46 protein-coding genes and 7 pseudogenes (2 of these 53 running past the window's edge) are annotated in these 57671 nt (G+C 68.8%); 19 read left to right on the top strand and 34 right to left on the bottom strand.

Annotated elements, in window-relative coordinates; translation table 11 throughout:
* On the top strand, window positions 1-1521 hold the 3' portion of the coding sequence (locus E4U91_RS28320; RefSeq protein ID WP_137309445.1) for a DEAD/DEAH box helicase. The gene continues 3411 nt to the left of window position 1, outside the view; only the last 1521 of its 4932 coding nucleotides appear in the window; its start codon lies off the left edge, out of view; its stop codon occupies window positions 1519-1521.
* Between the two features lie 57 nt (window positions 1522-1578).
* On the opposite strand, the gene E4U91_RS28315 is transcribed toward E4U91_RS28320, so the two are convergent.
* On the bottom strand, window positions 1579-1929 hold the full coding sequence (locus E4U91_RS28315; RefSeq protein WP_206666910.1) for a hypothetical protein: 351 nt from the start codon (window positions 1927-1929) through the stop codon (window positions 1579-1581).
* Window positions 1930-2254: 325 nt separating this feature from the next.
* On the opposite strand from E4U91_RS28315, the gene E4U91_RS28310 reads away from it, so the two are divergent.
* Together E4U91_RS28310 and E4U91_RS28300 are read left to right on the top strand one after the other, a co-directional pair.
* Complete coding sequence (locus tag E4U91_RS28310) at window positions 2255-2560, top strand: RNaseH domain-containing protein (RefSeq protein WP_402087463.1); 306 nt, start codon at window positions 2255-2257, stop codon at window positions 2558-2560.
* A 732-nt stretch (window positions 2561-3292) separates the two neighbouring features.
* Complete coding sequence (locus E4U91_RS28300; RefSeq protein WP_137309441.1) at window positions 3293-5335, top strand: ATP-binding protein; 2043 nt, start codon at window positions 3293-3295, stop codon at window positions 5333-5335.
* On the opposite strand, the pseudogene E4U91_RS39125 reads toward E4U91_RS28300, so the two are convergent.
* Together E4U91_RS39125 and E4U91_RS39120 are read right to left on the bottom strand one after the other, a co-directional pair.
* Window positions 5274-5837, bottom strand: a pseudogene (locus tag E4U91_RS39125) (peptide deformylase); the annotation flags it as partial. The gene E4U91_RS28300 and the pseudogene E4U91_RS39125 overlap by 62 nt on opposite strands.
* Window positions 5838-5855: 18 nt before the next feature.
* A pseudogene (locus E4U91_RS39120) lies at window positions 5856-6092 on the bottom strand (transcriptional regulator); the annotation flags it as partial.
* 294 nt (window positions 6093-6386) lie between these two features.
* Between E4U91_RS39120 and E4U91_RS28290 the strand changes: the two are divergent.
* Window positions 6387-7204 (top strand): annotated as a pseudogene (locus E4U91_RS28290) (IS5 family transposase).
* Between the two features lie 92 nt (window positions 7205-7296).
* Here E4U91_RS28290 and E4U91_RS28285 read toward each other — a convergent pair.
* The 5 genes from E4U91_RS28285 to E4U91_RS28265 form a co-directional block, all read right to left on the bottom strand.
* Complete coding sequence (locus tag E4U91_RS28285; protein WP_137309440.1) at window positions 7297-7959, bottom strand: hypothetical protein; 663 nt, start codon at window positions 7957-7959, stop codon at window positions 7297-7299.
* Window positions 7956-8369 carry a hypothetical protein gene (locus E4U91_RS28280; RefSeq protein WP_137309439.1) on the bottom strand — a complete coding sequence of 138 codons (414 nt, stop codon included), beginning with the start codon at window positions 8367-8369 and terminating at the stop codon, window positions 7956-7958. Before E4U91_RS28280 ends, E4U91_RS28285 begins: the two co-directional genes overlap by 4 nt.
* Before the next feature lie 111 nt (window positions 8370-8480).
* A complete protein-coding gene (locus E4U91_RS28275; protein WP_241678708.1) occupies window positions 8481-12209 on the bottom strand; it encodes an SGNH/GDSL hydrolase family protein in 3729 nt (1242 codons plus the stop codon).
* Window positions 12210-12520: 311 nt separating this feature from the next.
* Window positions 12521-13447 carry a hypothetical protein gene (locus E4U91_RS28270; protein ID WP_137309438.1) on the bottom strand — a complete coding sequence of 309 codons (927 nt, stop codon included), beginning with the start codon at window positions 13445-13447 and terminating at the stop codon, window positions 12521-12523.
* Window positions 13435-13950 carry a hypothetical protein gene (locus E4U91_RS28265; RefSeq protein WP_137309437.1) on the bottom strand — a complete coding sequence of 172 codons (516 nt, stop codon included), beginning with the start codon at window positions 13948-13950 and terminating at the stop codon, window positions 13435-13437. Before E4U91_RS28265 ends, E4U91_RS28270 begins: the two co-directional genes overlap by 13 nt.
* 706 nt (window positions 13951-14656) lie before the next feature.
* On the opposite strand from E4U91_RS28265, the pseudogene E4U91_RS28260 reads away from it, so the two are divergent.
* A pseudogene (locus E4U91_RS28260) lies at window positions 14657-15387 on the top strand (IS5 family transposase); the annotation flags it as partial.
* Between the two features lie 99 nt (window positions 15388-15486).
* Here E4U91_RS28260 and E4U91_RS39115 read toward each other — a convergent pair.
* From E4U91_RS39115 to E4U91_RS28235, 6 genes and pseudogenes are all read right to left on the bottom strand, one after another.
* Window positions 15487-15618 (bottom strand): annotated as a pseudogene (locus tag E4U91_RS39115) (DUF6308 family protein); the annotation flags it as partial.
* A gap of 397 nt (window positions 15619-16015) precedes the next feature.
* Window positions 16016-16357 (bottom strand): hypothetical protein, encoded by a 342-nt coding sequence (locus E4U91_RS28250; protein ID WP_137309435.1) that lies wholly within the window; start codon window positions 16355-16357, stop codon window positions 16016-16018.
* Window positions 16354-16545: a hypothetical protein gene (locus E4U91_RS28245; RefSeq protein ID WP_137309434.1), complete on the bottom strand. Its 192-nt coding sequence runs from the start codon at window positions 16543-16545 to the stop codon at window positions 16354-16356. Before E4U91_RS28245 ends, E4U91_RS28250 begins: the two co-directional genes overlap by 4 nt.
* A 61-nt stretch (window positions 16546-16606) precedes the next feature.
* Entirely contained in the window at window positions 16607-18592 is a 1986-nt protein-coding gene (locus tag E4U91_RS28240; protein ID WP_137309433.1) for a protein NO VEIN domain-containing protein, read from the bottom strand.
* Window positions 18589-18738 (bottom strand): hypothetical protein, encoded by a 150-nt coding sequence (locus tag E4U91_RS38635; protein ID WP_206666909.1) that lies wholly within the window; start codon window positions 18736-18738, stop codon window positions 18589-18591. The genes E4U91_RS28240 and E4U91_RS38635 overlap by 4 nt, the downstream gene beginning before the upstream one ends.
* Window positions 18739-18996: 258 nt before the next feature.
* On the bottom strand, window positions 18997-21891 hold the full coding sequence (locus E4U91_RS28235) for an ATP-binding protein (protein WP_137309432.1): 2895 nt from the start codon (window positions 21889-21891) through the stop codon (window positions 18997-18999).
* Between the two features lie 511 nt (window positions 21892-22402).
* On the opposite strand from E4U91_RS28235, the gene E4U91_RS28230 reads away from it, so the two are divergent.
* Complete coding sequence (locus tag E4U91_RS28230; RefSeq protein ID WP_137309431.1) at window positions 22403-22675, top strand: helix-turn-helix domain-containing protein; 273 nt, start codon at window positions 22403-22405, stop codon at window positions 22673-22675.
* Window positions 22676-23107: 432 nt separating this feature from the next.
* Here E4U91_RS28230 and E4U91_RS28225 read toward each other — a convergent pair whose 3' ends face one another.
* The 4 genes from E4U91_RS28225 to E4U91_RS28195 all read right to left on the bottom strand — a co-directional run bounded on the left by E4U91_RS28225 (window position 23108) and on the right by E4U91_RS28195 (window position 26722).
* Window positions 23108-23521 (bottom strand): hypothetical protein, encoded by a 414-nt coding sequence (locus tag E4U91_RS28225; protein WP_137309430.1) that lies wholly within the window; start codon window positions 23519-23521, stop codon window positions 23108-23110.
* Between the two features lie 249 nt (window positions 23522-23770).
* Window positions 23771-24955: an IS701 family transposase gene (locus E4U91_RS28215; protein ID WP_137309429.1), complete on the bottom strand. Its 1185-nt coding sequence runs from the start codon at window positions 24953-24955 to the stop codon at window positions 23771-23773.
* Between the two features lie 717 nt (window positions 24956-25672).
* Complete coding sequence (locus E4U91_RS28205; protein ID WP_137309428.1) at window positions 25673-25894, bottom strand: hypothetical protein; 222 nt, start codon at window positions 25892-25894, stop codon at window positions 25673-25675.
* Window positions 25895-26251: 357 nt separating this feature from the next.
* Window positions 26252-26722 carry an ATP-binding protein gene (locus E4U91_RS28195; RefSeq protein WP_241678705.1) on the bottom strand — a complete coding sequence of 157 codons (471 nt, stop codon included), beginning with the start codon at window positions 26720-26722 and terminating at the stop codon, window positions 26252-26254.
* 175 nt (window positions 26723-26897) lie between these two features.
* Between E4U91_RS28195 and E4U91_RS28190 the strand changes: the two genes are divergently transcribed.
* A complete protein-coding gene (locus E4U91_RS28190; protein WP_241678704.1) occupies window positions 26898-27257 on the top strand; it encodes an STAS domain-containing protein in 360 nt (119 codons plus the stop codon).
* Window positions 27258-27477: 220 nt separating this feature from the next.
* Here E4U91_RS28190 and E4U91_RS28185 read toward each other — a convergent pair whose 3' ends face one another.
* Window positions 27478-27942 (bottom strand): ATP-binding protein, encoded by a 465-nt coding sequence (locus E4U91_RS28185; RefSeq protein WP_137309426.1) that lies wholly within the window; start codon window positions 27940-27942, stop codon window positions 27478-27480.
* A gap of 175 nt (window positions 27943-28117) precedes the next feature.
* On the opposite strand from E4U91_RS28185, the gene E4U91_RS28180 reads away from it, so the two are divergent.
* Window positions 28118-28495: an STAS domain-containing protein gene (locus tag E4U91_RS28180; RefSeq protein ID WP_137309425.1), complete on the top strand. Its 378-nt coding sequence runs from the start codon at window positions 28118-28120 to the stop codon at window positions 28493-28495.
* Window positions 28496-28555: 60 nt separating this feature from the next.
* Complete coding sequence (locus tag E4U91_RS28175) at window positions 28556-28720, top strand: hypothetical protein (RefSeq protein WP_174867870.1); 165 nt, start codon at window positions 28556-28558, stop codon at window positions 28718-28720.
* Here the strand turns inward: E4U91_RS28175 and E4U91_RS28170 are convergent.
* Window positions 28669-29228, bottom strand: a pseudogene (locus tag E4U91_RS28170) (transposase); the annotation flags it as partial. The gene E4U91_RS28175 and the pseudogene E4U91_RS28170 overlap by 52 nt on opposite strands.
* A gap of 55 nt (window positions 29229-29283) precedes the next feature.
* Entirely contained in the window at window positions 29284-29922 is a 639-nt protein-coding gene (locus tag E4U91_RS28165; RefSeq protein ID WP_137309424.1) for a TetR family transcriptional regulator, read from the bottom strand.
* Window positions 29923-29989: 67 nt separating this feature from the next.
* On the opposite strand from E4U91_RS28165, the gene E4U91_RS28160 reads away from it, so the two are divergent.
* The gene (locus E4U91_RS28160; RefSeq protein WP_137311033.1) at window positions 29990-30925 is read left to right on the top strand and encodes a zinc-binding dehydrogenase; all 936 of its coding nucleotides are present in this window, start codon (window positions 29990-29992) and stop codon (window positions 30923-30925) included.
* A gap of 59 nt (window positions 30926-30984) precedes the next feature.
* Here the strand turns inward: E4U91_RS28160 and E4U91_RS28155 are convergent, their stop codons facing one another.
* From E4U91_RS28155 to E4U91_RS28120, 7 genes and pseudogenes are all read right to left on the bottom strand, one after another.
* Window positions 30985-31725, bottom strand: coding sequence for a dienelactone hydrolase family protein (locus tag E4U91_RS28155; protein ID WP_137309423.1), 741 nt, complete (start codon window positions 31723-31725; stop codon window positions 30985-30987).
* Between the two features lie 469 nt (window positions 31726-32194).
* A pseudogene (locus E4U91_RS28150) lies at window positions 32195-33432 on the bottom strand (PP2C family protein-serine/threonine phosphatase).
* 160 nt (window positions 33433-33592) lie between these two features.
* A complete protein-coding gene (gene trhA / locus E4U91_RS28145; RefSeq protein ID WP_241678703.1) occupies window positions 33593-34387 on the bottom strand; it encodes a PAQR family membrane homeostasis protein TrhA in 795 nt (264 codons plus the stop codon).
* A gap of 58 nt (window positions 34388-34445) precedes the next feature.
* Window positions 34446-34781: a MerR family transcriptional regulator gene (locus tag E4U91_RS28140; protein ID WP_137309422.1), complete on the bottom strand. Its 336-nt coding sequence runs from the start codon at window positions 34779-34781 to the stop codon at window positions 34446-34448.
* 1574 nt (window positions 34782-36355) lie between these two features.
* Complete coding sequence (locus tag E4U91_RS28130) at window positions 36356-36928, bottom strand: TetR/AcrR family transcriptional regulator (protein ID WP_137309421.1); 573 nt, start codon at window positions 36926-36928, stop codon at window positions 36356-36358.
* 144 nt (window positions 36929-37072) lie between these two features.
* Window positions 37073-38464 (bottom strand): amidase, encoded by a 1392-nt coding sequence (locus E4U91_RS28125; RefSeq protein ID WP_137309420.1) that lies wholly within the window; start codon window positions 38462-38464, stop codon window positions 37073-37075.
* Window positions 38451-38660, bottom strand: coding sequence for a hypothetical protein (locus tag E4U91_RS28120; RefSeq protein WP_137309419.1), 210 nt, complete (start codon window positions 38658-38660; stop codon window positions 38451-38453). Before E4U91_RS28120 ends, E4U91_RS28125 begins: the two co-directional genes overlap by 14 nt.
* A gap of 95 nt (window positions 38661-38755) precedes the next feature.
* Here E4U91_RS28120 and E4U91_RS28115 point away from each other — a divergent pair, with 95 nt between their 5' ends.
* Both E4U91_RS28115 and E4U91_RS28110 read left to right on the top strand, forming a co-directional pair.
* Entirely contained in the window at window positions 38756-40018 is a 1263-nt protein-coding gene (locus tag E4U91_RS28115) for an MFS transporter (protein ID WP_241678702.1), read from the top strand.
* Between the two features lie 37 nt (window positions 40019-40055).
* Window positions 40056-40970, top strand: coding sequence for an MBL fold metallo-hydrolase (locus tag E4U91_RS28110; protein WP_137309417.1), 915 nt, complete (start codon window positions 40056-40058; stop codon window positions 40968-40970).
* Between the two features lie 241 nt (window positions 40971-41211).
* Here the strand turns inward: E4U91_RS28110 and E4U91_RS28105 are convergent, their stop codons facing one another.
* The 5 genes from E4U91_RS28105 to E4U91_RS28085 all read right to left on the bottom strand — a co-directional run bounded on the left by E4U91_RS28105 (window position 41212) and on the right by E4U91_RS28085 (window position 46774).
* Window positions 41212-42309, bottom strand: coding sequence for an IS110 family RNA-guided transposase (locus E4U91_RS28105; RefSeq protein ID WP_067229911.1), 1098 nt, complete (start codon window positions 42307-42309; stop codon window positions 41212-41214).
* A gap of 645 nt (window positions 42310-42954) precedes the next feature.
* Window positions 42955-44226 carry a COG4705 family protein gene (locus E4U91_RS28100; protein WP_137309416.1) on the bottom strand — a complete coding sequence of 424 codons (1272 nt, stop codon included), beginning with the start codon at window positions 44224-44226 and terminating at the stop codon, window positions 42955-42957.
* A 38-nt stretch (window positions 44227-44264) separates the two neighbouring features.
* Window positions 44265-45533 (bottom strand): sensor histidine kinase, encoded by a 1269-nt coding sequence (locus E4U91_RS28095; protein ID WP_137309415.1) that lies wholly within the window; start codon window positions 45531-45533, stop codon window positions 44265-44267.
* Window positions 45524-46177: a response regulator transcription factor gene (locus E4U91_RS28090; protein WP_137309414.1), complete on the bottom strand. Its 654-nt coding sequence runs from the start codon at window positions 46175-46177 to the stop codon at window positions 45524-45526. Before E4U91_RS28090 ends, E4U91_RS28095 begins: the two co-directional genes overlap by 10 nt.
* A 192-nt stretch (window positions 46178-46369) precedes the next feature.
* The gene (locus tag E4U91_RS28085; RefSeq protein WP_137309413.1) at window positions 46370-46774 is read right to left on the bottom strand and encodes an STAS domain-containing protein; all 405 of its coding nucleotides are present in this window, start codon (window positions 46772-46774) and stop codon (window positions 46370-46372) included.
* Between the two features lie 508 nt (window positions 46775-47282).
* On the opposite strand from E4U91_RS28085, the gene efeU reads away from it, so the two are divergent.
* The 3 genes from efeU to E4U91_RS28070 all read left to right on the top strand — a co-directional run bounded on the left by efeU (window position 47283) and on the right by E4U91_RS28070 (window position 51797).
* The gene (gene efeU / locus E4U91_RS28080; protein WP_137309412.1) at window positions 47283-49313 is read left to right on the top strand and encodes an iron uptake transporter permease EfeU; all 2031 of its coding nucleotides are present in this window, start codon (window positions 47283-47285) and stop codon (window positions 49311-49313) included.
* 56 nt (window positions 49314-49369) lie between these two features.
* A complete protein-coding gene (efeB, locus tag E4U91_RS28075; RefSeq protein WP_137309411.1) occupies window positions 49370-50653 on the top strand; it encodes an iron uptake transporter deferrochelatase/peroxidase subunit in 1284 nt (427 codons plus the stop codon).
* A 112-nt stretch (window positions 50654-50765) separates the two neighbouring features.
* Window positions 50766-51797 (top strand): bile acid:sodium symporter family protein, encoded by a 1032-nt coding sequence (locus E4U91_RS28070; protein ID WP_137309410.1) that lies wholly within the window; start codon window positions 50766-50768, stop codon window positions 51795-51797.
* A 7-nt stretch (window positions 51798-51804) separates the two neighbouring features.
* Here the strand turns inward: E4U91_RS28070 and E4U91_RS28065 are convergent, their stop codons facing one another.
* Window positions 51805-53124, bottom strand: coding sequence for a sensor histidine kinase (locus E4U91_RS28065; RefSeq protein WP_137309409.1), 1320 nt, complete (start codon window positions 53122-53124; stop codon window positions 51805-51807).
* A gap of 158 nt (window positions 53125-53282) precedes the next feature.
* On the opposite strand from E4U91_RS28065, the gene E4U91_RS28060 reads away from it, so the two are divergent.
* The 4 genes in view from E4U91_RS28060 to E4U91_RS28045 are tightly spaced (at most 5 nt apart) and all read left to right on the top strand, a layout consistent with a single transcriptional unit that may run on beyond the window.
* Entirely contained in the window at window positions 53283-53903 is a 621-nt protein-coding gene (locus tag E4U91_RS28060; protein WP_137309408.1) for a hypothetical protein, read from the top strand.
* Between the two features lie 5 nt (window positions 53904-53908).
* Window positions 53909-54640 carry an ABC transporter ATP-binding protein gene (locus E4U91_RS28055; protein ID WP_168218172.1) on the top strand — a complete coding sequence of 244 codons (732 nt, stop codon included), beginning with the start codon at window positions 53909-53911 and terminating at the stop codon, window positions 54638-54640.
* Complete coding sequence (locus E4U91_RS28050) at window positions 54627-55316, top strand: ABC transporter ATP-binding protein (RefSeq protein ID WP_137309407.1); 690 nt, start codon at window positions 54627-54629, stop codon at window positions 55314-55316. Before E4U91_RS28055 ends, E4U91_RS28050 begins: the two co-directional genes overlap by 14 nt.
* On the top strand, window positions 55313-57671 hold the 5' portion of the coding sequence (locus tag E4U91_RS28045) for an ABC transporter permease (protein WP_137309406.1). 284 nt of this gene lie beyond the right edge of the window; 2359 of the gene's 2643 nt are visible here — the first part of the coding sequence; the start codon lies at window positions 55313-55315; its stop codon lies off the right edge, out of view. The genes E4U91_RS28050 and E4U91_RS28045 overlap by 4 nt, the downstream gene beginning before the upstream one ends.

The raw sequence follows: 57671 nt of genomic DNA, 5'->3' as shown, positions 1-57671 counted from the left end.
CGCATCCGCGCGTACGTGCTGTCCTACCTCAGCTCCGTCGGCTTTCTTCCCTCCTACGCCTTCCCCACCGACACCACGAGCCTGGCGCTGGAACGCGAGACGGCCGAGCTGTCCCAGGACTCCGTCCAGGCGCTCAAGGACTACGCCCCCGGCCAACTCGTCTACGCCCGCGGTGACAAGTGGCTCGTGGATCAGGTCGACTTCCGCCGAGCCAACCTGATCAACTCCGACGGCGTCGGCGCTCTCGACCACATCAACTTGTGCAACCGCTGCGACACCGTGAACGCGCCGACCAGCGCGCACTGCCTGTCCTGCGACAGTGACGACCTGAGCCCCCAACTCAGCGTGCCAATGCGCGCCATGCGTGCCTCACGCCGGCAGCGGATCTCGGCCGACGAAGAACACCGCTCCCGCTCGCCCTTCGAAGTCACCCATCACCTCGGCGCCCCCAACACCGCTGAGACCTACCTCTTCGAACGCAATGGCCTGGTCCTCCAGTGGGAGCGTGGCGCGGACCTGACCGTCCTCAACCGCGGGCGTGTCACCAGGAATCAGAGCACCAGCGAGCGCTTCGTCATCTGCACCGGGTGCGGCTTGTGGTTCGACGCGATCCCCGGCCCCACCCCGACCCGCGCTCAGCGAGACCGCCAGCAGTTCCACGACAAGATCTGCAGCAACCAGCGGCTCGAATACAGCATTCTGCAAGTCGACCGCCGCGTCGACTGCCTGCAGGTCCTCCCCGACCTGGAGGCACTCGACATCCGTCCGGATCGGCTTGAGGAGTTCCTCGCAAGCATCCGCGCTGCCCTGGACCTCGGCTGCCGCGTCATGCTCCAGGCCGGCGACGACGAAGTCGCTGGCTTCGACTGGCCCCGACCCGACCCGGAAAGCGACGAGGCCACCTTCCGACTCGCTGTGCTGTACGAAGAGGTGCCTGGCGGCGCCGGCTACCTGCGCCAGCTCGCCGCACGCTTCGGTGAAGTGGCCGCCGCCCTCGTCCCTGTGCTTGAGGGCTGTTCCTGCGAGCGCTCCTGCTACGCCTGCCTACGCTCGTACGGCAACCAGCTGGAAGAAGACCTGCTCGACCGTCACGTCGCCGCAGACTTCCTGCGTCGCTTCGCCGATGCGCCGACGGTGGACGGACGCCGGGTGCCCAGCTACACGGACGCCTTCCACGGCCGCCCGCGCTCCGCGATCGAGCGGCGCCTGGCCATCGCCCTGATGGCCCTCGGAGCACCTCGTGGCCACGCCCAGTACAACTGGGGAGACCGTGGCTCCACCGACGGAACGCCCCGCCCCGTCACCGTGGCCGACTTCGCCTGGCCCGACCAGAAGGTCGCCGTCTTCTGCGACGGCTGGAAGCACCACCACACCCAGGAACGACAAGCATCGGACAAGACCAAGCGGGACGCCATGCGGGCCGATGGCTGGACCGTCCTGTCCTACTGGGGCGGCCAGATCGTCCGCAACGCCGAGCAGTGCGCAGAAGAAATCTTGGCGCACCTCACCACCGAGCGCTGATCAAGCCAACGGCCCCGGTGGTACCACCCTTGAGGCGGTACCACCGGGGCCGTCAAGTTAGGCGGGACCGGTCACCGACCGGCGTGGGCCGAGAACCAGCGGGATCTCCTCGCCAATCTCCTCGGCCAAGCCACGGGCGAGAGCGAGGGCATCGAGAATCGCAGACACTGGCTTGATGACCATCCGGGCACTGGAGAGCCGCTCCCCGAATCCGTGAACATAGTGCGGATATCCGTCGGGGCCGAACTTGGCGTCAATCACCCACCTGAGCTCTCCCTTCAAGCGTGAGAGGAAATACGTGGTGGGTCTACCGCTATCGCCCCTGTCAATCTCTAGCTTGACGTATAGACCTACCACGTTACCCAACACCGTGGTTTCTTCTCTCTGTGCCATCACGAACACAGTCATCGTCAGTGTCTCTGGATGGGCAGCCTCATCAACGGCCATGGTGTAGCGGGGAGGAAGAGGCGAGTGGTCCGGCAAAAATCGACCTCCAGTGTTGAAATGAAAACACCCGAGGGGCCTCGCATAATTTCGGGGTTGTCGTACCTTGACATGATCGGCGCCGGACATCCAAGCCTTTCAGGCATTATCGGCGTCTGCCGTAAGCGAATCCCAAGACATGTGGCGTTTTGACGAGGCCGCCCACCACTCCGTGTCGATGTCCCGCACTTTCCACTTACTGGCGTGCCGGAAGCGGCGTCGAAGGCCGACTGATCAGACGCACCCAGGGATGCGCCGTCCGCCGGGACCCCTGCCTTCGCGCCACAAATCGGAGAGGAGCTGTACCGACCAGTTCGCGAGACCACACGTCACGCTCACCAAGCTCGACCCGGCCCAGACCGCCAACCGGACCTGGACCTGCTCCAACCCCACCTCCCTGGAGATCGTGCCCGCCTTCCTCCAGGACGGCGACAACCCAGCCGACTGGGCCATGTACGTCCACGCCCAACGACGCCTCCACGCCCACACCACCATCGCCACCACCTGGCCAGCCATCGTCCACCTCGCCGAACTGATGGAGGAATACATCGTCTGATCGGCCAACCCATGCCACCGCTGACTGGTCAGGTCACACGCGCTAGCCGGATGAGTTGGAGGCCATCCGGCTTCGCGCTCACCGCGCCCAGGTAGGTTCCGACGTACCCCGCCCAGGTTGATGGCGATATCTGAATCTGGCTCTGTCTGCAGTTCCGTGAATGCCCGGGTCAGCGACGGAACGCGGGATCGTTTCGGCAGCGTACTTCCCGCCGCGGCGAGCAAGACGGTTGAAGATGTGCTGTTTCCCGGGGTCGATGTGCGGGTGGAGGGGGTGAACGACTCCTCCGGCATTCTGGTGGTGGAGGCGGCGCCCGAACTGCCGCGAGCAGGGCCGCCGTGTGCACAGCATGTATCAACGCACCTTGGACGAACGACCGTTGGGCTCGCGCCGGGTCATCATCCGGCTGCGGGTGCGCCGGTACTTCTGCGACCGCAGGAGCTGTTCCTCCACGACCTTCGTCGAGCAGGTACAGGGACTGTCCGCGCGCTACCGCCGTTCCAGCACCGGGCTGGCGGGCTGGCCGCGGTCGATCGCGATCGAGCTCGGCGGCCGTCCTGCCGCACCATCATCGAGGAAGGCGCCGCCCAGCCCGAGCAGCGCACCGTGCCCCTCGCCGTGCCACCGCCCAGGCACTGGCCGATTCACGAGGCGTGAGCATCTCCGTCGCCGAGCACGCTCCCCACCGCGCCCACCGATAGGGTTGGCGGCGTCGGAGCGAGGAGGAAATTCATGGCGCTGACCACGTCACTGGCCGGCCGGGTCCGGAACACGAGCCTGCCGAAGAGCCATGCCCTCCTGCCGCTCCTTGAGGCCGTCGTCAACGGCATTCAGGCGATCGACGCCCGATTCGGCGACGACGTCGATCGTGGCCGTCTGAGCGTCAGGATCCAGCGCAGCCCGCAGGAGGAACTCGACCTCGGTCCCGCCGGCCCTGGGCGCGTGGCGCTGAAGCCCATCGTCGGCTTTAGTGTCGAGGACAACGGGGTGGGCTTCACCCCGGAGAACATGACCTCGTTCGAGACGCTGGACAGCGACCACAAGGCCGCCATCGGCTGCCGTGGCGTGGGACGCCTGCTCTGGCTCAAGGCATTCGACAGAGTCTCGGTCCGCAGCGCCTATGAGGACGAAGCCGGATGCCTCCACGGACGCCAGTTCCGATTCTCGGTCGAGGGGGAGGTCGAGCCGGACGGGGAAGCGGACGGCCTAGGCAATGTCGGCACGATCGTGAGCCTCGACGGGTTCAAGAAGCCCTTCCAGCAGAGCGCGGCGAAGTCCGTCGACGCCATCGCTCGCGAGATGTTTGAGCACTGCATCTGGTACTTCCTCCGCCCAGGCGGCGCGCCTGACATTACGGTGACCGACGACGACGAGACCATCTCGCTCAACAATCTCATGGACGACTTTGTGTTCTCCGCGATGCCGACGACCTCGATCGACGTCAAGGGTGAGAAGTTCGACATGGTCAACCTCTGCCTCAAGTCCTCGACGCGCAGTCCCGCGCCACGGCTGTACTGGTGCGCCGCGAGCCGCGTGGTCATGGAGGAAAACCTCACGAGCAAGGTGCCAGGGCTCTACGGACGGCTCAAGGACGAAGCGTCCTCCCCGTTCACGTATGTCTGCTACCTGTCTTCCAGCTTCCTGGACAACCACGTCCGCGCCGACCGTACGGCCTTCGACATCGCCGAGCGCGTGCCGGGCGCGACGCTGATCGAAGACGTGTCGCTGGACGACATCCGTGAGGGCGTACTTAAGGAAGTCGAGAGGATCCTCGCCGGCCCGCTCAGCGCAGCGCGCGAGGAGGGCAAGGCTCGGGTCCACGCATTCGTGAGCAATCGTGCGCCGAGGTACCGGCCCGTTCTGTCGCGGCTCGAGCCGCTCGGCGTGACTGTGGATCCGTCCATCAAGGACCACGACCTTGAGTTGTTGCTGCACAGCAACCTGCAGAAGCTCGAAGCCGCCGCGATCGCCGAGGGCCAGGCCGTCTTCGCCGAAGACGGCTCCGCTCAGCCGGAGGACTATGCCGAACGGCTCACCCGGTATCTGGACACGGTGACCGATATCAACCAGTCCGACCTGGCCGCGTACGTCTCGCGCCGGCGAGCGATCCTCGATGTGCTCACCAGACTGATCAGGTCCGACGACCAGGGCAGGTACAGCAAGGAGGACGCGATCCACTCGCTGCTCATCCCGATGCGGACTGACTCGAACGAGATCGGCACCGACGCCTCGAACCTGTGGATCATCGACGAGCGGCTTGCGTTCCACGACTACCTCGCCTCCGACAAGACGCTCAAGAGCATGCCGATAACAGGATCCGATTCGACGAGGGAGCCCGATGTGCTCGCGACTCGGCTCGTCGGCTCCCCGGTGCTGGCCGCGGAGGGCGAGACGCTCCCGCTGCCGTCCATCGTCGTGATCGAGATCAAACGGCCGATGCGTAACGACGCGTCGGAGGACAAGGATCCGATCCAGCAGTGCCTGGAGTATGTGAAGCGTGTGCGCGCCGGTGGCGTGAAGACCGCATCGGGGCGGCAGATCCCCGAGACGCATGAGGCGCCCGCTTTCTGTTACATCGTCGCCGATCTCACGCCGACGATGGTGGATAGGTGCAAATATGCGAGCCTGCGTCCCACCCACGACGGAATGGGTTACTTCGGTTTCAACGAGCCGTACAAGGCATACATCGAAGTGGTGAGCTTCGACCGTCTCGTCAACGCGGCCACCGAGCGGAACCGAGCGTTCTTCGACAAATTGGGGCTTCCGTCAAGTTGACGACGATCGGGCTATTTGAAATTTTCCAAAAATCCCCATCACGGTGGGGCTGGCGGATTTTTCGGCGGGCCGTTGTTGTCGCCGTACGGACCGCAGCGGCCATGCATCCAAGTCGCGGACAAACAGTTCGTCCCAGGTGGCTGGGTCCTCGGCGTTCACGTCTTCCATAGTCACTGGTCGCTCTCTGGGTCAGGAGTCGTACGCCCATGACCGGTCGGTCGTGGATAGGCAGGACCCCTGACCGCATGCGGTCCGTGTAGAGCAGGCCGTCGAGGTGGTCAATCTCGTGCTGGACGAGGCGGGCCAGGCCGCGCTGGTAGACGGTGGTTACCGTGGCACCGTTGAGGGATGTGGTCTCCACGGTGATTCTCAGAGGGCGAGGCACCTGCCCTCGCACGTCGAAGAAGGACAGGCACCCTTCGTACTGCTCATCGCTCTCCCCCGACACATCGGTGACACGCGGGGTGAGGAGGACGATGGGGCCGGCGCCGGACTCGGCAGGCTGGACGACAGCAGCAGCACGGGTAACGGGTCGGGTGAGCTGGGGGGCGGCCAGGTCGTAGAGGCGGGCGCGTTCGGCGCCGGCGAGGTGGCCGCGCTCCAGGCGCACGTCGTAATCGACGCTGACACCGGCCAGCAGCGCAACTTCCTCGCGGCGCAGCCCCGGCACCCGCCGGTTGCTTCCGAAGGCGGGCAGCCTGGCCTGCAGGGCGGTGATCTTCGCGCGCCCAGTGGCGAGGAGCTCGCGGATCTCGATGCACCAACATCAGCCCACACCGCGCCGGCTCGCCCTGAATAGAGCCGAAAGAAGTGGGAGCTCCCTGGGACTTTTCTGGGACTTCCGACTGCATCAACGGGTACGAGCGTGAAACATCCGAAAGGCCATACGTGCAGGTCAGCGAGCTACGACCCCGTAACACCGCAGGTCATCGCGTCCGCTGGTCTCTTCCGGGACATCTGCCCGGTAGGGCTCAATGTGTCTGCGCTTAACTAGCTCTAATAAAAGCGCGTGATCATGTGACTGTCGGCTTGATCGTTCGTTGATGCGGGCATGGGGAAGCGTCAGTCGCGGCCGTGGATCGTGTCGGACGAACTGTGGTCGCTGATCGAGCCGTTGCTGCCCGAGCCGCCGCCAAAGCAGGTTGAGGGACGGCCGCGGGTGCCTGACCGGCAGGCCCTGTGCGGCATCCTGTTCGTCCTGCACAGCGGCATTCAGTGGGAGTACTTGCCCCAGGAGCTGGGCTTCGGCTCGGGCATGACGTGCTGGCGGCGTCTGGCGGCCTGGAACGAGGCCGGCGTCTGGGACCAGCTGCACCAGCTGCTGCTGAACAAGCTGCGGTCGAAGAACCAGCTGGACTGGTCGCGGGCGGTGATCGACTCCTCGCATGTCAGAGCGGCTCGGCGAGGCCCAAAAGCGGACCCAGCCCGGTCGACCGCGCACGGCCGGGCAGCAAGCACCACATCCTCACCGACGGCCAGGGCATCCCGCTCGCGGTGTCGCTGACCGGCGGCAACCGCAACGACGTCACCCAGCTCCTTCCCCTGCTTGACAAGATCCCAGCGGTCGCGGGAGTCGTCGGCCGGCCCCGACGCCGCCCGGACATGCTCTTCGCCGGCCGCGGCTACGACCACGACAAGTACCGCCGGCTCCTTCGCAAGCGGGGCATCCGGCCAGTGATCGCCGAACGAGGCCAGCCTCACGGCACCGGCCTTGGGACCTTCCGGTGGGTCGTCGAGCGGACCATCTCCTGGCTGCACGGCTTCCGCCGCCTGCGCATCCGCTGGGAACGACGCGACGACATCCACGAGGCCTTCCTCGGCCTTGCCGTCTGCCTGATCACCCACCGACACGTCCAAAGGCTTTGTTAGGGCCACTAAGTGGTGCGCCTACGGGTCGCCCTCGCGCACCGGTGGCAGCGACTCAGCATCGTCGCGGCGCGCGTAGCAGTTCATCGTGTGTGTCAACGCGGTATCCGGTAGTAGTCGAATACAGGCAGGGTCAGGCGGTAGATCACGCCGTGTTGGACACGGATGGCGGTGACTGTGGTGACGGGCGGGTCGCAGATCCGCCGGTATGCAGCTGGATAATCTTCTGGAGCCTTCAGAGTGAAGCCTGGCCTGTCCCAGTCGAGGACATGCCCAGCGTGGCTCATGTTCCCCGGCGGGCCGGGGGTCAGGTCGGTCTCCTTGCGATTCCGCGCATGGCTGAAGGGTATAGGCGACAGTGGCTGGTCACCTGCGGTGAGTATTGCTTCGATGGTGTCCGGGACCGGTAGGGGACTCGTGTAGTAGCCGGTCAGTCGCATGAAACAGCGCACTTTGTAAGCGGGCCAGCGCGGGCCGAACAGCTCCCAGTCGAGCGTCCCTGGGGTGCAGTAGTCATCGATGATCAGCAGGCGAAGTTCAAGCGGTGTCCACTCTGCGTACGTAGCGGCCATCGTTCGAAGCCGGGCTTCGGATGTCTTGCGCGCCTGCCGTGCTGCTTCTGCGGAGGCTAGACGATGCGCCCGCTTCTGGCTGGTCGAGACAAGGCGTGAAAGCACCTTTTCGATGAGTAAGTAGGCGAGCAGGGCTGGTGTGGACAATGCGCGGAGGAAGCCGATCGTCGGCGTCTTGCGTGTCATGGCGTTGGACCGTTCGCCCGTGTGCTGGTGGGCATCATCATCGCCTGCACCTGGGAGGCGGCAGCTGTCAGCAGGACGTGGATTGCAAATCGGACGGCATTCCCTGTTGTGTTGATGTCCAAGTGCTGCAGCATGAGCATGAGCCAGGTAAGGGAGCCGACCACGACCGCGAGATGGTTACCGCGGAGTGTGAGCAGCCTGAGGGCCGCCCACAGGGCGAACGGGTAGAGGACGATGACTGCGGCGTCGACGGCCCAGTAGTAAGGAACGCCGGCGAGAGGGTTGCGCTCCTCGTCTGCTGCAGTCAGGTGATCGAGCCACGCTTCCAGGGCTTCGAGGAGCTTCCATGATGCGAGCGTGACGACCGACACGGCTGTGACGGTTTTCGCGGCGCGTGTCAGGTAGGTCATGCGTCGATCTTCCTCGGTCGCCGAGTGGTTCGGTATCCGTACGGATACTTACGGCCACGGTGGGGTGAACCGTTCCGGTCCTCCCCACCGTGGCTCGAGCTTGCGCGTTGGTCAGCGGAGAGCGTCCTCGAACGCCTTCGCATAGTTCATGGTTCCGGAGACTTTCGGGTGGAATGACTTCATTGAAGGCGTGCTGTCCGCATTCGCCTGTCCAGTCAGGACGATGCCGTGGATAGTCTCGGGATCACCGCAGATGGCCTGTCCTGCGAACGCAGGCCGTGGGTCTGCGAAGACCGCGTTGGCCTGATACTGCAAATTTGCGTCGCCGACTGCTCCCTTCATCTCAGCAGCCACCAGATCGCCCATGTCATTCAGCCAGGGCGCTTCCTCAGTGCCGATACCCGAGACGCACTGGCCGTTGCGTTCGAGGAGTCTGGGGTATCCCATGAGAACGATCTTCGCGTTCGGGGCCTTCTTGTGGAGTTCGTTGAGGGTTTTGCTCAGCCGGGGGCGGATCGTGTCATGTGCCCAGGACGGCAGCCAGTCCTTTAGTGCCGGCGTGTCACCTGCTGTTGGCTCGCCTGTGTCTGGGTCCCGATTGCTGATCGATTTGTTCTGGCAGACGTCGGTGATGGCCGTGATGCACTTCTTGATGACGTCGCCGAAGGCCATGTCGTTCCCGCCTATGGAGAGGGCGACGAGAGTGGTGTTCTGGTCGAGGTAGCCCTGTTGGATCTGCGGGAGTTCGCCGGTCTGCGGCGTGTTGAGGATGTTGTAGTGTCGGGCGCCGGAGCAGGCCACGAGATGGTAGTCCATGCGCGCGCTCCAGGCGTCGTCCAGTTCTCCGGTCGACAGTTGTTCGCCGGGCAGGATGGCTCGCCGGGTCCATGCGTACTTGGAGCGGTGGCAGTCGTCCCGCACCTTCTCGCCAGCGACCTTCCCTGCATAGTCCGACTCAGGATAGTAGTCATTTCCGCCTGGGTCCGAGGCGCCTTCACCAGAGGAGTACGAGTCGCCCATGGCGACAACTGCCTTGTTCGGCTTGCCTGGGAGAGGCTGGAAGGCGACGGCGTCCCAGGCGACGTCCTCGTCTGCTGTGCCGTCGTCGGTGGCGTTGGTGAGGGTGACGCTGGGAGTGCCGGTGAAGCGGAAGGCGCCGAGGCTGACCCAGCGGTTCGCGCGCTGCTCCACGATGCGGTGCGAAGAGGTACTGTCGGAGCCGCCGATCACATACGCAGCCTGTCGGGTGTGGGCTCCTGTATCCGGAAGATGTACCAGCACTCGGGCCCATTCGACGTTCCTGTCGAGGGTCCAGGTGCCTTTGACGGTCATCAGGCCGCTGTCCCCGCCGAGATGCGCTGTGTCGCGGGTGTGGGTGTACCAGAAGTGGCCGCCGTGCCCGCCGCCGATCTGGTGCAGGTCTCCCTTGGCCTGGTACGGCCCCAGGCCGGGTCCGGTCGCTGACGGGTTTGGGTAGAACGTGAACTGGAAGTGGCCGGCGTCGGTGCCGCTGGACCCGCAGTCGCTGTAAGTGTCGAGGTTGTCGGGCACGGATTCCACGATGAGCGCCCCAGCGGGGGCGGCGCCGCACGTTGGGGCGCCGTACTGCAGCCGGTAGCCGCGGCCAGGTTCCGCACGGAGCGTGGCGTACTTGATGTTCTCGTTGCCACAGTCAGTGGCGCAGTTTTGCTTCCATGTCACGTTGGACCCGTGCCACCAGTACTGCTTGTAGCACTCCGCGTCGGGGCAGTCCGGTGGGCTGGCGGCGTTGCAGTTGTTGGAGGGGTTGCAGAACGCGTCCAGCGGCGGCTTGATCAGGTCGCGTTGTGCTGAGTTGATCCACCAGGCAGGCCGGAAGCCGACCGTGGAGTAGCCCGACTCGCCGGGCCAGTCCTGTCGTCCTTCGGTGGAGTAGGAGTAGCCGGTGTCGATGGACCAGGCGGACCAGCCCATCACCTTTTCCTCATAGGGCCAGTCCTGGGGCTTTGCCGCGTCGTGCGGGTCGGTCATGAACGGATGCCGTGACGGGGGGTAGATGGGGTTTGCCGGGTTGTTGTACCAGCCCAGTCCCCAGGGCTTGCCGTCACCATTGTTCGGGTTGAAGCCGAGGTTGTAGTTCCACAGTGCGGCGAACCAGTTCTCGGGCTTGGACGGATCGTCGTTGTTGACAGTGATGGTCTGCCCTGGCGTGTGCACCTCGTTCCACTTGTCTGCGAGAATGTACATGGATGCGGCGATGTTGACCGCGTAGTCCAGAGCTACTGCCTTCTGCTTTGCTGGGGGCAGGGACGTTTCGCCGGGTTTCTCGTGCCCTGCAAGGCGCATGCCGTCGGTGACCTGGCCGACGCCGTATCCGCAGTCGGAGTTCTGCCAGTAGATCTTCCAGTATTCCTCAGTTGTGTCACCCTTGTGTCCGTAGAACCCGGCTATCGCTGCTAGTGGGTTGCCCATCTGGCCCGGGATGGAGCCGGATTCGGCCTGCCACAGATTGGACTCTTGCGCAAGGACGCCCAGGAGGACCTGCGCGGGAATCCGTCCGCCGCCCTTCAGCGTCGGGGGTGGGAACAGTCCTTGCGGGTCGACAGTGCCCAAGCCTGCTTGGGATCGCCAGCCTCCCTGTTTGACCCACGTTGCACGTAGTTCGCCGCGGATGGCCATGTCGACGGCCCATTCGACCTGGTTCGGTGTCGGCTGCAGGGCGAGGGCTTTGACGTCGTTGCGGGGGATGGAGCACCAGCGGTCGGTGTCGACCGGGTTGTTTGCTCGTTCGTCATCTGTGAGTGTGCTCTGCCTCGTACCCGGTAATCTCTTACCGGTGGTGTCGAGTGCGGGCGAGAAGGACTCTTTCCCGGTGGCGCTGGTCGTGTCCAACACGGCCTGGATAATTTTCTCGCCTGTAGACGGAGCGGTGCTCGTGATGGTCAGCGGCGCAGCACCCTCATCGGTAGGGTCTTGGGTTTTGGGCGTTCCGGGGGCTGGTTCGGCCTTGGTGAAGCTCTTGCCCGCGTCGCTTATGTGGTCCAGGCCCGCGCGCACGCCCGGGGTGAGGACCGGGTCGACCGCCAGACGTCCGTGACTGGATACCTGAGCGTCCGCGCTTGCGTTCAAACGGGTTACGGCGCTGCCCGCGAGGCTGACGTTTTCCGCGTGCCCAGTGAGGAACACCCGGCCCCCGGTCCCCTGCTTGAGGGCGAGGTCTCCGACCTTGCCGGCCGCCAGCGTCAATGGTTTTCCGCGCTCGGACCACAGCCTCGCGTGGGCGGTGTCATCGATGTGGTCCAGGAACGCGATCCCGTCGCGCGTGGGGCGGATCTGGTAGGGCACACTGTCCGCCCCGGCCAGACGACGTTCCTTGCCGGAGAGGTCGAGGTGGATCAGGTGCTGTCCCCGTGCGGCGACCACGCCGTCATCGACGGGCACGGCCGATGTCACCTGCCCGGCCACGGAATCGTCCGCCGTGGTTTCACCGTTCTTGGTCACAGTAACGAGGCGGGTGTGGTTGTCGCGGAACGCGGTGAAGACGGCGGTGTGCGTCTGAGGGTTGCAGGACGGGGCGAAGTAGGCGAGCGAGGCTGTGAACGGCAGCTTCGTCACCTGTTCGGTCTTCACATCGATGAGGGCGGTGAAAGCACCGCCCTGCATCAGGTCCGGCTTGTTGGTGAAGGTGCGCGGTGCGTAGACGGCGGCCACGTGGTCCCTGTCCATGGCACACGCGTTGCCGATCCATGTATCCGCCGGCAGGCCCGGCTCGGCCAGTGTGGCGACCGTCCGCCACACGTAGGCGTCTTTGCTGTCCGCAGCGAGGATCTTCAGCCCGCCGATATCTGCTGCAGTGGTCACGGCCCGGTCTGGGCTGGTGTCCCAGCCTCTGCCTAGCTTGGCAGCCGGGTCGCCCACTCGTGACGGCGCGTCACTTGTGTGCTTGCCGGGCGGTTTGGGTGTCGGCTGTGCCGCGGTCTGTGCGGCAGCGGGGGTGGTCTGTATGAGCCCGGTCAGAACCGCGCAGGCAGCGATGCCTGCGAGTCCGGCGTGGGCCGGTCTGTGCGCTCTCAACAGTGCCGTCCTTCTGTTTTCGGGCAGGGGACAACAGACCGCCGCAGCTCTGCTGCGGGTGAGCGCGGAGCTGCGGCGGTCGAGGAGGAGGGGAAGGGTCAGGTCGCCTTCGCCTTGGCTACGGCGTCACGCGCTGCCTTGGCGGCCGCGTTGAAGTCGTCGAGGTGCTGGGCGATCTTGTCCCGCTGGATTCTCGATTCGGCGTCGAACCAGGTGCGGGTGACGTTGTACTGGTCGCGGCAGGCGATGTCTGCCTTGGCCGTGGCGATCTCCAGGGCGGTGACCTGCCCCGGATCGTTGAACCGGGGGTCCTCGTTGGCGTCCATCGGCTTGTTGTAGTCGTAGCCCTTGGTCTTCATGCACGCCGACCATTTGGCGAACGCGGCGACGACTGTCGGGGCCTTCTCGGACTCCGTGAAGGCTTCGCCGCTGACGCGCTGCACGATGTCAGCGGGCTGCGCGGATGGCACTTGCCCGTCGATCTTGACCGTGCACGAGCGGACCGTACTGTCTGGAGCGCCGGATTCGTCGACGGCGCCGGCCTCCATCGCGTCGTCGTAGGCCTTCTGCTGGCCGGCGTCCGGGTGGTATCCGCGCGTTGAAGCAAGGCCTGCGTCGTGGATGCCGTAGCGCCAGTCGGTCAGAGTGGTCCCGCCGAGGGAGGGAAGGTCCGGTGCAGGCTGCCACTGCGGGTATCCGCTGTCGTCCATGCACTGGTCGATCAGTTCGTCTCGTGTCGAGGACACTAGGCGGGCCTGCTGCACGGTCGGCATGTAGGACTCGATGGGCAGCCGCCAAGTAGCGGGGTCGCCGGGGTCGCCAATGGTGGCGTGAGCGACCTTGGCCAGGGGACCCGGCTGGCTCACCGACTGCGCCTGGGGAGCAGTGTCCTTGGTGTCGCCGCTGCTCGTCGTGTAGTAGACGGCTCCGGCAACCAGTGCAAGGAATGCCAACGGCACTACGGTCTTGCCCGCCAGTCTCACCTTATTTGTCCTTTCCTGCTCCGCCGCCATCAGCTGGTCCACTGGAAGGAAGCGTTGTTGTTGTACACATTCCGGAACTGGTCGATGTGCTGGTAGGGAGCCATCACATCCTGGGCACCCTTATAACCGGAGTAGAAGAAGACCCGAGCGGTGTACTTGTAGTGGTCATTCTCACCACTGGCGGCATTGTTCTTGATGTTCTGACCCGACCCCGGCCATGGAGAGCTGGCTCCGAAATTGCAGAACTTCAGCGGGTACGCATGCCCGTCCCCCGGCCTCAGGGCGTTGAAGTCGTAGACGGAAGACCCGATATTACGAAAAGAACCATTCTGCCCGGAGTTGTACCAGATGTGGAACTTGAAGCTCGAACCTCCCCAGTTCTCGTTGCACACCTGCTCGCTGTATAGGTTGTCGAAGTCGTCGGCCTGTGCCGTCGGGGCGGCTATGACAGCCAAGGCGGACGCGAGTAGAGCAGCAGAAAGTACTGCCGTTATTCTGGTGCGGCGCAAAGCGGAATCCCCTTCCCCGTATGCGATGGCAGGCATGGGAGGGGCCGAAAAATTGGTGCGCTACTCCCCCCGTGCCGTGCGCAGCTGAGCTTCACGCGAGAAATTTTGATCTATACAAACCCGCGCGACACGTCACCCTAGGCAGAGCCTCCTTGCAAGCTACAAGCGCCGTCAGGAGCATGGCAGGAAAATCCCCCCGGGACGGCGCCCGCCAAACCTCCTCCTAACTGCGCCTTTCCTGTGCAACGAGGCATCTCAAGAGCCCAGGATGATGGCTGATTCACGTGTAGTAGAACAGGACGGACGGCTTGGACGAGACCTCCGAGTCCGGTAGCCCGTCCCCTGACCGAGCAGCAGCACATTGTCCGAGCGTGCCGGGCCGCTCTGGGCGACATCTTGGTCCGGCCGACGGGCGTGCATGCTGACTGGGGTGGACGTTTTCGACAGGCTCCAGTCCGCTGGCGTTGTCGAGATCGTCGGCGGGGGTCGTCCATGCGGCGGGGACGTCTAGGAGCCGGTGATGCGCGCAGCCAGTTTGGCGTCCACGGTCGCCACGACCAGTTTCCGCAGGTGCTCGCGCCCCTTTGGCTGTCAGCGCCGGTGACCGCGAGGTCGCGCAGCAGCCCGGCGGTGGCGTGCAAGCGGGCCCGCGAGCGGAGGCACCTTTGAAGACGGGCCTTACTGGCTCTAACAAAAGCGCGTGATCATGTGACTGTCGGCTTGATCGTTCGTTGATGCGGGCATGGGGAAGCGTCAGTCGCGGCCGTGGATCGTGTCGGACGAACTGTGGTCGCTGATCGAGCCGTTGCTGCCCGAGCCGCCGCCGAAGCAGGTTGAGGGACGGCCGCGGGTGCCTGACCGGCAGGCCCTGTGCGGCATCCTGTTCGTCCTGCACAGCGGCATTCAGTGGGAGTACTTGCCCCAGGAGCTGGGCTTCGGCTCGGGCATGACGTGCTGGCGGCGTCTGGCGGCCTGGAACGAGGCCGGCGTCTGGGACCAGCTGCACCAGCTGCTGCTGAACAAGCTGCGGTCGAAGAACCAGCTGGACTGGTCGCGGGCGGTGATCGACTCCTCGCATGTCAGAGCGGCTCGGCGAGGCCCAAAAGCGGACCCAGCCCGGTCGACCGCGCACGGCCGGGCAGCAAGCACCACATCCTCACCGACGGCCAGGGCATCCCGCTCGCGGTGTCGCTGACCGGCGGCAACCGCAACGACGTCACCCAGCTCCTTCCCCTGCTTGACAAGATCCCAGCGGTCGCGGGAGTCGTCGGCCGGCCCCGACGCCGCCCGGACATGCTCTTCGCCGGCCGCGGCTACGACCACGACAAGTACCGCCGGCTCCTTCGCAAGCGGGGCATCCGGCCAGTGATCGCCGAACGAGGCCAGCCTCACGGCACCGGCCTTGGGACCTTCCGGTGGGTCGTCGAGCGGACCATCTCCTGGCTGCACGGCTTCCGCCGCCTGCGCATCCGCTGGGAACGACGCGACGACATCCACGAGGCCTTCCTCGGCCTTGCCGTCTGCCTGATCACCCACCGACACGTCCAAAGGCTTTGTTAGGGCCACTAATAGGTCGTTGCTGTCGAAGCGGTCTGCGACATGCTCGGCGTCGCCGCCCCCGCCCAGGCGCTCGAAGTGCGCGCCGGAATAGAACAGGTCACCGCTTGACCGTCGTCGGGTGAAGTACTCGACCAGCAGACTCACGGCGTTCTCGTCGTCCCAGTAGATCTTCGGGATCTGCAATCCGATCACTAGAGGCCCCCAACTGCCTCGCGCACAGTGACACGTCGGCGGACTGTACAGCAGTGAGATCAGACGGTGGCTCGGGCGGAATGCGCCCCCGACGCGCGTGCCTGCGCTACACCGTTTTGAGGTGTGGGATGGCTTCTTGCACCGATCCCACCCACGCGGCGGCCGCGATAGCCAGCCGCGAATAGGCTCGCATGCGGCTGGCCCTTGCCGACCGAGTGCAGTGCGAGCAGCGGGGTTTGGATACCTATGACCGCATCCTCGGCGTCATCGACGGCGGGCTTTCCTCCGATGAGAGAGTCGCCTGACGGCCAGCAAGCAGACCACGAAGGGCCGGGACCCTGCGGCTCACTCACTTCGGCACGTCCGGCAGCGCCGGCACCGTCGAGATGGACTGGATGGTGGACTCCCACTCCCCGGTCCGCGTGTTCTTGAACCGAAGATGCAGCACCTCGAACTCGTCCGGCACCCAGTCGAACTCGCCGACCTCGTCCTGGTCGAAGATCTGGTGCTCCGCGAACAGCTTGGCGAGCTCGATGTCCGTGGACGCCTGCATGATGAACTTGCCAACCTTAACAACGTGCATCACCGGACGACCCTGCGCCTCCGCCACCCGGACGCTCTCCCAAAACGGCTCGTACCTCCTGGCGGACTTGGTCATCCCAACCCACTCGTCGCGCCTGATCTCGCTCACTTCGGCCCCTCCAGCTTGCTCGTCATCACCGGCGTCCAGCTCTGCACATACTCCACCTTCGGCGGCTTTACGACCGCCAGGCGGTTGGCCCCCTGCACGGGCTCCGCTTCCGCCTCCACGCGCAGCGCCGCGTGACCGTGCAGAGCCACCGGCTCGGCTCGGCCGTGCCCACTCAGTGTCCAACCCATGCTTGCCAAGCTCGTCAACAAGGCCGACGTCTCACAGCCAGCCGGGCCCGAACTTATTGATTCAGCCAATGTTGCAGCGGAGCCTCAGCTGGGTGCTAACCAGTTCGTAGCCTGCGAGGTCCGGAGCGCCGAATGGGTTGGGCAGGACGGTGATGGCGCGGCGGTCGCGGTCGAAGACATGGGAGACGTACACGATGAAGTACGTCTCGCCCGGGGCCAGCCGGGAAGCGCGTCGTACCTCCGACTCGCCCAGGATGATCTCTCCGCTGTCGCCCGTGGACGCCTTGACCTCGTAGAGGTAGGCCGCGTCGCCGTCGTGGATGAGGAAGTCGTAGCCGAGCCTGTCGTCCCCCGGCTGTGCTCCGGCGAGTCCGTGCACGCGCAGGCTGGACTTCCATGAGTCCTGTGGTTCGACGCCGAACTGCTTGTGCAGCCAGGCGGCCACCACCGCCTCCCCCGCTACGCCCACCGGCACGGTGCGGTCTTGGTCGTTGCCCGCGGCCTGGTAGGAACCGCCCTGCGATCCCGTTCCGGGCTGTGACGGGGTGCGCGGCCGGGGAACGCGGGGAGCGAGCGTGGTCACGGCCGTGGCCGAAGTGGTGCGTTGTTCCGGTGTCAGGTCCGCGGCCACCTCACGGACCAGTGCGGCCAGGTCGTCGGGGCCCGCCGGGACGAGCCTGCCGTTCAGGGCCACTTGGGGGCCGGGCACGGGTGCTCCCGACTGGCCTGAGCCCGCGGCCATGCCGCTGTTCCCGGCAGGCGCCGACGAGCGCGTCGGGGACAGCCCGAGTTGGGCGCGCCGGTCCGACAGGGGCATGTCCGTCGGCCAGTGGCCGTGGTGGCTGAGCCAGGTGATCAACGCCTCCGTGGATAGGACCTCGAAGTCCAGCAGCCCTTCGTCGTCCAGCGCTCGTAGCACCTCCTGCGGGGGCGGCGGCACCACGGTGTTGCTCGTCGGGTGCAGACGCTGCCATTCCTGGATCAGCTGCCGTAGACGCGGCAGGTGCTGGTGGACGGCGGTGGTGGATGCTTCGCGGACCTCGGTGAGCGGCGGCAGCGCGCGGGACGTCGGCGGTTGCGCGGGGAGCGATCGGGTCAGCCAGGCGTCCGCGTGAGCTTGGAGGAGCTGGTCGGTGAGGTCCCAGAGTGTCGTGTGCCAGGTCGGGTCCGGCGCGAGTGTGGGCAGGCCCCGCAGGCGCACGTAGGCGGCCAGGGACCGGCCGGAGCAGTGGACGTCGGCGTGGGCGTCCCTGATCCGCTCGGCGAGTGCGGGACGGTTTCGCTGGAGCCAGGTCGCGGACTGCCGTTCGTGCCGGTCGGTGTTGTCGATCTGCGGCAGACTCAGTGCGCGCCAGGCGCGGTTGGCCGCGGCCAGGGTTACGGACAGGGCCCTCAGCTGCCGTTCCGGATCGTCGTCGAGGAGCCGCATGAGGCGTTCCGCGTCGGGTGCGGCGGTACGGGCGGTGAGCCATGCCAGGAGGGCTGCACGGTCGGGGAATTCCTCGACGCGCTGTTGGAGTTCCTCCGCGAGGTCGAGGTCGAGGCAGGCGAGGAGCGGCACGAGCCGGGCGCTGCCGGAGCGCTGCGAGGCCCGCTCGGCGAGGACGGCGCGCAGCTGGTGCTGCCGTAGCTCCAGGACGTCCGCGAGATTCTCCTCGGACACGTCGTCCGTCTTCAGGCCCCGCTCCTCCAGCCGGGTCAGTGCCTCCCACAGGATGTCCGCGAGGTAGGGCGCACGGATGAGAGCGGCCAGGGCGGGGGCGGCGGTACGGAGCACCCGCCAGCCGGTGCGCGGCCCGCTGTGCCCCACGACGACACAGGGCCGGTCGGGGTGCGGGTGAAGCAGGGCGCGGTCCGTGCCGTTCTCGGTGAGACGGTGTCCGGCGATCCAGACGACGGCCTCGTCGGCCACGGTCACCTCACAGCGGCGCAGCAGCCCGGTCGACTCGGCCACGGTCACAGGCTCCGTCCGGGACGCACGCTCCTCGTCGAACTCCACCAGGGCCGCGACCAGAGTGAGCAGCCAGGGGCCCGCGTACTGGGTCAAGGCAGGCGCATCGCCTCACGGACGGGCAGCCCGTCGACCTGGATGTCGTGTGCGGCGTCGCTGCACCGTTGGACGTCGAACGTCGCCCCATGGTCGAGGAAGGCGTGGACCCGGGCGCCCAGCGCCCTGTCCCTGATCGGGATCACAGGTACCGGGACGCGGTCCAGGAGGGCCCGGTTCTGGGCGCCGTCCGGGTCCGGGACGAAGACCGTCTCGTCCGTCTCCGTCAGGTCCAGCGGTTCGAGGGCACCGGCCCGGTGGACCAGCAGCCGGTGCTGTGGCGTGGCGGGCCCGCCGTCGGCGGTACGTGTGCCGCCGTCCGCGGGCAGCAGCTGGGCCCATGCCTTCTCATACTCCTGCCCGATCTCGTGCGCGTGCCTGCCTTCACGCAGGTGCGGGCCGGCCTACACCAGGTTGGGCAGATGGCCGAGCCGGTCGAGCGCGGTGCCGGGGTCGTCCCAGGCGCGGATGCCGATCAGGCCGAGGCGTGCCACGAGCTTGGCGGACCGCCTGCTGCGCAAGGTTGCGGGCACCACGCCGAGGAACGGCGGCGGGGACTGAGCGCCCTGCCACCACCAGGTCCGGCCCGCCGTGGCGAACACGATCCCCTCAGCGGGGGCGCCCGGGACGGTGGTCTGCGGGATCCACGGCGCGTGAGCGAGGAAGGCGGCCAACGGAGTGGGCCAGGGGGTACCCGCGGAGTCGGTGTGGCGTACGAAATGCATCTCCAGCGCGGAGTCCGGCCACGAGAAAGCGAGGCCGTGCACAATGAGTTCGGCGTAGAGCCTGCGGTCCTCCTCACCGAAGGCGGCGTAGTCGTCCTGTCCAGGCAGCACGTCCGCGGAACGGGCGCGTGAGTGGTAGGCCACCTTGAGGTAACCGACCCGCCGCCGGTTCGGCCAGCGCTCGGCGGTCGTCCGCCACTGCGGCAGCAGATCCCGCCGGTTCGGAACCCAGAAACGAGCGGGCCAGTTGAGATCCTGGCCCCGCACTTCGGTGCGGAAGACCTCGTGCCGGGGACGCAGGCCGTGAGCGACGCCGTGCCGTTCGAGGAAGCGCCCCATGGCCTCGACGGGGAGCGTGTCCCCGCACAGCTCCTCGGGGCGCGGGAGGAGACGCTGCTCCGTCTGGGTGAGTACGGACGACAGTCCCCGGACGCGCTCCAGGAACCGGGTCAGAGTGTCATCGATGGAAGAGTGCTCACCGGGCCATCCCGGCCCGAACATGGCACGGCTCGCCTCCTGCCAGCCGCCCCGGGTCGGTACGCGGAGATCCTTCAGCTGCGGAGCCCTGCGCCCCTCGGTCTCCAGCGCGTGGGAGACCGCGCAGGCGTAGCGAAGGCAGGCCAGGCGCACGCCGTCCTCGACTCCGCCCTCTCCGTCCGCCCTCAGTGCCGCGGCCACGACCTCGAGCACCCGGTCGGCTCCGTACTCATGGACGAGGCCGGCGGTCCTGAGCCAGGTGCGGCCCTGCGCTCTGCGCTTGCGGCCCTTGCCGGTCCAGGCGATGCCCTCGTGTACGAAGTGCAGACGGCCGGACAGCCCGTCGGGCAGGGCCGGAAGGGAGCCGCCCCGCGGGGACTCGCGGTCGAAGAAGACGCCTTCCCCGCCAGCCGGTGCCGGCGACGCCGACCCGGATGTGAGAACGATCCGTTTGCCGGTCAGGTCCGAGCCGTCGGGGAACTCCTGCGAGAGGTCGTAGTAGAAGTCCGCCCACCATCCAGGGTCGAAGGGGGCACTGGCGGCGACCTCGGCAAGCCGCTCCGCCCAGGAGGCGAGGCGCTCCGGCGGCGGTTCGAGGCGCGTGCCCACACTCCTCGCGAGAGACACCAGCCATCGCAGCCGTACGGAATGCAGCTGCGGGTCGAGGAGATCGGTGACCCCACTGGCGGCGACCGCGTGCGGGGTGAAGGCCGTGGCGTGCTCCTTGCCTTCCCACAGCACTGCCCGGTGCAGAGAGGTGCGCGTGCCGGACGCCGTGGCGATCACAGGGATGAACGGGACCTGGGCGATGCCGTGGCCCAGCCGCTGGAAGGCGGAAGTGAGCCGGGGCAGTGCCGTGGGCGACCGCCAGCACATCAGGTCGACCAGCGCTCCGGCGGGAACGGGGGCCCGTCCCTCGGCCGTGGCGAGCACCGCGCGGGCACACGTCTCGGCCACGGTGTCGAGCAGCAGGCCATTCCACGGCACGGCCTCGTTGAATGAGCGCCGGTTCATTTCGGCGAAGAACGGGGCGTGAACGAAGCCGCGCAGGGGCGCCGGGATCTGCTCGCCCATCGGCAGGAAGGTGTACAGCCGCCCCTCCCGCAGGGGATCGGCGACCGGTACGGCGACGCGAACCTCGGCCTTCTTCTCCCAGGCCATCCAGTCGCGTCGCATCCCGCTCTTCTTGATCGACGCGGTGAGCGCCTCCCGGGCGCGGTCCGGGTCGACCTTCCCGCAGACGACGATCAGTCGCATCCGCCGACGCAAGGTGACCAGCTGCACCTTCAGGCCGCGGGTCTGGTGCAGCACCTCCACCTGGCGGTCATACGTCTTGCCCCGGGTTTTCCCTGCGACCCGCCGCTCCAGCCGGACACGTTCCAGGCGGTCAAGAAACAGCTCGAACGGGGTGCTGTCGTCCATGAGTTCCCGCACCTGCACCCTGGCGGCCGAGCGCGCGTCGGCCGACTTCAGCGGCAGACGGACGATGGTGACGAAGCCCCGGCGCACGAAGTTGTGGACGCTCTTCGGTACCTCCTCTAGGAAGACCGGCACCTTCAACGTGAGCAGGTTCTCCTTCAAGTAGTCGTCAAACCCGGCGCGTTCGGGTGCCACCTCCCGGGCGAGCGCGTCGTAGTCATCGAGCCGGGCGAACCGGAAGGTGAACCCGTCGGGGACCCGGGATCCCTCCCTGGCCACGCTGTAGATCTCGGGCGCGTCGCACAGGTGCAGCACGCTCTTGAAGCCCACGCCCTTGTGGCCGATCCCGGCGTCGGCACGCTTGCTGGACAGGGCGATGCTGCACAGGTCCTTGAAGTTCTTGCCGCCGAACGGCTTGCCGCCATTGGCCACATAGAGGGTGCCGTGCTCACCCTCGTCCTCGTCCAGCCGGATCTCGATACGTCCGTCGGCGGCGCCGGCCAGGTGCGCGTCGTGCGCGTTCTGCAACAACTCGATGAGCACCCGGCCCTCGTACTCGGGCGCGATGATCGTCTCGGCCACCGCCTTGGCCTCGCGTGCCGCGTCCCGGCCGTCGTCCCAGTCCCGCAGACAGCCCCGCACCTCGACCAGTGCCTTGTCGTGAACGCGCTTACGCACCGCGGCCCTACGGCGCTCCCGCACCCGCTCCACCGACCCCCGCCGACCCCCCGCTGCCATACCGCTGCTCCCCACCCCCGTGCGCCTCCGCCCCGCTCTGCCGGTGATCCTACTGACCGGGAAGGAGCCCTGAAGGGCGTTTGACACGAGCCGCCCTGTGATTCCGCAGCACCTGCAAAGCGGCGCAACATAGCGCGGGATTGCCGGTTAGCCAAACCGGCAATCCAGCGGATCATTAATGGCCCACCGCCAACACCTGCTCGCATGTCGGAAGGAATCGCGAAGATGACACCAGATCGACTCCGAGAGCCAAGATCCCTGGTCCCCCTTCAGCTCTCTGTAGCACGCAACGACCCCGTCACCGATCGGTGCGCTCTCTCAGCTGGTATCGGTGTAACCGCTACCGGCCCTTGCCGCTGTGCCGTTTTTGCCAGCTGACTCCGCAGTACGGGGCCCCAGCCACCGACTCTAAAAATAGCGATACCGCCTGAGCAAGGAGAAACACTTCGAAATGCATCAAGAAAGCAAAGCGCCGTCAGGCCCCCGATACAGCCCTATCCGCATTCGGGCTACCTGGGACGGAACAGGGAGCGTGGAAGATGCATCAAGGGCACTGGGATTCTCACGAGCGAAGGGCTACGACCTTATTCGTCGCGGAGAGTTCCCCTGCCGCGTGCTGCGCATCGGCCGTACGACACGTGTCGTCACCGCGTCCCTGCTCCGCGTGCTCGAGAGCGGGCTGCCTGAATACAACGGTACCCATGCCGACCGCGACACGTCGTAGCACGATTCGCGCAGAAGCCCCGATGGGGTGCTTCCCGAACGGCTTCGTCGTATCAAGGGCTCCGAACGCTCGAGAGAGGTAAAGTCGACAGTTGTGCCCATCGGGGACGCCCCACTCCCTTGTGCGCCCCCTGCAGAAGCCCCGTCGGGTATGGATCCCCGACGGGGCTTCGCCGTATCACCGACATCTCACAGCGCGCTCGCCCATACAGGCTGCGGCCCCCTGGGCGCCGGGGCTCCCTAATCAGTGTCTGCAAATCGCTGCCGGACGAGGAGAAGAAGTACAGGGCGTTCCCCTAGCCTGGGCCCACGTTGCCGTCGAGATCCCTACTCCCTACCAGCGCTCCTCGGGAAGCGGGCGGCCGCTTAGACCTCACCGAGGAGTTACCTCCCGCACAAACGCTGCCTCTGCTGACCGAGTTCGGGAGGAGAGTCAGCGGTGACCGGGCATGATCGGATCGGTGGGTTCGACGGCCATGTATGTCTCGGCCGTCCTCGCCTCCAGCACCCCGCCTCTGGCTTCGGGCCCTTCCACCACGAGGGGAGCACCGCGCAGGAGTCCGGCTGGCACCTCTTGGGTCCTGTACGCGTTGGCCATCTCCCGCCTGACCGTCACCAGTCGCTCGTCCTCGCGCTCGTAGAAGGTGCGCCGCGCTTTGCGGCTCATCTCCTCACGTTCCTCGTCCGCGCCGCGCCGCACGAGGAACGGAGCCGCAGGGAACAGGGGCTCCTCCGCTGGGATCTCCGTCTGCATCTGGTGCAGATGGGCGCAGGCCGCGTACAAGCCACGCGACAGGCCAAGGTGGAGGCCAATACCGGGGATACGCCCGACCACGAACTCCTTCACGGTCGAGTGCTGTTCCTGCCGAAGCCGCTCGTAAGGCACCCCTCTGGCCAGCACACGCCTGCGTAGATCGCGGGTCCCGGCATCTAGTACTGCAACGGTGCTTGTCCTGAGTGCTGGGCAGTTCTCAGGGGCTGTGGCCGCGTCGTCTGTAGTGACTGATGCGTGCCTGGTGTTGGCGTCTGCGGCGCCATGTCGACCAGTGCAGGATGTGGTCGACCGGCACCGGTCGGCGGTCGGTGAGGCGGGTGATCAGTCGTCGGATCTCGGCGAGGCTGAGGTGGATAAGCTGGGAGGATCCGTTTCTGCTTTCTCTGCATCCAGCTGGCGGGATCGCAGGACGGTGAGGCAGGCGTGGGCTGCCATGGCGAGGGTCATGTGGCGGTGCCAGCCGGGATAGCGGCGGACCTGGTAGTCGTCCAGGCCGCACTCCTGTTTCGCGGTCTGGAAGCATTCCTCGACGGCCCAGCGGCTGCCCGCGATGCGTATGAGTTCGTCCAGTGTGGTGTCGGTGGGGCAGTAGGCGATGTAGTAGGAGATCTCCTCGAGCCTGCTGACGCTGCGGCGGGCGAGGACCCAGTGCCGGCGGTCTTCACGGTGCCAGGGCCTGACCTCGACGCGGGCCCAGTCGAAGATCCGCCGGCCGTGTGCCTCTTCGCCGCAGGAGCGGCGTTTCCACTTCTGCCGCGGCAGGCCGGGAAACAGGTCGTGGACGGGGTGGTCGATGGACCAGCGGGTGACGACGGTGTCGTGCCTCGTTGTGGCCATGACGTGGAAGATGTCGGCCTGCTCGAGCTCGAACCGCCAGCCCTTGCTGTAGCCGTAGGCAGCGTCCGCCGTCACCCAGCTGAACGGGATCCGGTCCGCGACGGCCTTGCGGACCATCGCCTTGGCCATGGCCACCTTCGTGGCGAAGCCGACCTCGTCGCCGATGCCGGCCCGGCGGCAGCGTTCCCGGTCGTCCGTCCACGAGGTGGGCAGATACAACCGCCGGTCAATCAGCGTGCGGCCGCGGCCGGTGGCGTAGGCGAGGAACACACCGATCTGACAGTTCTCGGTGCGGCCGGCGGTTCCGGAGTACTGCCTTTGCACCCCGGCCGAGCGCAGGCCCTTCTTCAGGAAGCCGGTGTCGTCGACGATCAGCACGGCGTCCCGGTCGCCGAGGTGTTCCACCACGTAGTCGCGGACGTCGTCCAGTACTTCGTCGGCGTCCCACTCGATCCGGTTCAGCAACCGGTGGAGACGGTCCGGGCCTGCGTGCCCTGCCTCCTCCGCCAGCGTCCAACCGTTCTTCCGCTCCAGCGGTGCGACCAGGCCTCGCATGTAAGCGAGCGCCGACTGGCGCGGCTCTTCCCGGTTGAACCGGTGCACGAACCGGTCATGCAGAGCGCCCAGTTCACCCGCCCACAGTCTGATATCAGCAAGGTCCCCACCCATGACCACACCAACGACTGAGCTGGCCAGCAGTCACGGCAAAGACCGTTGCAGTACTAGTCCCTGCGATCGTCTCGCTGTGCACCACCGCGTACCGTTTCGGCGTGGCGGAGACCGAGCAAATGTGGCTCCCATTCACCCAGGCGGGCCAAAGCACCCGACGTACCGGATGACTGAGGAACTCGGGGTGAGGGGGAAACGGCTGTTTCAGACCGCACCCTCATGGCGACAAATGATCTTCACTGACGTCGGAGAACAACCGATCTGACCGACGTCCTCGTATCCGATCCCTTGGAACTGCCCGCCCTCCAGGAACATCTCGTGCCGGGTTGCTGGCGTATCCGGGTCATTCCCCCTCGACGGCGGTCACGGCCTCGCCAGCTCAAGGCCCGCCACGACTACGAGAACCGGGTCAGCCCGCTCACGCCGGGGCCATGATCGTTCTCGGCGCCAACCGCTGTACCGATGTTCCCCGAGGTTGTCCGCGAAGAGGCTCGGACACAGGTCCGCGTCATGACCGCGACCATCGAACTCACGTTCATCAAGAGCGCCTGCTGTCGGTGCCGGCCCGGCTGTCTCTGGCCCCGACCGGCTCCGCTCCAGGCTTCTGGACGGTGCCTAGTGGCCCCGCTCCCGTGATCTTCTACGCGAGATCCCCACACCGGCGGACGCGCTGGACTCGTGCTGGGGCCGGCTCACCCAATCACTGTGAACCCGACCTCATGGCTCCCACTGGTCGGCGCCCCCGCCGAGCCACTTGATGAGCGGGGAGGCTGCGATCTGGTCCTCGTCCGCCAGGCCCTCACGCAGGTCCGCTCGATGGAGGAAGACGACCAAGTCCCACAACCCGTGAGCGCGGCCGACCGGCACACCGCGGATGTACACGGGCCGGCCGCCCTCGCTGCTGGGTGGGCCGACGGTCACGGGCTGCGTACCGCTCATGATGGCCATGGTCACGTGACATGCGCCGTGAGCCTTCACCCGCTGAGGGTGACTGACCGCCCACGTCCCCGCAGGACGCCTGATGCGCTGAACATGCGGGCGGGGCTGTCATGCCACTGCACTCTCTGCGGATCGTCGAGAGCAGCGTCCGGGTCGGCGACGCCGGCGCTTTCGAGGAACACGATCACGTCCTGCTCGCTGTAGGAGGTGCCGTGGACATGGCCGTGGCGGTGCAGGGGCACTTGCCGGCCGCCCGCAGCCGGGAGGGGCGGTGCACGATGATCGGCGCGCTGCTCATGCATGTCATCTCGCCCCGGGGCCGGGCCGGCGGGCGGTTCCAGCCCGGTGATCTGCGGGCTACGTCATGCTGGGAGCGTCGTCCAGGGCGATACGGGCCGTGATGCGTTTGCCGACGGGTTCCTGCTCTATGAACAGGCTCTCGATGACGGCCTGGACGATTTCCAGGCCGTGCTGGCCGATCCTGCCGGGATCGGTTCTGCGGGCTGCGGGAACGGTGGGCTCGCTGTCCCACACCACGATGTCGACCGCGCGCACGCTCACCCGCAGCTCCACCAGGACGGGCCCGGGGGCGTACTTGCGGGCATTGGTCACCAGCTCGCTCACCACCAGCTGCGTCAGGTCCCCCGCGCGGGCGGAGACCGGCACCTGATGGCCGGAGCGGGCCTGGTCGAGGAAAGCAGCGGCATGGTGGCGAGCGTCCGCGATGCACCCGCCGTCTGTGGTCAGGGCGAAGCCGGTCCGCATCAGGCACTCGCCCGGCCCACTACAGTCATCGTCATCAGCACGCTCCACCGGCGCCGTCCTCATCTCGCGTCCATCGCGCGTAAGTCTCCGCTATCTCGCCGGGTACACAGCAACGGCCTGACTACACACACGGAGACCAATTCCCCGTCACGCGATCATGCACCCATGTAGGTGCATCCGGCCGGGGGGGCGGGCACAATCACCCCCACCGACCCGCCCGAGCGTAAGCGAGGAGACAGTGACCCACACCGACCATGCCGACCGCCCGCTGAGCGTCGAGCAGCGCATCGTCGGCGGCACTCGTGTCGTATCTCTGCGCGGTCAGATCGACTACGACGCCAAACAAGTACTCAGCGACGCTTTGCGCACCGATACCGATGCAAGTCCCACGCGGATCGTAGCGGACCTCGGCGAGGTCACCTTCATGGACTCCAGCGGCATCAACATCTTGATCGCCACCCACCGGCAGGTCAGCGGCGCGGGCGGATGGGTGCGCATCGCAGCAGCCCAGGAAGCGGTCCTGGGGGTCCTGCAACTGGTCGGTATCGACGCTCTCATCCCCTGCTACCCGACCGTTGAGCACGCCCTGGCCAGCTGACCCCCGCGGCATAGCGCGAGCGGGGTCGGCGGCAGCGCAGGCCGACACCCCACGCACAAACGCGCAGCCCCGCAGGAAAGCCCGAGACGGCTTGCGCAAACAAGCAGGCAGGGCCCGGGCTCTAACAAAGGCATGCCGGGCCCTGCCGCCGCGGATCCGCAGCGGGGATGACCGCGACACCCTGAATAGCAACAAGATGCGCAGCACGTCACGGTGACCGCTACTGGGGTCTGCGTCCTGAGACGGCGCCTGCGGGGTCGTCGAGGAGGGCGATGCGGACGGTGATGCGTTTGCCGACCGGTTCCATCTGGGCCTCGTAGCCCTGGGCGACCGCCATGACGATCTCCAGCCCGTGCTGGCCCACCCGTCCGGCATCCGCAGCCTTGGCGACCGGCAGCACCGGCGCCGAATCCCACACCGCGATCTCGACGAGGTCGCCGACGATCCTCAGATCCATCAGCACCGGGCCGGGCGCGTATTTGCGGGCGTTGGTGACCAGCTCACTGACGACCAGCTGGGTCACGTCCACGGCGCGCTGCGAGACGGGCAGGCCGTGCTCGGCCTGGACCTGGGTGAGGAACTGGGCGGCCAGGTGGCGTGCCTGGGCAATGCTCGTACCGTCGCCCTCCAGGGCCACGGTGGTCTGTAGGGCCTGCTCGTGCGGCGCCGTGCGGTCATCATTCAACGGACTGGTTTCACCACGGCAGCCTTTCGCTTCCCCGTTCACCCCCGGCGTGTACCCGCGCCGGCCCAGTTCACGCTTCACGCTCCCGCATGACTCCCCCGCTGACACCGCGGCACCGTCCCCACGTGCAGGGCAGTACTTCAAAGCGAAGGTCCTGGTGTGCCAATATCCCCCAATGGCTGAGGGACACATGACGAACACCAAGCAGGCCGCACACACCGGCAGACTGTCGGTCGTGGCCACCGTCACGGACGGCATCCGCGTGCTGAGCCTGTCCGGGGAACTCGACCACGACACCGACGAGACACTGCGCCAGGCGCTGGACGTCACCGGCACCACCCGGCCCCGCATCGTGGTGGACGTGCGGCAGCTCACCTTCATGGACTCCACCGGCATCAACCTCCTCGTCGCCGCCTACCAGACCGTCACCCGGGCCGGTGGCTGGATCCGCCTGGCCTCACCCCCCGAATCCGTCCTGCGTGTCCTGCAGCTCGTCGGCGTTGACGACCTCATCGCGTGCCGGCCCACCCTGCGCGAAGCCCTCACTCCCTGAACGCTGCCAGCACCCCGAGCACGCGGGTGCCTCAGCGGGCCGTGCGGAAGGGACCCGGGCATGTCCTGGACTCTGCCCGAGCCGATGCTCACCACCGCCGTGGACAACCCGGCCCTGTCCGCCGGGTGGGCTGCTGAGCCGAAGCGGGACGGCTTCCGCGCCCAGCTCGCCGTTCACACCGGCGAGCGGGTGCTGCGCTCGCAGCAGGGCACTTCCAGATGCTGAAAACACGTCGCGATGAGTGGCGGTGAGGCGTGGTGGCACGCACCGTCACGGATCATGGCCCACAAAACGTGGAGGCGTTGGCGGGCCAGCGCCAGGACCGCCTGCTGGTGCCCCTTTCCTCGTCGCGCTTGCGCCAGTAACACGCCTTGGAGGCCGAACAGCACTTCAGTCTGAACATCGCGGACACGTACATGCTCCGCAGCAGTCCGCGGTGGTAAAGCCGGGGCCTGCGCAGGTTGCCGCTGACGCGTCCGGAGTCACGTGGGACGGGCGCCAGGCCGGCGTATCCGGCGAGCCGATCGGCGCTGCCGAAGGTGTCCATGTCGCCTCCGGTGGCGGCTGTGAACGCGGCGCCGAGTATGACGCCCCTGCCGGGCAGGCTGAGGATCACCTCGGCGTGCGCGTTGCGCGTCAGCGGACCGCGTCCGCGAAGAAGGGATTCCTGAGGTGCTGCGTTCGGCGATCCCGCTCGATCCCGGCGGACGGCGTCGCGGGCCTCACGTGCCAGGTGCTCCTGCGCGGCCGGACTTCGCGTGTCCCGCCGGGACATAGGCCCTGTCCGCTCAGCTGTCCTGTGCTGCCGCTGCTGCGACCGCGGGGATGACCGCGAAGGCTTTGTGCATGTGCTGGATGAGTGCCGCGCGGTCCTGCCGGGTAGCGTCCGATGAGGTCCACGTCTCCAGTGCGCAGTGCCAGGCGGCCAGCATGAGGTCGAGGAGCAGGCGCAGTTCGGTGTGGCCGGGATGCTGTCCGGCCAGCCGGTCCGCCACGATCCGAACGATGTTCGCGGAGACCTCTGAGCAGTGGCGCAGGCTGTGTGCGGTCAGCGCGGGCGTTCGGTCGGCCAGGCTGCGACTGGCCAGGAAGCGCTGTTCCCATCCGTCCGCCATCTGCTCCAGTGCCGCGAACAGCGCGTCTTTGTAGGCGCTGAACAGGTGTTCGCTGGGCAGGGGCCGGTTCTCGATGTATCCGCTGTAGGTGGCCCACAGTTCCTTCTCCGGGGCCAGAGCCACGTCTTCCTTCGAGGTGAACGTACGGAAGAACGTGCGCTTGGAGATCTCGACCGCGTCAACGAGCTCGTCCAGGGTGACCTCAGTGAAGCCGCGTGCGGTGAACAGCTCAAGGGCCGTATCAACCAGCGCTTGGCGGGTCCGGAGCTTTTTTCGTTCGCGCAGCGACAGTTCTTTCTGGTCTTTCTGCATGAGCGAAGCCTACCAGTGGCTGTTGCCCCTTGAAGGCTTATGCTACTCAGTGGCACCATCTCTCGTCATGAAGGCCCTGACGATTGATCACACAGCGCCCGGACACCTTGCGCTCACCACGGTCGCCGACCCCGAACCCGCCGCCCACCAGGCCCTGATCCGGGTCCACTCGTTCTCCCTCAACGCCGGCGAGGTCCACCATGTGATCCCCGAGGGTGACGTCGGCACGGTGCCCGGCTGGGACGCCGCGGGTGTGGTGGTCCAGCCGGCCACTGACGGCTCCGGCCCCGCGGTCGGCACCCCCGTCGTCACGGTGGGGGCAGACGGAGCCTGGGCCGAACTGCGCGCGGTGGACACGCATGTGATCGGTACCGTGCCCGAGGGGACCGACCTCGGCCCGATCAGTGCGCTGCCGGTCGCGGCGGGCACGGCGCTGCGCGCTCTGCACCGTATCGGCCCGATCCTCGGACGGCGCGTGCTGGTGACCGGGGCGGGCGGCGGCGTGGGTCGCTTCACTCTGCAACTCGCGGCCCGAGGCGGCGCACACGTCACCGCGGTGACCAGCGACCCCGCGAAGGGCGACGCACTGCGCGCACTCGGCGCCCACGAAATCGTCACCGACCTGGCCACGCTTGAGCACCTGGAACCGGTACACGGAGTGGTCGAACTGGTCGGCGGCGCCCACATGGTCGCCGCACACGGCGCCCTGACCGAGAACGGCGTGCTGGTCTCCGCAGGCCACATCTCCGGCGACGGGGAGCAGTTCCCCTACGGAGCTCTCTTCGGCCACGGCCGCCGCCACAACCGCCAGATCGCCACCTTCTACCTGCTGGATGATTCCGCAGGGCTGGGTGCCGACCTCACCTGGCTCGCCGCACTCACCGCCCGCGGCGAACTGGACCCGCAAGTGGCCCTGCGCACCGACTGGACGCAGGTAGCGCAGGCAGCCGCTGAACTGGCAGGTCGCCGCGTGCCGGGCAAAGCCGTCATCGATGTCCGCTGAGTGGACAGGTCGATGTTCCGCGGGTGGCTGCGCAGATGATCTGGCGGACTGCGAAGCCATCAGGACGAAGTGCCGGCATCCGACTCCGTTATGGGCAGGCACTCGGCGAGCAGGTCGATGATGTCCCGCCAAGCTCGCTGCGCGTGCTGAGGGTGATGACCGACCCCGGGAAGCACGATGTGGTCGACCGGTGGGTGATGGAAGGCGTGCAGGGCGCCGCCGTAGACCACGAGGCGCCAGTCGGCGCCCGCAGCCTGCATCTCGTCGGTGAATGCGTCCCGTTGGGCGGGCGGCATGATCGGGTCTTCCGACCCGACCCCGGCCCACACCGGGCAGTGAATGCGCGCCGTCTCGCCCGGTCGGCCCGTGGTCAGTCCGTTGACTGTCGCGATCGCGCGCAGGTCGACACCGTCGCGCCCGAGTTCCATTGCGCCCCCGGTGCCGTAGCCGATGGCGGCGATCCGGCCCGGGTCGGTGCGCGGCTCGGCGCGGAGCACGTCGAGTGCCGCGTGGCCGATGCCTCGCATCCGGTCGGGGTCGGCGAGCAGCGGCATGCAACGGGCCAGCATCTCCTCGGGGTCGCCCAAGTAGCGTCCGCCGTGGAGGTCGAAGACCAGCGCCACGTATCCCAGTTCGGCGAGCGCATCGGCCCGGCGGCGCTCGACGTCGCTGAGCCCCATTCCCTCGGGTCCGACCAGGACCGCGGGCCGGCGGTCGACACCGGCCGGGAGCGCGAGGTGCCCGATCATCGTCAGGCCGTCGGCCGCGTATTCGATCGTCCGCGTTGTACCTGTCGTCATGAGCCTGGAGCGTATTGATCGTCGAGCCCGGTCGGGCCCGTGTTCTGCCGCTGGCAGATCCAGGTCTCCGCTGTATCGCGGAACCGCCTCGGCGTTTTCAGCTCGCTGGGCGTCTATCGTCGCCGGGCCGGGGCGATGTGCGCCCAGGCCTCGTTGGGCCGGTGAGCGTCGGCCACGAGATGCGGTGTTGGTGGTCAGTGAGTTGTACAGTCGCCGGGCTGCTCGCCCCGGCCGGGCGCGGGCATCCAGGAGAGGCTGGTCGTTCTGCGCCGGGTGGAACAGCCGGGACACGTGGACCGTCAGGCTGATGGTGGAGATCGGCGTCGACGTCACCGCGGCGTCCAGAGCTCCGGCCGGTGGCGCCACTAGCCCGCTGGCATCCCACCCGCCGATATCCCGACCTTCTGACAGCGACGTTCCGCAATAACGGCCTCTCTGCCCGGCCGGGTCGCGACCACACGCCCAGGGGTCATCGGCCTGGAGTGGTCGGTTCCGTTCCTGACGCTTGTGAGGCGTCGGTGAGGTCGGCGCCGGTGGCGGCGTCCCGCTGGAAGTGGTGGGTGCCGTGCCAGTCCAGGCACATGACGGTCGCGTCGTCCTGCAGATGGCCGTCGTTGGCGTCGACGATCGCCGCGATGAGGGTGCGGGCGGCCTCGCGGGGATGCAGCGGGCGTGTGCGCACGATCAGGTCGGACAGGTCGAGGCTGTCTGCGTCGTGCTCCAGCACGCCGTCGGTCAGCATCACCAGCCGGTCGCCCGGACGCAGGTCCAGCGACTGGACCCGGTAGGTATGAGGGGCGTCGAAACCGAACGGCATGTCGACCATCGGAGTGATCTCCCGCACCTGGCCGTCCCGCATCCGCAGCGGCCAGGGGTGTCCGGCGTTGACGAACTCGGTCCTGCCGTCGATCAGGCTGATGCGCAGGAGCTGGCCGGTGACGTAGCCCTTGTGGCCGTGCTCGCGCATGGCCTGGTCGGCCTGGCGGGCCTGTTCGGCGAGATCGGCACCGGCCCGCCGGGCCCGGCGCAGGGCGCCCACCGCGAGAGTAGCCAGCAGCGCGGCCTGGACATCGTGCCCCATGGCGTCGGTGACGGAGAGCTGGACGGTGTCCCGGTCGATCGCGTAGTCGAAGGTGTCACCTCCGACGTGATCGGCCGGCTCCAGGGCCCCGGCTACCGCGAACTGCGCCGCCTCGCATGCAAGCGAGGCCGGGAGCAGCCGATGCTGGATCTCCGCGGCCAGGTTCAGGGGCTTGGTCCGGCGTCCCCACTGGTACACGTCGGTGAAGGACCGGTTGGCGATGACGATGTACGCCAGCGCGTGCGCGGTCTCGCCGATCTCGCGCATCGTCTTCGCGTCGGGCGCCGTCGGCAGGAAGAGTTCGAGGAGCCCGATGGCGTCCCCGCGGTTGGTCACCGGGGCCACGACCCGCACCAGACTGCCCTTGCCGTCGTCCTGCAGCGCGGTCGCTGGGTGCGGATCACATCGTCGTACAGGGTGCCCCGCAGCGTGATGCGCCGGGCGGGTTCGTCGGTGTCAACGCTGCCCGCCGCCCCCAGCCGCACGACCGAACTGCCGGTGAAGTCGGTGATCAGGAACGACACCGACACCGCTCCGAGGCGCTCCCGGAGCAAGCGCGCGACCACGTCGAGCGACTCCACGGGCGCCGCGGCCTCCGCCGCCTCCAACGTGCCCGCCAAAGTCATCGCCGTGCCCCGGCCGCTTCCGCCCCGGGGAAGACGAGTGGTCTGTTTGCCGTCCGGCCTTCCTGCGGTCACAGCGGCTCCTCCATTGCTCGATGACGCTCAGGGGTACCCGGACAGGTCACATTGCACTACCGGACGCGGCTCCTGCCCGCTGAAGCCGTCATGTGGCTGCGAGGAGGATGGCGGTGTAGTGCGCGGCGAAGGCAGCGATGGTCAGGGCGTGGAAGACCTCGTGGAAGCCGAACCAGGCCGGTGAGGGGTCGGGGCGCTTGAGTCCGTAGACGACGGCGCCCGCGGTGTAGAGCAGACCGCCGGCGATGACGAGCACGACGACCGCGCTGCCGCCGGCGTGCGCGAAGTCGGGCAGGTTGAAGACGGCCACCCAGCCCAGCGCGATGTAACACGGCGTGTACAGCCAGCGGGGCGCCCCGATCCACAGGATGCGGAAGGCGATCCCGGCCAGTGCGCCCGCCCACACCACCGTCAGCAGCACTCTCTGCTGGCCTTCGGGCAGCAGCAGTACCGCCAACGGGGTGTACGTGCCGGCAATGATCAGGAAGATGTTCGCGTGGTCCAGCCGCCGCAGCACCGCTTCCCCGCGCAGGCCCCATGTTCCGCGGTGGTAGACCGCGCTGGTACCGAACAGCAGACAGGCCGACACCGCGTACACCGCGCAGGCCGCCACCGCCGCACCCGACCGTGAAACGGCGATCAGGATGATTCCCCCGGCCAGAGCCAGAGGGAAGACGCCGGCGTGCAGCCAGCCGCGCATCCTCGGTTTCAGCGCGGCCGCAGCCCGCTCCACCCGGCCCTCCAGGCCGTTAGCCGCGGTCAGCCGGCCAGTTGCGGCGGGAGGCGCATCCATCACCGGGACACGCGAGGTGTGGGGCGGGTTGCCCGGGCCGGGCTGGGGCTCCCGTCCGTGGGACGGCGTCTCGCTGTCTTCGGCGATCATGCGCTCATGTTCTTGAAGGGAGAAGTGTGGGGTGGGGCGAGGCTTCGCGGACCGCGTGTCAGGTGGCGGCTGCGTGCAGGGCTGCTGCCTTGCGGCGGTATTCGGCGTTGATGCGCTGGGCTTCCTCGAGCTGGTCCTCGAGGACGATGATGCGGCACGCAGCCTCGATCGGGGTTCCCTGGTCGACGAGCTCCCGGGCGCGGGCGGCGATGCGCAGCTGGTAGCGGGAGTAGCGGCGGTGTCCGCCCGCGGATCGCAGCGGGGTGATCAGGCGGTGGTCGCCGAGGGCCCGCAGGAAGCCCTGCGTGGTGCCGAGCATGTCGGCGGCCCGGCCCATGGTGTAGGCGGGGTAGTCGTCGTCGTCGAGACGGCTGTAGGAGTCGTCTGCTGTCATCGGACCTCTCTGGAACGCGTGGAGGGCCCTGGCGCCGTACGGCGCCAGGGCCCGAAGGAACTGCTACACCATCTGCCGGCCCTGTTACTGCGCCGGCCTTCTGTAACCGCACACCCGGCCGAGATGCTGCCGGGCATGCTGGGATCGCGGTTGCTCGACCGGAGACCACCTCACTATCGATGTCCTGCGGTACCCGAGCTCAGGACGTCCGCCCGGGCGATCCTGATGGCGTCCAATTCCTCCGTTCATTCCCTCAAACGCTGGTACTGCTCCACTGCGTACTGCTGGTGATGCGACCTGCTCCGTGGCCTGTCACAGCGCCACTCTTCAGCAGCCAGCCCCGTCGCCCGTCCTGCGTCTGCTCTGGCATGGAACCTCGCTGCCGAACCTCCCAGTGCGCGCGTCCGCAGCCGACGCCTTCACCGAGGTATCACTCACTGACTGCACTGCGGTACTGCTCACGGCAGCCCCTGATCACTGCGGGCCACCCGGTCCAGTCGTCAGTCCCGTCACCGTCCTGCAAACCTGGCTCCGGAACTCCACCACCGCACCGTCCATCGAACTGCAACTACATACTGCTGCCCGGCAGTTCGTGTCTGCCGGACCCTACTGTCTCTCTGAGCTACAAAAGAAACCATAGCCACACCGTCATCGAATGTCTACTCCAGCCACCACAGATTTTCTGCGTGCCCGACGGAGAGGCAGTCGCCCTTGAGCAGTGAGATGGGGACAGATGGAGGCCGCAGGGGAAGGCTTGGACATTCCAGCTGCTGTGGCCACTGCCCGGGCCGATAGTCTCTCCGGACACAACCCTGACGACTTGTGAGAAGCCAGTGATCCGAGACCTGTACAGCGTCCGGGTGCAGCCCGCGGAAGGCGGAGCCACGCCGCTGACGGAGGAGGAAGAGCAGCGCGCTCGGGCGGTGTTGTTCAGCGATCTCGGCAACATCATCGCCGAACGAGGCTGGGTCCGGTTCCCCGCGTACTCGCCGGAGGAACGCCGCCGACTGGTCGATGTAGCGCATCGTCTCAGTGCGCATTGGGGGCAGCACGTGTTCGTCGAGGCCGAAGATCAGTGCGCCATGAAGCTCTCTCGCCGGGCACGGATGGCAGCCGGCGGATCCGCTGCTGCCGGAGGCGGGGGGTCGCGGTCTGCGCGGCGTCGGTTAGTGGATCATGGTGGGGGGATCTGTCGCCATGAACTGTCGTACTCCGAGTGGGAGTTCGTCCGTCCCCTGTGCCTCGGTCGGAACGGGGGAGAAGCGGCTGGATGACCGGGCGGTCCTTGACCTCGACGTTTCGTGACGGTCCGCCGACAGAGTCGGCGGACCGTTTTCGTGCCGTGGGCTGAGGTCGCGCATGCCGAGGACCCGAGTGTCGTCTCGGGGTGGCGCTGGATTCCACTGCTCCGGGTGTTGAGCTGCTGTGGCAGCGTCGGGGAAACCGTCGGCAAGCCGGGGTTCGGCAGGAGTGCGAGCCGTTCGAGAGCTGTGGTGATGTGGCCGGTCAAGGGTCTCGTGTCGGCCTTCGCGGCCCGGGCATCGAACCATTGCCGGAGGGGCACGTCAGCGCGGTCACCTGGTCATGGGCCGGTCTGGCTGGAGGACCTCTGCGACGAGTCGGCGCGCGTACGCGGCGTCGAGTCGGTCCGGACGGAAGAGGATGCGGTACATCAGGGGTGCGACGACGCGGTCGATGACCGTCTCGACGCCGGGCGTCTTCTCACCGCGTTCGGCTGCTCGGCCGAGGATGAGGTTGATCTGGTCGGCGGCGTAGGCCGAGCACTGGTCGGCGTTGCTGCCGTCCGGGTCGCCGAGGAGCGCGTCACGGGTGTAGGCGCGGCCGGCGGGAGAGGCCATCTCGTCGAGGAACTGCTCGGCCCAGGCCGTCAGGTCGGACGCCAGGGTTCCGTGTGCCTCAGGCGCGGTGTCGGGCCGCAGACGCTCGACGGCTACGTCCGAGAGCAGCTCCTGCAGGTTCCCCCAGCGGCGGTAGATCGTCGACGGCGTCACGCCGGCATGCTGGGCGACCAGCGGTACCGTCAGGGCGTCCCGGCCCACTTCAGACATGAGTTCACGAACGGCGGCATGGACCGACGCCTGAACCCGGGCGCTGCGCCCCCCAGGGCGCACCATCTGCCTGCTCATGGAACCCCACTTTAAAGCAAAATCATTGCGTCTATCGAGTCATACTCTCCATGGGAAGGTCTTCCTCTGCGGCCCCCGGCCGGCGGTCGGTGACGAATGTCGCTTCGGCCCGGCCGAGTGGTGAGGCCGGGCCCGAGCACTCGTTCACGTCGTGCGCGCGAGCTCGCGGGCGGGCCGGGTCTGCTCGTAGGCGTGGCCGACGCGCAGGAGCACGCTTTCCTCGAGCGGTCGCCCCAGCAACTGCATGCCGATCGGCAGGCCCGCCGCGTCGTGGCCGACCGGGACGGACAGGGACGGCATCCCGGTGATGTTGGCAGGCGACGAGAGGCGTACGTAGGCGTCGGAGACGCCCTCGACCGTGCCGTCGGCCCAAGTGATGCTCTCCTGGCCGGCCTCGACCGCGGTCGCAGGGACGGTGGGAGCGACGATCAGGTCGACCTCCTCCAGCAGGCGTGCCCATTCCTGCCGCATGAGGGTGCGGGCGCGCTGGGCGCGCAGGTAGTCCCCGGCGGGCATCAGTTCGCCGGCCTCGAGGAGGATGCGGACGTCGGCCTGGTACAGCTCGGGGACCGTACGAAGCGTGTTCTCGTGGTAGGCGGTTGCCTCGGGCACCATGAGGCCCCACTGGGTCGCCCGGATGTAGCGGGTCATGGGAATGCCGACCTCGACGAGCCGTGCGCCGAGTGACTGAAGCCGGCCGATCGCACGTCGTGTGGCGGCCTCCACCTCCGCGTCGACGTGGTCGAAGTAGTAGGTGCGTGGCACACCTATCCGCAGCCCCGTCAGGTCCGTGCCCCCGCCCGGCCGGTAGTCCACGGCGGGGGTGGCCAGGGACGCGGGGTCGCGCGGGTCGTGTCCGGCCAGGGCGGTCAGGACCAGGGCCGCGTCCTTTACGGTGCGGGTGATCGGGCCTACGTGGTCCAACGACCAGGACAGCGGCGTAACGCCGTGGCGGGGGACGAGCCCGTACGTCGGCTTGAGACCGACGACCCCGTTGAGCGCGGCGGGCACACGGATCGATCCGCCGGTGTCGGTGCCCAGGGCGAACGTCGCGGCGCCCGCAGCGACGGCGACGGCGGACCCGCCACTGGAACCGCCTGCGATCCGACCGGTGTTCCAGGCGTTGTGGGTCTGCGGTGTGGTCAGCCCATAGGCGAACTCGTGGGTGTGGGCCTTGCCGACCAGAACCGCGCCGGCCGCGGCCAGGCGGGCGGCGATGGCGCTGTCGGCCTGCGCACGGTGGTTCGCTCTGACGCGGGAGCCGGCTGACGTCGCCGTACCGGCGACGTCGATCACATCCTTGAGAGCCATGGGGATGCCGTGCAGCGGGCCACGGTACCGGCCGGCCGCGATGTCGCCTTCGGCTTCGCGTGCCGCACGGCGGGCATGCTCGGCGGTGACGGTGACGTACGCCTGAAGGTGCGGATCCACCTCCTCGATGCGCTCCAGGACCGAGTCGGCCAGTTCGACGGGGGACAACTGCCGAGCCCGGATGGCGTCGGCTGCTGCGCTCAGGGACAGTTCATACGGCTGCATCGTGGATCTCCTGTTCGGCGCGATAGGCGGGTGCAGGCGGTGTGTCCGCGAAGTCCAGCTCGCGCAGGACCGCGACGACGGACTGGATGTGGCGGGCGGTGGCCGCGACCACGGCGTGGCGGTCGGCAGGCAGCGGGAGGCCGACGCGGGCGGCCCAGCGGGCCGCTTCCATCGGGGTGAGTTCGACTGAGGACATGACGCTCTCCCTCTAAGGCTAAACATTTGCGTTAGTAGACCTTAGGGGCTACGGTGCCTTAAAGCAAATCTATTGCGTTTGCGCCAAGGAGTCCCGTGCCCGCCGTCACACCATGCATACCTGCGCCATCCAGCCACCCGGGCGCCGGGAGCCGTACCGCCCACCGCGCGGCTCCCTTCGCCCTGCACGCCTCGATCCTGGCCGCCCTCCTGGCGGCCTCCAGTGCGCCGACCCCCCTCTACCCCCACTACCAGGACCACTGGCAGCTGTCCGCGCTCACCGTCACCGTGATCTTCGCCGCCTACTCCCTGACCCTGCTGCTGGCCCTGCTCACCACCGGTGGGCTCTCCGACCACCTCGGGCGGCGCCCCGTCCTTGTGGGCGCCCTGCTGCTGGAGGCCGCATCCATGGTGTTGCTGGCGTCGGCGGACGGCGCCGGAGCGCTGGTCACCGCCCGAATCCTGCAGGGCGCGGCCACCGGCGCGGCCACCAGCGCTGCTGGAGCGGCCCTCCTCGACCTTCAGGACCCCCTGCGTCCGGGCCGGTCCGCCCTGGCCAACAGCATCGCCCCGGTGGCGGGCATGGCCATCGGCGTCCTGGCCTCCACCCTCCTCGTCCGCTTCGCCCCCGCGCCCACGGTCACCGTGTACGTCCTGCTGGCGGTCCTCTTCGCCGCCCAGGCGATCGCGGTCACGTTCACCGCGGGAACGGCCCGCTTGCACGCCGGCGTCCTGCGGTCGCTGCGCCCTCACCTCGCCGTACCTCCGTCGGCGCGCAGCGCTCTGCTGGGGGTCGGCACCGCTGTAGTCGCCGTCTGGGCTCTGGGAGGCTTCTACTCCTCCCTCGGACCGGCACTCGTGCACCTCGCGGCCCCAGGTGCCTCTCAGGCAGCCGGTGGCGTGGTCTTCTTCGTGCTCACCGCCGCGGCCACGATCACGGTGTGGACAGTGCGGTGCGTGGCGCCGCGCGCCGCCGCCATCAGCGGGTGCCTGGCCCTCATCCCGTCCGCGGTCCTGAGCCTGCTGGGTCTGCACGGCGCCGGCCTGCCCGCTGTCCAGGGCGGCGCGGTCCTCGCCGGAGTCGCCTTCGGGGCCGTCTCCCAAGGGGCACTGCGCATGACGCTCACCTCGCTCGGCGAGCAGGACCGCGCCGCGACCCTGGCCGCCTACTACGTCCTCAGCTACCTGTCCATGAGCCTGCCCGCCATCGCCGCTGGAGCCGCCACCCAGCACTTCGGGCTGGATACCACCGCCCACGCCTACACCACCGCCGCCGCCCTGCTCGCCGTCGCGGCCCTGGCGGCACTCGCCAGGTCGGGACGCGGAGCAGCCCACGGCGCGCACAGCGATCTTCCGTAACGATCTTCCGTAACGAGAGACCAGGAAACGGCCCATCATGACCACTCCACCGGCCATCGACCCGACCGCCACGCCCTCCTGGACCGTGGGCGACGTCACCGTCCACCGCATCGACGAGATCCTCCTGCCGCCCGCCACCGGACCGTGGCTGCTGCCCGGTGCCACCCCGGATGTCGTCGACCAACAGGGGTGGCTGCGCCCCCACTTCGCAGACGACGAGGGCTTCCTGAACATCGACAGCCACAGCTTCGCGTTCACTGTCGACGGGGTGCGTGTCCTGGTGGACACCGGCATCGGCAACGACAAGGAGCGGGCCAACCCCGCCTGGCACAGGCTGAACACCGGTTACCTCCAGCGCCTCGGCGCCGCCGGATTCCCTCCGGACCGCATCGACCTGGTGATCCTCACCCACCTGCACGCCGACCACGTCGGCTGGAACACTCACCAGGTGAACGGAGAGTGGGTTCCCACCTTCCGCAACGCCCGCTACGTCACCTCGCGTGTCGAGCGGGAGTTCTGGAGCGGGTACGACATGGAGGAGGCGCGCCGGCAGATGTTCCGTGACTCCGTGATTCCGGTGGAGGAGGCCGGGCTGCTCGACCTCGTCGATGTCCCTGCCGAGGGCGTCGAGGCCGTCCCGGGGCTGCGCCTGATCCCCACCCCCGGGCACACCCCCGGCCACATAGCCGTTGAGCTGACCAGCCGAGGAGAGACGGCTGTGATCACCGGCGACTGCGTCCACCACCCCGTCCAGCTTGCTCACCCCGAGATCGGGGCCTGCGTCGACATCGAGCCCGAGCGGTCCGAGACGTCGCGCCGCACCCTGCTCGCTTCGCTCGCCGGCACGGACACCCTCCTCCTGGGCACCCACTTCGCGCCGCCCACCGCCGGCCGTGTCGTCACGCATGAGGGCGCCTACCGACTCTCGCCCGTCCCCGCCGACTCGCACTGATCCCGTGGCTGCCCCGCCCTGTCCGGCCGACGTTCCCGGCAGTTCGCGCGGTCACCGCGGTCGAACACCGCCTTCGACCAGCGGTGGCCCAGCGCCGCAAGACCCAAGTACCAGAGGATGGTGATCCACCCGTTGTCGCCGATCCCGGTACCGAGCAGCCGTCCGCAACGTCTCCATGGCGGGCGTGAACGACCGGTACCGGGCGATCGGCTGGAACCGGCAGGCGCTCTCACAGACGCCCCTATAACGCGGGGGCAAGGGAGACCGGTCTGACCAGGTTGAACACCTCGCGGGCGGCATATCGCTTGAGGCATCGGATGATCTCGCGTCGGGTCTTGCCTTCCTGGGTGCGGCGTTCGTAGTACGCCTGGGTGCGCGGGTCGTGACGCAGCCGGGTGAAGACGATGCGGTGCAGGGCGGCGTTCGCTTGGCGGTCGCCGCCATGGTTGAGCCGGCGCGTGCTCCGGCGGCCGGAGGAGTACTCGATGGGGCTGACTCCGCAAAGGGCAGCAAAGGATGCCTCGGAGTTCAGCCGCTCGGGGTTGTCTCCCATGGTGATCAGGAGCGTGACGGCGCTGTTCGGGCCGATGCCCACCGGTTCGAGTAGCTGTGGGGCGTGGCGTTCGACGAGCTCGGTCAGGCGTTGGTTCAGCTCATTGATCTGCCTGGTGAGTTGTTCGATGCGCTCGGCGAGCATGCGCAACGTCAGGTGGGTGGCCTGGGTCACCGCGTCCTCGTCTCCCTCACTGTCGGGTGGGCTGAGGGTCGCGCAGGTGCGGAACAGCTCGGCATTGCCCAAGGTCGACAACCGTTCCCGCAGGGCGGGGTCGGCGATGACCAGGACGGCCTTGAGCTGGTTGATCGCCTGGGTGCGGGCCTTGACCGCGGAGTCCTTGGCGAGCTTGAACAACCGGGCACTTTGCACCGGACCGTCACCGGACTTGGCCCGGGCCCGGGCGCGACCGCTGAGCACGGCTCGCGCGGCAGCCTGCGCGTCGAGCGGGTCCGACTTCCCGAGCAGGCGGCGTGCCGAGCGGTCGGGCCGGTTCACTTCGAACACCTGGATCTGCTGGGCCAGCAGGTAGCGGGACAGGCCCGCGCCGAAGGTGCCGGTGCCCTCCACACCGGCCCGGCGCACCGTCCCCCGCTTACGGGCCCACACGAGCAGCTGCCGGTAGCCAGCCGCCGTCGCCGGAAAGGACTCCGTGCCCGAGATCTTCCCGAGCGGGGAGACCACGGCGGCGACATGCACCTCGCCGTGCGTGTCCACGCCCAGAACGACCTCGCGCCGAACGGGCGGATCCGTGCTCGAGGAGGTGCTGCGCTCTCTGGTCGTCATGGTGGTTCGCCTTCCCGCGGGTGACGTGCTGGGTGGACGGCACCGACCCGCTCGGGCGGTGTGAACCGTGATGGCGCCTGAAACTCAGCAAGGCCCCTATTGGGACACGCCCCTGTGGCTCGGTACTTGCAGGTGCCGTCCCGCAACGACAGTCGACACGCCTGTGACTGGACACTTGGGTCATATATCTCATGAGTCAGACCCCCGCCCGGAACGGCACCGCGCAACCGTCCCATCGGTCCCGGTACAACGGCATGACCCGACCACAGCCGAAAAGCTTCGCCCGAACCGGTGCTCAACATGGCCAGGGCGAGCTGCCCTGTGTTGCTTCTTCGTCTACTCACGACCGGCATTGACGGACAGCCTTGCCGCCCGCTTTACGAGCTGTCGTCCGTCGACCATGGCACGAACGGCACGAGACACCGCCCACGGGGCGGGCCTCGCGCAGCCCGGCGAAGGACTCCTCACTGCCGAGGGCGTCTCGGGTCCTCCCCCGTCGAGCAGCTGCCGGCGTGGCGTTCCCCGAGTCGGGCCCGTCGGCCTTCACTTCCTGCCTCCGAGGCTCCCTGGCGTGTGCCGAGGAAGCGCGGTTCTCTGCGCTGCCTCGGCACTCTGAGCCTGCCCGGCCGGGCGCTGTGCGGTCTGTCAGCCCATGTCCGTCAGGAGGGCATTCAGTTCCTTCTCCTGCTGCGCAGGCGACATCGGCGGGTTCGAGTGGTCGATGCCGAACGTCTTGAGCATCTTGTCCATCTGGGCGTCGATGGAGGTCCAGCCGGTCTGGTCCAGCGGCTGCAGGGACGCCTGGTCGGCGTCCCACAGGTCACGCAGCTTCTGGGCGGCCGCGTGGGCCCCGGTCTCGTTCCCCGAGCGTGCGTCCTTGAGCGAGGTGGAGGCGAGGGTCTTCAGCGCGGCGACCTCGGCGGGCGGGAACTTCTTCACCGCCTGGCCGGGGGCCATCTGGACGGCGGAGGTGTTGTCTTCCTCCGGCGCCGGGCCGACGTGCGGCTGGCTGTGGGCCCACACGAGCAGGCCCGCGGTGGCGACGGCGAGCAGTCCGAAGCCGGCCAGCGCGACGCGCTCCTTGCGGGGGCCGCCGGTGGTGTGTGCGGCGTGGGTCGCCTCGTGGGTCTCGGTCACGTCCGAGCGCGTCACCGTCAGGTAGATCACCGTGGCCAGGATCAGGCCGAGGAAGATCAGGCTGGTGGTGAACGTGCCCAGGTCGAGACCGGTCGGCTCGCCGGGCTGGGCGACCTTCGGGGAGGCGAGCCAGTCGCCGATGTTCGCGCCCAGCGGGCGCGTCAGGATATAGGCGAGCCAGAAGGACAGCACCGGGTTGGCGCCGAACTTCCACAGCGCCGTGATCGCCGCGATGAGGCCGAGCGGCAGCAGGACCGAGGCTCCCGGGCTCCAGCCGGTGAGCTCAAGTGTCCAGTCGCCGGTCGCGGTGCCGAGCGCGAAGGTGACGAGAACGGCGAGCCAGTAGAACGACTCCCGCGGAAGCGTGGTGACCGAGTGGATCGACAGTGTGCGCTCCCGCGCCCACCAGACACCGAAGACCGCCGCGAGCAGCACCGAGAAGACCGCGGAGCTGATCCACAGTGGCACGTTGAGCTGGTCGGTCAGGATGTCGGTGTACAGGGTGCCCGTGACGCTGACAACGACCACGGTCAGCCAGTAGGGGAACGGGACGTACCGCTTCAGCCTCAGCTGGACGGCCAGGACCACCACGAACACCGCGGTGAAGATCCAGGCAGTGTTCACCAGGCCGACGCCCAGCTTCATGTTGATCCAGTCGGCGAAGCTCTCACCCACGGTCGTGCAGAGGATTTTGATCACCCAGAACCAGATGGTGACCTCGGGAACCTTGTTGAGCATGAGACGCCCACTGCGCGTGCGCGCTTCCGTTGTCGCTGTCATGCGGGGAGGTTGACGCGGGGAACCTGCACATAACCTGACTACGCGGCTGCACGGGCGGCCGGGAGTGTCACCTCGACGTGACCGCGGCCGTCCGCGATCGCGCGGACCTCCACACCGGCCGAGGCGGCGATGCGCCGGACCACCGGCAGCCCCAGCCCGTACCCGCCGCCACCGGTCACCCCTACTTCGAAGACCCGGTCGACCTCCGCGGGATCGAATCCAGGGCCGTCGTCCAGGACATCGACCACGATGGCCTCGCCCTGGTTGCGTGCGGTGATCCACACACGCGACCGCGCATGCCGCAGACCGTTGTCCAGCAGGGGCGACAGCAGCGACACGGCGACCTCAGGCGACACGGCGACCTCGACCTTCGCGGGGAAGGCGACCTCGACCGCGCGGCCGGCGATTGCCTGCTGTGCGGCGGAGCGCAGGTCGCACCGCGTCCCCTTCTCCGTCAGCGCGCGGGCGGCGCGCAGAAGCGTCGTGATCGCCGTATCGAGGCGGTCGACCTCGCTCAGCACCGCCTCCGTCGGCACCGGCTCGCCCGACAGCTGCGCCAGCTGCGCCTCGGCCCGCAGCACCGTGAGCGGTGTCCGCAGCTCGTGGGCGATCTCGTCGGTGAGCCGGCGCTCGTCCGCCAGCGCGTTGTCGACGCGCTCCAGGAGGTGGTCCAGGGTCCGCCCCAGCTCCCCGAACTCATCGCGGGGGACGCCGAGGTTGAAGCGGCGCCCGGGTTCGTGCCGGCCCCAGTCGTCGGCGAGGGCGGCCATCTCGTGCACGACCCGCAGCGCGCGGCGCACCACGAGGTGTGCGACCCCGCCGGCGAGGAGGATCGTGAGGCCGCCCAGTATCAGGGACAAGGTCAGGCTGCGCTGCTCGGACGTCTCGTAGGGCGTGAGGTCCACCCGGGCGATCACCGTGACGTGGTGGCCGTCCATCGGGACTTCCCGCGCGTACAGGAGGTAATCGCCGACCGACGCGGTCTGCGAGCGCCCCGAGTCCGCGAGCTCCTCGACGCGATCGACCAGGCTCGGTGGGACGTTTCCGTCGATCAGGCGGCTGTCGGCGTACACCCAGGCGACCTCGTCGAGCGCCTCGCTGCCGTTTTCCGTGAGTACGACACGGCCGCCTCTGGCGGTGACGTTCGCCGCCACGGCCTCGGCGCGCGTATGTGCCAGGTCGTGCGCGTCGGCGTCCGTCACCCGGCTCAGCAGTACGTGTGAGACCACGACCAGGATCGCCACCACGGCGGTGGCGATCAGCACCGTGAGTGCGACGACCCGCTTACGGAATCCCGTCACTGCCATCGGTAGCCCACGCCGCGGACGGTCGCCAGACGCTCGGCCACACCCAGCGAACCAAGCTTCGCCCGCAGCCGGCGCACATAGGAGTCGAGGGTGTTGTCGCTGACCTGCGCCCCGTGCGGCCAGCCGGCAGCGACGAGGGCGTGGCGGCGTACCGCGTCGCCCTGCGAGGCGATCAAACGACCCAGCAGCCGGAACTCGGTCGGGGTCAGGCTCATGCTCACCGAATCGTAGGTCACCACGTGCTTCGCCGGATCGAGGACGACCTCGCGCGGGGTGGGTGCCACGGTGGCCCGGCGCAGCAGCGCCCGGACGCGGACCAGCAGTTCCGGGATGTCGAAGGGTTTGGTCATGTAGTCGTCGGCGCCGGCCTCGAAGCCACCCACCTTGTGATGCAGGCCGTCGAGGGCGGTGAGCATCAACACCGGCGCGTCGACGCCGCGAGCCCGCAGGGCCAGGCAGACGTCTCGGCCGTCGGCATCCGGGAGCCCGAGATCCAGGACGACCAGGTGGGGCGCCGGTTCGAGCTGCCGCAGCAGGCTGTCGGCCGTAGCGGCGACGGAGACGGTGTGCCCGTCGTGCTCCAGGGCGCGCTTGAGGACGCCGCGGACCGCCGCGTCGTCTTCGCACACCATGATGAAAGCCACGCGCTGACCCTAGATACTCCCGTCCCAGTTCACCATCTGCCCTGGTCACCCGCCTGACGGTCGGGGAAGCTGTCCGCTGTTGACGGCCTCACGTGCGGGCCGGCCCGCTTCGAACCATACGGAGCTCGTCCGGTGGATCACTGCCCGGGCTCACCTGTCGCAGGCAATGGTCCGCCGGGCAAGCCCGGGCAATCAGCGTGCCGAGCCTGGCCAGTGCGCCAGGCCGTCGAGGGCTGGTGCCAGGCTGGTGGCCTCCTGCGGCGAGTCGTAGAACTCGTAGGCGTCGGCCAGGCCGCCGTGCTGGAAGACGGTGCGCGTCCGGGCCGAGGGGCACGTGATCCGCAGCGAGCCCTCGCATTTCCGGATGCGTTTGGTAAGCGCCACGACGGTGCCCAGGAACATCGAGTCCAGGAAGGGCACGAAGCACAGGTCGAGGACGAAGTTGCGGTGTCCCTCATCGAGAAGCCGGATGACTGCCTGGCGTATCAAGGCGTGGGTGTGGATGTCCAGCTCGCCGTCGACCTCGACCACGGTCCAACCGTTGACGAGGTCGCATGCAACGGCGATCTGCTCGGTGCGGACGATGCTCCGGCGCATGGTCCGTCCCTCCTCGCGGTGGCGGGAAGCGCAAGGCCCCCTGCGACGCGTTGCACGCCTGTCAGCGGGGGTTTTGCGTGCAGATGCCGCCTGCCTCCATCCAAGGCGTTCCCCGGGTGATCGCAAGCCGGGCAAGACGTCGGCGCGGTGAGGAACGCAGGCCCCGCGGCGGTCCCCTGCATGGCACACCACACAGCTGGTGCCCCGGTCCGATGCGATGCGGCCTCAAGCCGAAGCGGGCACGCCCTCCGCGCGTCCCCCTGCACGGCCCGCATCGGGAACGAGCACCCCGCGCCCGTGGAGTGAATGTCTCCCGGTCGGTGGCTCCGGGCTGGGCGAAGGCGACGTCGTCCTGCAGACCACAGTGGAACAGCCCCCGGATTTTGCCCCCGCATTACCGCTCCCTGACCTTTTGACTACAAGCCTGTAGTCATGATGGTCCAGTCTTAGTTAGGGTTGCCTACGCTAATGGGCGCTGCTCGTACGGAGGCCGCCCGGGGAGGGTCGCATGTGGGATGACGCGTTTCCGAGTTTCCTGATCGGGCTGCGGGAGGGGCTCGAAGCGGGACTCGTCGTCTCCATCCTCGTCGCGACCCTTGTGCGGGCGGATGCCCGCTCCCGGCTGCCGCAAGTGTGGACAGGCGTACTCGCAGCGATCACGCTCGCCATGAGTTTCGGCGCGGTCCTCACCTTCACAGCAGCCTCCCTGTCGGCGACCGCGCAGGAAGCCTTCGGCGGCACCCTCAGCGTGATCGCGGTCGCGTTCGTCACCGCCATGGTGTTCTGGATGCGCCGCTCGGCCCGCAGCCTGTCCGGTGAGATCAAGGAGAAGGTCACCGGAGCCCTGGCCATGGGTTCGGGTGTGCTGATCCTCACCTCCTTCCTCGCCGTGGGCCGGGAAGGTCTGGAGACCGCGCTGTTCCTGTGGACCACGGCCCAGGCAGCCGGCGAGTCCTCCGGCCCTCTGACCGGCGCCGCTATCGGGCTGATCCTGTCGGCCGCCCTGTGCTGGGGCCTTTACCGGCGGGTCCTGAGAATCAACCTGACGAAGTTCTTCACCGCCACCGGCGCGGTCCTGATCGTGATTGCGGCCGGCGTTCTCGGTTATGGGCTGCGCGATCTGCAAGAGGGCGGAGTGCTGCCCGGCAAGGCGGCCTACGCCGTCGACCTGAGCGGCAGTGTCGACGCCGGCTCCTGGTACAGCACCCTGGTGCAGGGCGTGTTCAACCTGACGCCGGTCATGACCTGGCTGCAGGTCTTCGGTTACGGCGGCTATCTCGCCGTGGTCATGACGCTGTTCGTGCGTGGCCTGCGCGCCACGGCGCCGAAGCCGGCCTCCGGCAGGGCGGCACCGGCCCCGGACGCCCCGACGCCCGCGCGAGGCCGCCCTGCGTGGGTGGTTCCCGTCGCTGTCGTCACCGTCCCCGCGCTCCTCGCGGGCCTCGCCGTGGCCTTCGGCCGCCCCAAGCCCGCCGCCGCCCAGACCGTCGCCGTCTCGGAGAAGGACTGCGGCGAGGGTTTCACCGCGCCCAGCCCCGGCCGGCAGACCTTCCAGATGCACAACACCGGCGACAAGCCTGCCGAGGTGTACCTCATCGACCCGGCCACGAACGCTGTCTACGGTGAGATCGAGGGCCTGGCCCCCGGCACCACCCGCGCCCTGGTCGCCACTGTCGCCCAGGGCGCATACGCCTGGCGGTGCGTACCCAGCGGCGGCACCGCGGTCACCTCCAAGGCCCTCCGCGTCACCGGTGGCGGGGCCCCGAAGGCGGTCGTCCCGGTGTCGGAACACGACCTCTCCGGCCCGCTCGCGCAGTACCGGACGTACGTCGACGAGGGCCTGGCCGCTCTCGTGGCCCAGACCCGCAGACTGGCCGACGACATCAGTCACGACCACCTCGGCAAGGCCCGCACCGACTGGCTCACCGCGCACCGCACCTATGCCGCCCTCGGCGCCGCCTACGGCACCTTCGAGGACTTCGACCAGAAGATCGACGGAAGGGCCGACGGACTGCCGGACGGCGTGCACGACAAGGATTCCACCGGCTTTCACCGCATCGAGTACGGCCTGTGGCACGGCGAGCCCGCCACCTCGCTCACCGCGCCGGCCCAGCGACTGGCCGCCGACGCCGCCGGCCTGCGCAACGCCTTCCCGCACCAGGACTTCGACCCGTCCGACCTGCCGCTGCGCGCCCACGAGGTCCTCGAGAACACACTGCAGTTCGAGCTGACCGGCGACACGGACGAGGGCAGCGGCACCAACCTCGCCACCGCCGACGCCAACCTCGCCGGCACCCGCGAGCTGCTCACCGTCCTCAGGCCGCTGCTCACCAGCCGCGCTCCGCACCTGCTGCCGACCGTCGACGCGGACGTCGCACGGCTGCAGAAGCTCCTGGACTCCGCCCACCACGGCAGTCACTGGACCCCCGTCGGGCAGCTCGGCGCCACCGCCCGCGCCCGCGTCAACGGGGTCACCGGCCAGCTGCTGGAGGACCTCTCCCCCGTCCCGGACCTGCTGGAGATCCGGAAGTCCGCCTGATGACCACCGCGCACCACCGTATCGACGACCTCGCACGCACCGAAGGGAACGCCCCCATGCCGTCCGCCGAAACCCCCGCCCCGCAGGGTGGCTGCCCGGCCGGCGCCGGCCGACGCTCCTTCGTGAAGACGGCCCTCGGCGCCGGAGCAGCCGGCGCGGTTGTGGCCGGCGGCGGGTTTGCGCTCGCCGAGAGCGGCGGTGGCACCGCACAGGCGGCCGCGCGGACGGAGAACGCCGCCGAAGTGCCCTTCCACGGCCTGCACCAGGCCGGCATCGTCACCCCGGCGCCGGCGGCTGCCACCTTCGTCTCCTTCACCGTCATCGCCGAAGACCGCGCGCAGTTGGTGGAGTTGTTCAAGACGCTCACCATCCGGGCCCGCTTCCTGACCTCCGGCGGCGTCCCCGCCGATCTCGGCGTCGGCGCCCCGCCCTCCGACAACGGCATCCTCGGCCCGACCGTCCCCGCCGACGGTCTCACCATCACCGTCGGCGTCGGCGCGTCCCTCTTCGACGACCGCTACGGTCTCGCCACGGCCAAGCCCCGCCGCCTGACGCCCATGCGGACCTTCCCCAACGACAACCTCAAGGCCGCCGAGTGCCACGGTGACCTGTCCCTGCAGATCTGCGCCAACCGTCAGGACACCGTCCTGCACGCGTTGCGCGACATCGCCCGGCACACCCGCGGGGCCATGCAGATCAAGTGGCGCATCGACGGCTTCCAGAACACGCCCCGCCCCAGCGGCGCCCAGCGCAACCTGCTCGGCTTCAAGGACGGCATCGCCAACCCCGACGTCGCCTCGTCCCGGGAAAGCGACCGCCTCATATGGGTCGGGGGCGGCACCGACGAGCCCGCATGGGCCAGGGGCGGCAGCTACCAGGTCATACGGATCATCCGCATGCTCGTCGAGTTCTGGGACCGGGTCTCCCTCACCGAGCAGGAGAAGATGTTCGGCCGCCGCAAGGACACCGGCGCCCCGCTCGACGGCGTCAAGGAGACCGATGTCCCCAACTACGCCAAGGATCCGCAGGGCAACGCGATCCCCCTCGACGCCCACATCCGCCTCGCCAACCCACGCACCGCCGCCACGGACGACTCCCGCATCCTGCGCCGCGGCTACAACTACGACCGCGGAATCGACGATGTCGGCAACCTCGACATGGGCCTGGTCTTCTGCTGCTACCAGCAGGACGTCAAGCGCCAGTTCGAGACCACCCAGACCCGGCTGATCGACGAACCCCTCGTCGACTACATCTCACCCACCGGCGGCGGCTACTTCTTCGCCCTGCCCGGAGTCCGCGACACCAAGGACTGGCTCGGCCGCGGGATGCTCACGAGCTGACCAGATTCCTCGCAGCGCCCGTCCCCGTGCCGTGCCGGCGGTTACCTGAACGCATCCTGACTGCCGCGCGGCTTTCCCGGCCCGCCGGGTCCGGCCTGATCACGATGGGGCCATGCACATCAGCGCCGCGTCCTGGCTGCGGCACCGGCTCGGCCGCGCCGTCGTCCTGTCCTACGCCCTCGCCCTGATCCTGCCCGCCCCCGGCCTGTGGCTGCGCCGCCCCCATCCCCTGCCGCCGTCGCACCTGACGCTGCACACCGCACCGCTCCTGCTGTCCCTGGTGCTGTTCTCGGCCGGGCTCCAGGTCCCCGTCCGCGCGCTGGGTACCCTGCTGCGACATCCGAAGGCCCTGCTCGCCGGCCTCGCGCTGCACCTCGTGATCCCGCTGGCGGTCGTGCCGTTCGTCGCCTTCCTCTTGCGGCGCACCCCGGACACCGACGGCGGCAGCGGAGTGCTCACCGCGATGATCCTCGTCGTGGCGATGCCCGTCGCCGCCGGGGCGACCGTGTGGACCGACAAGGGCGCGGGAGATCAGCCGACGATGGTGGGTCTCGTCCTGGCCTCCACCCTGCTCAGCCCGCTGACCACCCCCGTGCTGCTGGCGACGCTGTCGCCGCTGCTCAGCGGCGGTTACGCGCACACCCTCGCCGCGACCGGCCGACTGGCCCAGGGCGGATTCGCCCTCACCGCCGTGGTCCTTCCCTGCGCGGCGGGCCTGCTGGGCGCACTCGTCCTGCCCGCGCGACGGCTGGGCCGCCTGGTCACGACAGTGGCGCCGTCGGCCATGGCCGGTTCGCTGGTCCTGACCTACGTAAACGCCAGCGGCGCCCTCGGCTCCGTCCTCACCCGGCCCCGCCCGCTGCTGTTCGCCGCTGCTCTGGCCGTGGCCGCCCTGGTCTGCCTGCTCTCCTTCGTCCTCGGCCGGGTCGCCGCCCACCTCCTGCGGCTGGAGGCGGCTACCGCCTCGTCGCTGACGCTCGCCTGCGGCATGAACAACAGCAGCGCGAGCGCGGTGCTGATCACCGCGTCCCTGCCCGACAAACCGCACCTGCTGCTGCCGGTCCTCGCCTACGGGCTGCTGCAGAAGACCGCCGCGAACCGGATCGTCACCCGGCTGCGACCGGCTCCCACACCAGGCACCTGAACCCTCCTCAGCTGCCGCCCTCGGAGCCGGGCTCCTCGCGGCGTACGGGGACGAGCAGGGTGAAGGCGGCTGGACGGCGGCCGGTCAGGCAGAGTCTGCCGCCCAGGGACACGGCCAGATCGCGGGCGAGGGACAGGCCGATGCCGGAGCCCTCCCCCGCGGCGGTGCGGCCGCGGTCGAACAGCCGGGACACCTCGCCGTCCACCGTGCCCTCGTCGGTCACATCAAAGGCGACGGCCTCCCCGAGATCGCGGGCCGTGAGGCGCACGGTGCCGCGCCCGTGGACGCGCGCGTTCTCCAGCAGGACGCCGAGGATCTCGGTGACCGGGGCGCCGAGGACGCGAACGTCGTCCCCCGTATCAAGGGGCCCTGCCTCCAGGCGTCTGCCGTCGCGGGCGAACAGTCCGTGCCAGCGCTCCTCGGTCTCGCGCAGCAGCTGTGACACGGGCGTGTCAGCGGCGGGCCGACGCGGCAGGCCGTGGAAGCGGGACAGGCGCAGCACCTCCTCCACCGTGCGGTGCAGGCGGCGCGTGGTGGCCAGGGCTTCCTCCAGAGCGGGCCGCAGCCGGGCGTCGTCGTCCTGGGCGAGCCCCGCCTCCAGGGTGAGCTGCAGCCCGGTGAGCGGGGTGCGCAGCTGGTGGGAGGCGTTGGCGGTGAAGTCGCGCTCGTGGCGCAGGAGTTCGGTCAGGCTGTGCAGCATCTCGTTGTGGGTGCGCGCGACCTGGTCGATCTCGGCGACGCTGCTGGGCGCGGCCCGGGCGCTCAGGTCGCCGGCGGTGACGGCCCGGCAGTGCCGGGAGAGGTCCTCCAGCGGCGCGGCCAGCACCCGCGCCTGCCTGCGGGCGACGAGGACGGCGACGGTCAGCGCGAGGGCGCAGACCCCGGCGAGGACAGCCCAGGCGATCAGGACACGGTCGCGTACGGCGGCTGCGGGCGAGGAGGCGCGTACGACGCCGATCACATGCTCGGCGTGTGAGACGGGTACCGCGACGACCAGGTCACCGCCCGGCCGGCCGCGTACCACCTCCGCGGCCAGCGCCCGTCGCACGGCCGTGTCGCCGGTGTGGGGGCCGGTGCCGGCCCGCAGCCGCAGCGAGGGGTCGTACAGACCGAGACGGCCGTCGGGCGGTGGCGCGGGCAGTTCCACGGGGTCGCCGGTCACGTAGTCCGGGCTGACGCGTACCGCCCCCGACAGAGCCGCCCGCTCCAGGGTGTCGCGCTGGTCGGCGTACAGGGACGACCTGATCGCCAGGGCCAGCGGGACGGCGAGGAGGACGACGGCGACCAGGGCGGCGGTGAGGGCGACTCGCACCACGCGCTGTCTCATGCCCCCATCCTGCGGGTCCCCGGCCGGTCCGTGAGCGGTCCGCCACGCGCTTTTGCCGTCGTCTAACCGTCGGCGTGCGGGGCGTTAACCGACGGCTCTCTAGCGTCGGTGACGTGGCAGGAGAGCAGGCCCCGGCAGTTCCTCGGAAAGGCAGTGGCATGTCGTACAAACGCAACTCCGCCGGCCTCGTCGCGGTGACGGTGGTCGCGGCGGTGATCGCGGGGTGCTCCGGAGCGTCGTCCGGGGCGCATTCCGGCTCCGGTGCGACGGCCCCGGTGCGGGCGAACCCGGCCCCCACCGAGTCGAACCCGCCCGGGGACATCCCCGACAACCAGGTGTTCGTGGCCTACCGTCCCACCGGCGGCTTCACCGGGTTCACGGTGAAGGTGCCGGAGGGCTGGGCCCGTACCGGCAAGGGCGGTGCGACCGTCTTCACGGACAAGCTGAACAGCGTCACCATCGCTACGGCCAGCGCCTCCACCGCCCCGACCGTCACCTCCGTCAAGAACTCGGTGGTGCCGCAACTCCGCAAGCAGGTGCCGAAGTTCGCTTCGCCGAAGGTGTCGCAGGTGACCCGTAAGGCGGGCCCCGTCGTCCTTCTCACCTACCAGGGCGACTCGGCCAAGGACCCGGTCACCGGCAAGGTGGTGCGGGACGCGTTCGAGCGGTACGCCTTCTACCGGCAGGGCCATGAGGTGGACCTGACGCTGTCCGGCCCGGTCAACGCCGACAACGTCGATCCGTGGCGGATCGTCAGCGACTCGTTCGCGTGGCGGTGAGGGCCATGCGCGCCGATCCGTCGGACGACGACGTGGTGCTGGCCGCCCGGGAGCTCTACCGCTTTTACCGGGCCGGTGAGGAGGAGACGCTCGCGTTGCGCGGAGTGTCACTGCGGGTGCGGCGCGGGGAGACGGTCGCCGTCGTCGGCCCGTCGGGGGCGGGCAAGTCGACCCTGCTGGCGTGCCTGGCCGGGCTCGACGAGCCGTCGGGCGGCGAGGTCCGGGTGGCGGGCGTGCGCATCAGCCACCGGCCCGAGACCGAACGCGCCCGGCTGCGCGCGCGTCATGTGGGCGTGCTTCTGCAGTCCCGCAACCTGCTGCCTCATCTGACCGTGCGCGACAACATCCGGCTCGCCCAGCACGCGGTGCGGGGCCGTCCCACGGTGCGGGCCGGGGCGCTGCTGGAACAGGTGGGGCTCGGGCGGCGGGCGGGCGCGCTGCCGCGGCAGCTGTCCGGCGGTGAGCTGGCCCGGGCCGGGCTCGCCGTCGCGCTGGCCAACTCCCCGGCCGTGCTGCTGGCCGACGAGCCGACCGGTGAACTGGACGGTGTGACCGAGGAGTTGGTGCTGCGGATGCTGCGGGACCGGACGGCGGACGGCTGCGCGGTGCTGATCGTGACGCACAGCGCGGAAGCGGTGCGGGGCGCCGACCGAGTGATCACACTGGACGAGGGGCGGGCTCACGAGGGATGCGAGGGAACCGCTCAAACCGAGGAGAGCAGCCATGTCCTCCGCTGACCTGCTCGTCTCCTGCCGGGGCGTCGCGCTCACCTTCGGCCGGGGCCCTACCGCCGTGGTGGCGGTGCACGGCACCGACCTGGACGTGCGCTCCGGCGAGCGGCTGGCGATCGTGGGTCCGTCCGGGTCGGGGAAGTCGTCCCTGCTCCATCTGCTGGCCGGGCTCGAACGCCCCACCAGCGGCACGATCACCCGGCCAGGGCTCCACGGGCCGCGGGACGTGGGCCTGGTCTTCCAGGCAGAGAGCCTCATCCCCGCCCTCGACGTCACGGAGAACACCGCGCTGCCGCTCGTCCTGGCGGGACGCCCGCAGGAAGAAGACCACCGTCCGGTCGCCGAGGCGCTCGACGTGGTCGGCGCGGCCGGGCTGGCCAACCGGCTGCCCGACGAGATCTCCGGCGGCCAGGCCCAGCGGGTGGCCGTGGCCCGCGTGCTGGCGCAGGCGCCGCGGCTGATCCTCGCCGACGAACCCACCGGCCGCCTCGACCACGCCACCGGCGCCCGTGTCCTGGACGCCCTGCTCGCGGCGGCCGACCGGACGGGGGCGGCCCTCGTCGTCACCACCCACGACCCCGCCGTCGCCGCCCGGCTCACCGTTCGGCGGGGCATGCGCGACGGCCGACTGCTCGCACCCGAAGCACCGCACGCGCCGGACCCACGAGGGAGCCTGTCATGATCACCGCCTGGGCGGGCGGACTGGCCCGCCACCGCATCGGACGGCTCCTGGCCGCCGTCGCCGGGATCGCCCTCGCCGTCGCCCTGGTCGCCGCGCTCGGCTCCTTCCTCACCGCGTCCAAGGCGACCATGACCCACCGGGCGGTCCGCTCGGTCGCCGTGGACTGGCAGGTCGAGGTACAGCCGGGCGCCGACCCGAACGCCGTCCGGTCGCTGGTGCAGGCCGCCGGCGGCACCCGGGCCGCCCTGCCCGTCGGCTTCGCCCGCACCACCGGTTTCACCGCCACCGTGGGAGGCAGCACCCAGACCACCGGCCCCGGCGTCGCGCTCGGCCTGCCGGCCGGCTACCGCAGTCACTTCCCCGACGAACTGCGCACGCTCTCCGGCTCCGGCACCGGCGTCCTGCTCGCCCAGCAGACCGCATCCAACCTGCACGCCGCCCCCGGCGACACCATCGGCGTACGGCTGCCCGGCGCCGGACTGCGGCAGGTGCGGGTGGACGGCGTGGTCGACCTGCCCCAGGCCGACTCGCTGTTCCAGAAGATCGGCGCGCCCCCGCAGTCCCAGCCGACCGCTCCCCCGGACAACGTCGTCCTCCTGCCCGCCGCCCGGTTCGCCTCCCTCACCCGGGGAGCCACCGACGTCACCACCCAAATCCACGTGGCCCGCGACGCGAAGCTGCCGGCCGACCCGGCCGCCGCCTTCTCCTCCGTGACGGGTGCCGCACACAACCTGGAGGCCAAGTCGGCCGGCTCCGCGCTCGTCGGCAACAACCTCGGCGCCGCCCTCGACTCCGCCCGCCAGGACGCCCTCTACGCCCAGATCCTCTTCCTCTTCCTCGGCGTCCCCGGCGCCGTCCTGGCCGCCGCCCTGACCGTGGCGGTCGCCTCGGCAGGCGGCGAACGGCGCCGCCGGGAACAGGGCCTGCTGCGGCTGCGCGGGCTGCGTCCCCGCCAGATCACCGCGCTCGCGGGCCTGGAGGCCGCGCTGGTCGGGGCCGTCGGCGGCCTGACGGGTCTCGGACTCGCCGCGCTGACCGGCCGCCTCGCCTTCAGCGCCGCCTCCTTCGGCGCGGGCGCGGGCACCTGGGCCCTCTGGTACGCCGTCGCCTTCGTCCTCGGCGTGGCCGTGGCCGCCGCTGCCGTGCTCGTGCCCGCCCTGCGGGACCTGCGCACGGTGACCGTCGCCGACACCAGGCGGGAGCCGCGCGGGTCGCGCTCGCCCTGGTGGCTGCGGTACGGCCTGGACTTCGCGCTGCTGACCGGCTCCTGGCTGGTCTTCCGCGCCTCCTCCGGCAACCAGTACGCCCTCGTCCTCGCCCCGGAGGGCGTGCCCAGCGTCTCCGTCTCCTACTGGGCGTTCCTCGGCCCGGCCCTGCTGTGGCTGGGCGCGGCCCTGCTGCTGTGGCGGCTGACCCTGCTGGTCCTCGCCCACGGCCGACCGGCCCTGGCCCGCCTAGCCCGACCGCTGACCGCGACCCTCGCCACGACCACTGCGGCCGTGCTGTCCCGCCGCCGGCGGCCGCTGGCCCGCTCCGTGGTGCTGCTCGCCCTCGCCGTGTCGTTCGCGATCTCCACGGCCGTCTTCAACTCCACCTACCGTCAGCAGTCCGAGGTCGACGCCCGCCTCACCAACGGCGCGGACGTCACCGTCACCGAACCGCCCGGCGCACAGGTCCGCCCGGGCGCGGCCGACACGCTGAAGGTCTCCGGTGTCCGGCACGTCGAGCCCCTCCAGCACCGCTACGCCTACGTCGGCGCCGACCTCCAGGACCTCTACGGCGTCCGGCCCGCCACCGTCGCCAGGGCGACCTCGCTCCAGGACGCCTACTTCTCGGGCGGCACGGCCGCGCAACTGATGCGCCGGCTCGCCCAGCGACCCGACAACCTGCTGGTCAGCGCGGAGACCGTGCACGACTTCCAGCTCTCCCCCGGCGACACCGTCAACCTCCGCATCCAGGACGCCCGTACGAGGGCCCTGCGCACTGTGCCCTTCCACTATGCCGGGATCGTCAAGGAGTTCCCGACCGCGCCGAAGGACAGCTTCTTCGTCGCCAACGCCGCCTATGTGGCGAGGGCGACCGGCAGCGACGCGGTCGGCGCCTTCCTGCTCGACACGAGCGGCAGCCACCAGCAGCAGATCGCCGCGCATCTGCGCAAGCAGCTGGGCACCGGCGCCACGGTCACCGACCTCACGCAGACGCGCGGCACGGTCGGCACCAGTCTGACCTCCGTCGACCTGGCCGGACTCACCCGGATCGAGCTGGCCTTCGCGGTGCTGCTGGCCGCCGGGGCGGGAGGGCTCGTCCTCGCCCTGGGCCTCGCCGAACGCCGCCGTACCTTCGCCGTGGCCACCG

The sequence above is a fragment of the Streptomyces lasalocidi genome (assembly GCF_005280215.1).
Classification (GTDB): Bacteria; Actinomycetota; Actinomycetes; order Streptomycetales; family Streptomycetaceae; genus Streptomyces; species Streptomyces longwoodensis.
Note: the sequence above shows the minus strand (reverse complement) of the source record. Positions and strands in the feature narration are given on the sequence as shown.

Bases quoted from the DNA above. Each gene is read 5' to 3' on its own strand.
- E4U91_RS28315 (WP_206666910.1), bottom strand. From the start codon at position 1,929: ATGACTGTGTTCGTGATGGCACAGAGAGAAGAAACCACGGTGTTGGGT.
- E4U91_RS28310 (WP_402087463.1), top strand. From the start codon at position 2,255: ATGCGCCGTCCGCCGGGACCCCTGCCTTCGCGCCACAAATCGGAGAGG.
- E4U91_RS28300 (WP_137309441.1), top strand. From the start codon at position 3,293: ATGGCGCTGACCACGTCACTGGCCGGCCGGGTCCGGAACACGAGCCTG.
- E4U91_RS28285 (WP_137309440.1), bottom strand. From the start codon at position 7,959: ATGACACGCAAGACGCCGACGATCGGCTTCCTCCGCGCATTGTCCACA.
- E4U91_RS28280 (WP_137309439.1), bottom strand. From the start codon at position 8,369: ATGACCTACCTGACACGCGCCGCGAAAACCGTCACAGCCGTGTCGGTC.
- E4U91_RS28265 (WP_137309437.1), bottom strand. From the start codon at position 13,950: ATGCCTGCCATCGCATACGGGGAAGGGGATTCCGCTTTGCGCCGCACC.
- E4U91_RS28245 (WP_137309434.1), bottom strand. From the start codon at position 16,545: ATGGGTTGGACACTGAGTGGGCACGGCCGAGCCGAGCCGGTGGCTCTG.
- E4U91_RS28230 (WP_137309431.1), top strand. From the start codon at position 22,403: ATGCATCAAGAAAGCAAAGCGCCGTCAGGCCCCCGATACAGCCCTATC.
- E4U91_RS28215 (WP_137309429.1), bottom strand. From the start codon at position 24,955: ATGGGTGGGGACCTTGCTGATATCAGACTGTGGGCGGGTGAACTGGGC.
- E4U91_RS28205 (WP_137309428.1), bottom strand. From the start codon at position 25,894: ATGAGCGGTACGCAGCCCGTGACCGTCGGCCCACCCAGCAGCGAGGGC.
- E4U91_RS28195 (WP_241678705.1), bottom strand. From the start codon at position 26,722: ATGAGGACGGCGCCGGTGGAGCGTGCTGATGACGATGACTGTAGTGGG.
- E4U91_RS28180 (WP_137309425.1), top strand. From the start codon at position 28,118: ATGGCTGAGGGACACATGACGAACACCAAGCAGGCCGCACACACCGGC.
- E4U91_RS28175 (WP_174867870.1), top strand. From the start codon at position 28,556: ATGTCCTGGACTCTGCCCGAGCCGATGCTCACCACCGCCGTGGACAAC.
- E4U91_RS28165 (WP_137309424.1), bottom strand. From the start codon at position 29,922: ATGCAGAAAGACCAGAAAGAACTGTCGCTGCGCGAACGAAAAAAGCTC.
- E4U91_RS28160 (WP_137311033.1), top strand. From the start codon at position 29,990: ATGAAGGCCCTGACGATTGATCACACAGCGCCCGGACACCTTGCGCTC.
- E4U91_RS28155 (WP_137309423.1), bottom strand. From the start codon at position 31,725: ATGACGACAGGTACAACGCGGACGATCGAATACGCGGCCGACGGCCTG.
- trhA (WP_241678703.1), bottom strand. From the start codon at position 34,387: ATGATCGCCGAAGACAGCGAGACGCCGTCCCACGGACGGGAGCCCCAG.
- E4U91_RS28140 (WP_137309422.1), bottom strand. From the start codon at position 34,781: ATGACAGCAGACGACTCCTACAGCCGTCTCGACGACGACGACTACCCC.
- E4U91_RS28130 (WP_137309421.1), bottom strand. From the start codon at position 36,928: ATGAGCAGGCAGATGGTGCGCCCTGGGGGGCGCAGCGCCCGGGTTCAG.
- E4U91_RS28125 (WP_137309420.1), bottom strand. From the start codon at position 38,464: ATGCAGCCGTATGAACTGTCCCTGAGCGCAGCAGCCGACGCCATCCGG.
- E4U91_RS28120 (WP_137309419.1), bottom strand. From the start codon at position 38,660: ATGTCCTCAGTCGAACTCACCCCGATGGAAGCGGCCCGCTGGGCCGCC.
- E4U91_RS28110 (WP_137309417.1), top strand. From the start codon at position 40,056: ATGACCACTCCACCGGCCATCGACCCGACCGCCACGCCCTCCTGGACC.
- E4U91_RS28105 (WP_067229911.1), bottom strand. From the start codon at position 42,309: ATGACGACCAGAGAGCGCAGCACCTCCTCGAGCACGGATCCGCCCGTT.
- E4U91_RS28100 (WP_137309416.1), bottom strand. From the start codon at position 44,226: ATGACAGCGACAACGGAAGCGCGCACGCGCAGTGGGCGTCTCATGCTC.
- E4U91_RS28095 (WP_137309415.1), bottom strand. From the start codon at position 45,533: ATGGCAGTGACGGGATTCCGTAAGCGGGTCGTCGCACTCACGGTGCTG.
- E4U91_RS28085 (WP_137309413.1), bottom strand. From the start codon at position 46,774: ATGCGCCGGAGCATCGTCCGCACCGAGCAGATCGCCGTTGCATGCGAC.
- efeU (WP_137309412.1), top strand. From the start codon at position 47,283: ATGTGGGATGACGCGTTTCCGAGTTTCCTGATCGGGCTGCGGGAGGGG.
- efeB (WP_137309411.1), top strand. From the start codon at position 49,370: ATGCCGTCCGCCGAAACCCCCGCCCCGCAGGGTGGCTGCCCGGCCGGC.
- E4U91_RS28070 (WP_137309410.1), top strand. From the start codon at position 50,766: ATGCACATCAGCGCCGCGTCCTGGCTGCGGCACCGGCTCGGCCGCGCC.
- E4U91_RS28065 (WP_137309409.1), bottom strand. From the start codon at position 53,124: ATGAGACAGCGCGTGGTGCGAGTCGCCCTCACCGCCGCCCTGGTCGCC.
- E4U91_RS28060 (WP_137309408.1), top strand. From the start codon at position 53,283: ATGTCGTACAAACGCAACTCCGCCGGCCTCGTCGCGGTGACGGTGGTC.
- E4U91_RS28055 (WP_168218172.1), top strand. From the start codon at position 53,909: ATGCGCGCCGATCCGTCGGACGACGACGTGGTGCTGGCCGCCCGGGAG.
- E4U91_RS28050 (WP_137309407.1), top strand. From the start codon at position 54,627: ATGTCCTCCGCTGACCTGCTCGTCTCCTGCCGGGGCGTCGCGCTCACC.